This window comes from Caldimonas sp. KR1-144, assembly GCF_049446155.1.
In the GTDB taxonomy this organism is placed as follows: domain Bacteria; phylum Pseudomonadota; class Gammaproteobacteria; order Burkholderiales; family Burkholderiaceae_C; genus Rivibacter.
The window spans coordinates 493,067-548,138 of sequence record NZ_JBMSEE010000002.1 but is presented as its reverse complement, the minus strand read 5'-3'; the positions used below and the strand labels follow the sequence as shown (position 1 = coordinate 548,138).

The following is a 55,072-nucleotide window of genomic DNA, read 5'->3' as shown; positions in this document are numbered from 1 at the left end:
GATGCGTCGCAGCTCGAGCGCGAGGCGGCGCGCCTCGCGGCGCTGCTCGAATCAGCGCGTGCCGAGTCGCGCGTGCTCGGTGTGCCGGTGCTGTGGGTCCCGCGCGGCGCGGCCGACATCGGCGGCGCGGGCTTTCGCTTCGTCGGCCTGCCGGCGACGCTGCGCATGCCCGAACGCTGGCTGGGCGACGAAGCACCGGCGGTCGAGATCGCCTCGGTCGACGGCCCGGCCCGGCTCGTGCGGCTGGGTCCCGAGCCGATCATCGGCGCCCAGCGCATTGCGTTGCTGCTCGGCGACCGCCGGATCGTGCTCGCCACCGACGGGCTGGGGCCTTTTGCCCTGGCCGCGGAAGCCGACGATGCGCAGCGCTAGTGCCCTGTCCGCCCGCGGCCTGACGCTGATCGAGGTGCTGGTCGCGCTGGCCATCGTCGCGATCACGCTCGCGGCTGGCCTCAAGGCCTCCGGTGCACTGGCCGGCAATGCGCAACGCCTGGCCGACATCACCGCCGCGCAGTGGTGCGCCGACAACCAGCTCACCGCGCTCAAGCTCGCGCGCCAGTTCCCCGGCAGCGGCGACAGCGACTTCACCTGCGATGCGCTCGGGATCCGTTATGCCGGGCGCCTGGTCGTGCGGCCGACGCCGAACCCGAACTTCCGCCGCGTCGACGCGCAGATCATGGGCAGCGAAGGCACGCCGATGCTCACGATCTCCACGGTCTTGCCGCGGTACTGATGAAGCGCCTGCGCTGCCGTCTGCCGCGCCCGGCCGGCTTCACGCTGGTCGAAGTGCTGGTCGCGCTGTTCATCCTTGCGATCGTCGCGGGCCTGAGCTGGCGCGGCATCGACGGCATGCTGCGCACGCGCGACGCCAGCCAGCAGCGGCTGGAGCTGCAGATGCGGCTGCAGTCGGTGATCGGCCAGTGGGAGGCCGACCTCGCCGCGCTGCAGGACACCGATGTCGTGCCGGCACTTCAGTTCGACGGCGCCTCGCTGCGCCTCACGCGCGCGACCGAAGGCGGCGTGCAGCTCGTCGTGTGGGCCCTGCGCGGCGGGCACTGGATGCGCTGGAGCGCGCCGGCCGTCACGCACCAGGGCGAACTGCTCGAGCTGTGGCTGCGCAGCCAGCAGCTGCTCGGCAACGAGCGCGCGCAGCTCGACGCGCTCGGCGGCGTCGAGAGCTGGCAGCTCTACTACTGGCGCGGCAACGCCTGGAGCAATGCGCAGTCGACCGGCGACGTCGCGCAAAGCGGCGAACAAACCGCGGTGGGCGCCGCGCGCCAGGAGCTGCCGGGCGGCGTGCGCCTGGTGCTCGCATTCACCGCCGACAGCGGCTTCATCGGCAGCCTCACGCGCGACGTGATCGTGCCGGGGCAAGGCGGTCCGACGCGATGAACGCGCTCGGACATCGCCACGGCCGTCAGCGCGGCGCCGCGCTGCTGACCGCAATGGTCATCGTCACGCTGGTCGCGACGCTGGCCAGCGCCATCATCTGGCAGCAGTGGCGCGCGATCCAGGTCGAGGCCGCCGAGCGCGCGCGGGTCCAGGCGCGCTGGGTGCTGATCGGCGCGATCGACTGGGCGCGCCTGATCCTGCGCGAGGACGCGCGCACCGGCGGGCCCGACCACCTGGCCGAGCCGTGGGCGGTGCCGCTGGCCGAGGCGCGGCTGTCGACCTTCCTGGCCGCCGACCGCGACAACACAGCCGAGGACGACGGCCCTGACGCCTATCTCTCCGGCGCCATCGCCGATGCGCAGTCGCGCTACAACCTGCGCAACCTGAGCTTCGGCGACGACGCCGCGGCCGAGGTCGAGCAGCGCATCCTGGCGCGGCTGCTCGACACCATCGGCGCCAATCCCGCGCTGGCAGCCACGGTCGCCGCCGAACTGCGTCGCGCGCTGCCCAGCGGCGCGGCCGCGGCCGCGGCCAGCGCAGCCGGCGACGGCAACGTCATCGTGACGGCCGATCCGCAGGCGGCGATCGCGCCGGCTCGACTCGAGCAGCTGACCTGGTGCGGCCTCGACGCCGAGACGCTGCGCCGCCTCGCGCCCTACGTGGTGTGGCTGCCGACCAAGACCACCGTCAATCTCAACACCGCCTCGCGCGAAGTGATCGCGGCCACCATCGAAGGCATCGACCTCGCCAGCGCCGACCGGCTGGTGCAGGCGCGCCAGCGCACGCCGTTTCGCAGCCTGCAGGACGCGCGCTCGCTGCTGCCCGCGCAGACCGAACTCGACGCGGCCCGCGTGGGCGTCTCATCGGCGTATTTCGAGGTCAGCGGGAGGCTGCGGCTGGACGAGCGTGTTGTCGAGCAGCATGCCTGGCTGGTGCGCCGCGGGCTCGACGTGCAGGTGTTTGCCATGGAACAGCGCAACGCAGTCACGCCTTGACGTCTCAGGGGCGGCACCCACCGTGGCCCCCTCACATCGGCAGTGCGCGGCAAGTGCTTGATTTGACTGGCGCAGCAATACTCGACCCCTACAATCGTTCGGCTCTATCGCCACCATGTCCACGCTCGTCATCACGCTCGCACCGCACCCTCGGCTCGGCCCCGCGCCGGGCGAGTCGGCGTCGTCGAGCGTGGCGTGGGCACTGACCGACGACGGCCTCGTCGTCACGCGCGAGGGCCGCAGTCCCGTTGCCGAGCTGCCGCGCGCCGATCGCGTCGTCGCGGTGCTGCATCCCATGGATGTGAGCTGGCACAGCGTTCGCGTGCCAAAGGCCTCGCCGGCACGCATGCCGGCGGCGCTGGCCGGCCTGCTCGAGGATGCGCTGCTCGACGACCTCGCGGCGACGCATTTGTCGCTGGCACCGGGCGCCCGCGCGGGCGAGCCGGGCTGGGTCGCGGCGACCGACCGCGCCGCGCTGACCGCGGCGCTCTCGCAACTCGAACGCGCCGGCCGCCCGGTCGAGCGTGTCGTGCCCTCGCTGTGGCCCGATGCGCCGCCGCTGGTCTTCGTGCACGACGCGGCCGCCGACGGGGGTGTCGCGCGGCTCACCGTGAGTCACGCGCATCCGGGCGGCGTTGCGCACTGGCCGCTGAGCGCCTCGTCGCGCTCGGTGCTGCCGCAAGAGCTGCCGTCCGACTGGCTGCTGACCGCCACGCCGGCGGCCGCGGCACCGGCCGACCGCTGGCTCGGCCGGCCGGTGCAGGTGGTCACCGCGGCCGAGTTCGCGCTGCGCGCCGCACGCTCGCTGTGGAACCTGCGCCAGTTCGACCTCGCCGCACGACACCGCGGCGTCGCGGCGCTGCGCGAGGGCCTGATGACCTTCTGGCGCCATCCGGCTTGGCGGCCGCTGCGCGTCGGACTGGCCGCGCTGCTTGTCGTGCAGCTCGTGGGTCTCAATGCCGAGGCCTGGCGACAGCGCAATGCGGTCGCGCAGCGCAAGACCGAGATGGTCGCTCTGCTGCAGTCGGCCCATCCGCAGGTGCGCGCGGTGCTCGATGCGCCGGCGCAGATGCAGCGCGAGACCGACGCGCTGCGTGCCGCCGCGGGCCGCGCCGGCGAGGCCGACCTCGAGGCGCTGCTGCAGGCCGCCGCGAGCGCCTGGCCGGCGCAGCAGCCGGTGCAAACGCTCAACTACGAACCGGGCCGCCTCACGCTGGCGACGCCCGGCTGGGACGACGCCCAGCTCGCACGCCTGCGAGACGCGCTCGCGCCCGGCGGCTGGCGCGTCGAGCCCGGCGAAGGCCGCGTCACGCTCAGCCGCGCCATCACCGGCAGCGGGACACCGCGCACATGAACGCCTCCGCCGACTCGGTCGCCACCGCCCTCGCGCCGCTGCGCAGCCGCTGGCAAGCGTTGGCGCCGCGCGAGCGCCTCGTGCTCGGTGTGGCGGCGGCACTGCTCGGTCTGTTGCTGGTCTGGCTGATCTTCGTGCGCCCGGCGGTCGCCACGCTGCGCAGCGCGCCGGCGCAGCTCGATGCACTGGACGCGCAACTGCAGCACATGCAGCGCCTCGCCGCCGAGGTGCGCGAGCTGCGCACCCTGCCGCCGGTCAACGCGACGCAGGCGGAGGCGGCGCTGCGCGCGACGACCGAACGCCTCGGCGCGGCCGCGCGGCTCACGCTGCAAGGCGACCGCGCCACCGTGTCCTTCAACGGCGTTGCCGGCGAAGCGCTGGCGGGCTGGCTCGGCGAGGTGCGCAGCGCCGCGCGCGCGCGGCCGATCGAGGCCAGCCTCACGCGCAGCCCGGGCGGCAGCTACAGCGGCACGCTGGTGCTCGCGCTCGGCGCGCCGCGCTCCTGATCGGCAAGCCATGGCACGCTGGACCGAACGCCTCTCACGCTTCCACCGCCGCGGTGCGGGCGCAGGCGCCACCGCATTCGGCGAGTCGCGCTTCGAAGACCAGCGTTGGCGGCGCGCCGAGGGTGCCGCGCGCCGCTTTGCGCTGTGGGGTGGCTTGCTGGGGGTCGTCGTCGCGCTGATCGTCTGGGCGCCGGCGGCCTGGCTGGCCGGCTGGGTGGCCGACGCCACCGGCGGGCGCGTGCTGCTGGCCGAGGCGCGCGGCACGATCTGGAACGGCAGCGCCGTCGCCGTGCTCGCCGGCGGCAGCGGCAGTCGCGAGGCGCGCGCGCTGCCGGGCCGGCTGCGCTGGACGCTGCGCCCGGCCGGTGCCGGCTTCTCGCTGATGCTCGAACATGCCTGCTGCCTCAACGGCCGCACGGAGCTGCGCCTGTCGCCCGGCTTCGGCAGCATGACCACGCGGCTCGTCGCCGCGCCGGTGCAGCCGGACAGCGGTGGCCAATGGATCGGCCAGTGGCCGGCGCAGTGGCTGGCCGGGCTGGGCACGCCGTTCAACACCTTGCAGCTCGGCGGCGCGCTGCGCCTGACCACGCCGCCCTCGGGGCTGACGCTGCGCCAGGTGCAGGGGCGCTGGCTCGTCGAAGGCGGCGCCTCGCTGGAGCTGATCGACGTCTCTTCGCGCCTGAGTTCGCTCGAGCGCCTGGGCAGCTATCGTCTCGACCTGGCCGGCGACCCGGCCAGCGGCGGCGCCCGGCTCGATCTCGCCACGCTCGACGGCGCGCTGCAGCTGTCGGGCAATGGCCAGCTGGGTGCCAACGGCCTGCGTTTTCGCGGTGAAGCCCGGGCGGACGGCGATCCGGCCGCGCTGTCCAATCTGCTGAACATCATCGGGCGGCGCGACGGCGCGCGCTCCGTCATCTCGATCGGATGAGCATGCGAGCCTCTTCCCACCTTCTGCGCCGCCAGGCGCGCCGCGCCTGCGCCCTGGCCACCGCCTGCGCGCTCGCGCTCGGCAGCCCCGCGGCCGCGCTGGCCCAGCCCGGCACGGCCAAGAGTCGCGCGCCGGTCACGCTGAACTTCGTCAACGCCGAGATCGAAGGCGTCGCACGTGCGATGGCCGCGATCCTCGACCGGCAGATGCTGGTCGACCCGCGCGTCAAGGGCCAGATCACGCTCTACAGCGAGCAGCCGATGACGCCCAACGAGGCCTACCTGAGCTTCCTCGCCGCCCTGCGCGGCCAGGGCTTCGCGGTGGTCGAAGTCGGCGGGCTGCTGAAGGTCGTGCCTGAGGCGGACGCCAAGCTTCAGACCGGCACCGTCTCGGTCGGCGCGCCCACGCGCAGCGGCGATCAGATCCTCACGCAGATCTTCCGGCTGCAGCACGAGAACGCCAACAACCTGGTGACGGTGCTGCGCCCGCTGATCAGCCCCAACAACACGATCAACGCGAACCCGAACAACAACACGCTGGTCATCACCGACTACGCCGACAACCTCCAGCGCCTGGGCAAGATCATCGCGGCGATGGACACCTCGGGCGCGACCGATGTCGACGTGATCCCGCTGCAGCATGCGGTCGCCGCCGACCTCGCGGCCACCGTGCAGCGCCTGGCCGAAGGCGGTGCCGCAGGCGTCGCGGTGCCGGGCGCGCCGCCGACGTCAAGTGCCTCCGTCTCCGTCGTGCCCGACTCGCGCACCAACTCGCTGCTGGTGCGCGCGCCCACGCCTGCCAAGCTGGCCAACGTGCGCGCGCTGGTCGAGAAGCTCGACCGCCCCGGCATCGGCGGCGCGGGCGGCAGCAACATCTACGTCGTCTACCTGAAGAACGCCGACGCCGTGCGGCTCGCCCAGGTGCTGCGCGCGGCCTTCGCGAGCGGCCAGCTCGGCGGCGGCACGGGCGCCGGCGGCACGGGCGCGCTCACCGGCACCGGCGGCGCAACCTCGCCGCTCACCTCGACCAACCTGCCGGGTGGCCTCGGCGGCGCGGGTGCGTCGTCCTCGAGCATGAGCCCGCAGGCAGCCGCGCCGGTCGCGCAGACCGCGCAGCCCTCGACCGGCGGATTCATCCAGGCCGACCCGGCCACCAACGCGCTGATCATCACCGCGCCCGAGCCGATGTACCGCCAGCTGCGCGCCGTGATCGACCAGCTCGACTCGCGCCGAGCGCAGGTCTACGTCGAGACCATGATCATCGAGGTCAATGCGACCAAGGCGGCCGACGTCGGCTTCCAGTGGCAGGGCCTGATCGGCAAGCAGGGCGACAGCGTCGGCCTGATCGGCGGCACCAACTTCGGCAGCGGCGGCAACAACCTGCTCAACCTGTCGATCGCCGCGGCAACCGGCGACACCACGCAGCTGCCGTCGTCGGGCCTGAACCTGGGCATCATCAAGCGCTACGGAAGCACCTACACGCTCGGCGCGCTGGCGCGCTTCCTCGAGCAGAACGCCGACGGCAACATCCTCTCGACGCCCAACCTCGTGACGCTCGACAACGAGGAAGCCAAGATCGTCGTCGGCCAGAACGTGCCTTTCGTGACCGGCTCGTTCACGAACACCGGCACCGGCCAGGGCGCGACCAACCCGTTCCAGACCATCGAGCGCAAGGACGTCGGCATCACGCTCAAGGTGCGGCCGCAGATCGGCGAGAACGGCACCGTGCGCATGACGATCTACCAGGAGGCCTCGAGCGTCGTGAACCAGAACGTCTCCAAGGGCGTGGCCGACGCGACCGCGGGCCTGGTCACCAACAAGCGCTCGATCGAGTCGGCGGTCGTGGTCGAGAACGGCGACATCCTCGTGCTCGGCGGCCTGATGCAGGACCAGTTCCAGGACAACCGCGACCAGGTGCCGGGCCTGGGCAACATCCCGGTGCTCGGCCACCTGTTCCGCAGCGAGAACCGCACGCGCACCAAGAGCAACCTGATGATTTTCATCCGCCCGGTCGTGATGCGCGGCGCCGAGCAGGCCAACCAGCTCTCGCTCGACCGCTACGAGCTGATCCGTGCGCTCCAGAAGGATTCGCAACCCGAGCCGCGCGCGCTGCTGCCGGTCGACGCCGGCGTGGTGCCGCCTTTGCGCCCAGAAGGCTCGCGGCCCAGTGAAGTGATGCCGCCGGTACCGGCCGATGCGCCGGCGTCGGCGCCGGCAGCGCCCGGTTCGGCGCCGGCGACCAACTGAGCTCGGGGCCGCCATGGCGACGCGCCATCCGCTGCCCTACGCCTTCGCCAAGGCGCACACGCTGCTGGTCGAAGACAGCGGCGAGCAGATCGTGCTGCGCGCGCATGCGCAGGCCGAGCCCGCAGCCCTCGGCGAGGTGATGCGCCGCTACGCGGTCGACGCGCTCGAGCTCGAGAACGCCGATGCGCTGTCGCAGCGCATCGCGCGCGTCTATGCCGGCGGCGAATCGAGCGCCGCGGCGGTGGTCGGCGAAGTGGAAAGCGCGGTCGACCTGTCGCGCCTGATGCAGGACCTGCCGGCGGTCGAAGACCTGCTCGAGGCCGCCAACGACGCACCGATCATCCGCATGCTCAACGCGCTGTTGACGCAGGCGGCCAAGGACGGCGCGAGCGACATCCACATCGAACCCTACGAGCGCAGCTCGTCGGTGCGATTTCGCGTCGACGGCACACTGCGCGAAGTGGTGCAGCCCAACAAGGCGCTGCACGCCGCGCTGATCTCGCGCCTGAAGATCATGGCCGAGCTCGACATCGCCGAGAAGCGCCTGCCGCAGGACGGCCGCATCTCGCTGCGCATCGGTGGGCGCGCGATCGACGTGCGCGTCTCCACGCTGCCCAACGCGCACGGCGAACGCGCAGTGCTGCGCCTGCTGGACAAGGGCGACAGCTCGCGCTTCACGCTGGAGTCGCTGGGCATGAGTGGCGAGACGCTGCGGCGCTTTCGCGACCTGATCGCGCAGCCGCATGGCATCGTGCTGGTCACCGGCCCCACGGGCTCGGGCAAGACAACCACGCTGTACGCCGGCCTGAGCCAGGTCGACACCGGCACGACCAACGTGCTCACGGTGGAAGACCCGATCGAATACGAGCTGCCCGGCATCGGCCAGACGCAGGTCAACGCGCGCATCGAGCTGACCTTCGCCAAGGCGCTGCGCGCCATCCTGCGCCAGGATCCCGACGTCATCATGATCGGGGAGATCCGCGACTACGAGACCGCGCAGATCGCGATCCAGGCCTCGCTGACCGGCCACCTGGTGCTGGCCACGCTGCACACCAACGACGCGCCCAGCGCCGTCACCCGCCTGACCGACATGGGCGTCGAGCCTTTCCTGCTCAGCAGCTCGCTGCTGGGCGTGCTGGCGCAGCGACTCGTCCGCAAGCTGTGCCCGGTGTGCCGCCGCCAGGACGAGCGCGGCCACTGGCACCCGGTCGGCTGCCCCGAGTGCGGCATGACCGGCTACAAGGGCCGCACCGGCGTCTACGAGCTGATGGTCGCCGACGACCGCATTCAGGGCCTGATCCATGCGCGCGCGGCCGAGAGCCAGGTCTTCGTCGCCGCCGAGCAGGCCGGCATGAAGACGATGCGCGAAGACGGCCAACGCCTGGTCGAAGCCGGCATCACCTCGCTCGAAGAACTCTTGCGAGTGACCCGCGAGTGAACATGTGCCCCCACGCTTGCGGCTTCGCCACGGCGCTGTCCCCCAAGGGGGTTGGCCGGCCTTGGGGCGGCCCGGCAGCCGGCCGGCCCGCGTCGCTCACTCACTGAGCGAGCGACGCCATGCCCGCCTACAAGTACGAAGCGCTCGACAACGCCGGCAAGACCGCGCGCGGCCTGATCGAGGCCGACAACGTCAAGGCCGCTCGCGCGCAGCTGCGCGGCCGCGCGCTGGTGCCGCTGGACGTCACGCTGGTACAGGCCGCCGCGGCCAACGATGCGCGCGCGCGCTTCGGCCGCCGCGTGTTCAGCGCCAGCGGCCTGGCGATCTGGACGCGCCAGCTCGCGGGCTTGGTGGCCGCCGGCCTGCCGCTCGAGCGTGCGCTCACCGCGCTGGCCGACGAATCCGAAGACCCGCGTCAGCGCGAACTGCTCGCCCAGCTGCGCGCCGAGGTCAACGCCGGCAGCCCGTTCGCCCGTGCGATGGCAGGCTCGCCGCGCGAGTTCGACGACGTCTACCGCGCGGTCGTCGCGGCCGGCGAGCAAAGCGGCCAGCTCGGCACGGTGCTCGAGCGCCTGGCCGACGACCTGGAAGAACGCCAGGCGCTGCGCGGCAAGCTGATCGGCGCGGCGCTGTATCCGGCGATCGTCTCGCTGGTCGCGGTGGTGATCGTGATCTTCCTGGTCACCTACGTCGTGCCGCAGGTCGCCAGCGTGTTCGCCGGCGGCAAGCGCGCCCTGCCCTTTCTCACCAGCGCGATGCTGGCGATCAGCAGCTTCGTTCGCAGCTGGGGCTGGCTGGTCGCGCTGGGCCTGGCTGGCGGCATCGGCGCGCTGATGTTCGCGCGCCGCAACGAGGGCTTTCGCGAGCGCTTCGACGCCTTCTGGCTGACCCTGCCGCTGATCGGCCGGCTCGCGCGCGGCTACAACGCGGCGCGCTTCGCCGGCACGCTGGCGATGCTCGCCAATGCCGGCGTGCCCATCCTCAAGGCGCTGCAGGCCGCGGCCGAAACGCTCAACAACCGCGCGATGCGGGCCGACGCGATGGCCGCGCTGGTGCAGGTGCGCGAAGGCGCGCCGCTGGCGTCGGCGATGGCGTCGAAGAAGCGCTTCCCGGGCCTGTTGGCGATGTTCGCGCGGCTTGGCGAACAGACCGGCCAGCTGCCGGTGATGCTGCAACGCGCCGCCAACCAGCTCGGCGCCGAGGTGCAGCGCCGCGCGATGGCGCTGGCGACGCTGCTCGAGCCGCTGCTCATCGTCGCGATGGGCGCGGTGGTGATGCTGATCGTGCTGGCGGTCTTGCTGCCGATCATTCAGCTGAATACTTGGGTGAAGTAGGCCCCCACGCTCGCTTCCGCTCGCTGCCCCCCGAGGGGGCGCTTGCTGCGGACCGGCGAAGCCGGATCCGCGCAAGACCTGGGGGCGGCCGCTGGACGCGGCGCCCTCTTTTCAGCTGGCTTCGGCCATCGCCTGGGCGAGGCGGATGCGTTGTTCGCCTTCTTCGGCGGGCAGCAGCCAGGTGTGCACGCTGCCCGGCAGCTTGCGCATGGCCTGCTGGTCGAGCTGGCCGACGAACTTCCAGCCTTGGGGCATCTTCACGAAGGTGAAGCCGGTCGGCAGGTCGACGTAGACGTCGAAGTCCTTCACGGGGGCGGCCTCGGGCTCGGCGGCACCGGCGGCGCCGGAGGCGATGAGGGCGGCACCGAGGGTCAGTTGGGCAATCAGCTTGAGCATGTCGATCTCCGTGGATTGATTCGTCGCGGACGCATCGGCGTCGTGAATCCAGTGTCGGCGGCGGATGTTTCAAGCGGGTATCGATGGGCAGCGGGCGTGTTGCAGGTCGCGCGGCAGCGGCCACAACAAATGAAACCGCTCGCGGCACCGCGCTGATACCGCCGCTTAGCACACTGCGGTCATGCGGCCTGCGCGGCCGCCCCACCCACGGAGACTTTCCGATGATGACGATCCGACAGATCGCCCTGGTGCGCGAGAGCTTCGCGACGCTGGCGCCGATCGCGCCCGAGGCGGCCGCCATCTTCTATCGCAACCTGTTCGCGCTCGATCCCAAGCTCAAGCCGAAGTTTCGCGGCGACATGGAAGCGCAAGGCGCCGCGCTGATGAACATGATCGCCTGGGCCGTCGGGCGCCTGGAGCGCGCCGAGGAGCTGCTGCCGGCCCTGCGCGAGCTCGGCGCGCGCCATGGCCGCTACGGCGTTCGCTCGGAGCACTATGCGACGGTCGGCGCCGCGCTGGTGCAAACGCTGGCCGAAGGCCTTGGCGAGGCCTTCACGAGCGAGGTCGGGTCCGCCTGGATCGAGATGTACGACCTGATCAGCGCGACCATGATGGCCGGCGCCGCGCACGAGGCGCTGGCGGCCTAAGCCGCCGCGGCGTCGAGCGAAGCCTGGACGCGCGCGACCAGGTCGCTCGGCGCGAAGGGCTTTTCGAGGCAGGCGCAGCCGGTCGACTCGAGGAACTCGCGCGAGCCGGGGCTCAGCGTGTCGCCGGTGACGAACACAATGTGCCGCGCGAGCTGCGGCTGCTGCTCGCGCAGCGCGCGCCACAGCGCGGCGCCGTCCATGCCGGGCATGCGCAGGTCGGACACCACCGCGTCGAAGCGCGCCTCGGCCGCGAGCGCGAGCGCGACCTCGCCGGACTCGGCGATCGCGACCTCGTAGTCCGCGGCTTCGAGCATCTCCTGCAGCAAGGCGGCGAGCTCGGGCTCATCATCGACGACGAGGATGCGCGCACGGATGCCCGAGCGGCTGTCCTGCGCATCGGGCTCGGCCAGCGGCGCGCGCTCGTCCGACGACGGCACCGGCACCCAGAAGCGGAAGCACGCGCCGCCATCGGGCTGCTCGGTCTCCAGGATCAGGTCGCCGCCGAACTCGCGCACCAGCGAGCGCGACACGCCCAGGCCCAGGCCGGTGCCGGTGCCCTCGGCCTTGGTGGTGAAGAAGGGATCGAAGATGCGCGATCGGATCTCGACCGGCACGCCGGGCCCGTTGTCGGCCACGCGCAGCCAGACGCCCGCGACGCGGCCCGGGCGCGGCTGCACCGCGCCGCTCTCGATGACGATGCGCCGCGGCGCCGGCTGGCTGCTGAGCGCCTGCTGCGCGTTGACCAGCAGGTTGAGCAGCACCTGGCCGAGTTGGTCGGGGTCGGCCAGCACGGCGGGCATGCCGTCGGCCAGCCGCAGCTCGACCTCGACACCGCCGGAGCGCAGGTTGTAGTGCAGCAGGTCGATCGCGCCGCGCACCATGTCGTTGAGCTGCACCTCGGCGCGCTGCGGCGCGCGCTGGCGCGCCATGCCGAGGAAGGTGCGCACGATGCGCCCGCAGCGCTCGGCCGCCTCGCGGATGCGCTGCGCGTCGGCGCGCAGCTCGGCGTCGTCGGCGCACTTGGCCTCCAGCAGGCTGGCGCGGCCCATCACGATCGCCAGCGGGTTGTTCAGCTCGTGCGCCACGCCGGCCAGCAGGCTGCCCATCGCGGTGAGCTTTTCGCTCTGGCGCAGCGCCTCGCGCTGGCGTTCGATCTCGTCGGCCTGGCGGCGCTGTTCGGTGAGATCGGAGATCGACGCGGTGTAGTGCGCGACACCGTGGACCATCGTGCGCCACAGCACCATCTCGATCGGGAATTCGCTGCCGTCGGCACGCAGCGCCTCGATCTCGATGCGGCGTCCGAGCACGCGCGGCGCGGCGCCGCCGCGCAGGCGCGCCATGCCGGCCGCGTGGGCGGCGCGATGGCGCGGCGGGATGATCACCTCGGCCACCAGGCGCCCCACAGCGTCGCCGCGCGCGACGCCGAACATCGCCTCGGCCGCCGGGTTGAACTCGACGATCACGCCGGCCTCGTCGGCCGAGACCAGCGCGGCCAGCGCGTGGTCGACGATCGCCGACTTGAGCGCCTCGGTGGCCTGCAGCCGCTCGACCTGCGCCTGCAGCTCGGCCTCGTGCTCCTTGAGCTCGGTGAGGTCGCGGCTCATCACGACGATGACCGACGGTTGGCCGGGCGCATCGACCGACACGCCGTAGGGCACCAGGTGCTCGCGCATGTAGCGCCGGCCCTGGCCGGCCAGTTCGGTCCAGCCCTCCCAGCGCACCGGCTCGCCGCGCCACAGGCGCTCGCGCGCCGGGATGTAGGTGTCGTAGGTGTCGCGGCCGATCACGTCGGCGATGTGGCGTCCGAGCACCTGCTTGGGGTGCAGTCCGGTGAAGGCGAAGAACTCGTGGTTCAGGTAGATGCAGCGCTCTTCGCGGTCGAGCACGATCACGCGCGCGGGCAGCGCGTCGAGCACCGCGCGCAGCAGGTCGCCGTCGGCCTGGTGCAGCAGCGAGTCCAGCGCGCCGGCGCCCGGAGGAGGGGGTGCTTCGAAATTCAATGGCTCCGTCAAACCAGGCCCTCCTTCGACGAAGCCGTCGCGCTCAACGCCCGGCCCCCGGCACGAACACGTAGCCGACATTGCGCACGGTCTTGAGCACTTCCGGCTTGTCGGGGTTGCGCTCGATCTTGCGGCGCAGCCGCATGATGCGCAGGTCGATCGAGCGGTCGAACACGTCCCAGCCGCGGTTGTGCGCCTGCTCCATGATCTGGTCGCGGTTGAGCGGCCGGTTCGGGTGGCGCGCGAACAGCGCGAGCAGGTCGAACTCGGACGCCGTGATCGGGATCTCGACGCCGTCGGCACCGACCAGGCGGCGCTCCTCCAGGTGCAGCAGGCAGGCGCCGAAGGGCACGCTGCGGCCATCGTGGCCACCGCTGGCCGCGGCGCCCGAGGCAGCAGCGGCGGGCGCGGCCGCGGCCAGGCGGCGCTGCAGGCTGCGCAGGCGCGCCAGCAGCTCGCGCAGGTCGAAGGGCTTGGGCACGTAGTCGTCGGCGCCGACCTCGAGGCCGACGACGCGATCGACGGTTTCGGCCGCGGTGGTCAGCATCACGATGCCGGTGGCCGGGTGGTGCTCGCGGATCCAGCGCGCCAGCGACAGGCCGTCTTCGCCGGGCATGTGCACGTCGAGGATGGCCAAGGTCGGTGGCGCCTCGGCGAAGCACTCGCGCGCGGCCTGCGCGTCGGCCGCGGTCGCGACCTCGAAGCCCTGGCGGCCGAAGTACTCGGCCAACAGGGTACGCAGCTCGGGTTCGTCGTCAACGGCCAGCAGTCGAGGCGTCATCGCAGAGGGCATGGGATGCGCGGCGATGCGCGCGATGGTATCCGCAGGCATGAAGGCGTTTCGAGCGGAAAACGCGGGAGGCAGGGAAAGCATCGCGCCACCCCGGCTCACAGGCCGTTGGCCGCGTAGGCCTCGTCGTCCAGCAGGTCCTCGGCGAACGCTTCGCTGCGCAGCCCGGGCGGCAGGCCCTCGAACGGTTCGGCCGCCAGCGGCCGGCGCGCCAGCAGCATCGGCAGCGCCGCCAGCACGGGGGCGTGGCTTCCCAAAGACGTCAGATTCGACAGCAACATGTCCATGATCGGCTCCTCGGATGACCGCAGTGCGTTCTCAGCGCGGCTCGCCGCGCCGCCCGGCCAGGAAGCCGGCGGCCGCCAGGCCGGCCAGCAGCAAGGCGCCCAGGCCGGGCTCGGGCAGTGCGAGCGGCGCTGCCGCCGGCTCCTGCGGCGTGGCCAGGACGAGCGCCAGGCCGCTGGCGGCCGCGACGAACATGGTGGCGGCGAGCAGGGTCGACTTCAGGTTCATGGTGGCGTCCTCGCGGTGGATTCAATGCCCCATGGTCGGCAGCGCGGGTATCACGCGCGCTGCAAGCGGCCGCGATCCGTGTTTCATTTGTTGCCTGGGTCGGCTGGCACGCTCCATGCACGCAACAGCAGTGGGTTCCCCGCTTTGTTCCCGTGACAGGCCTTGCTAGGCTTTTGCTGCAATGACCTGGAGCAGGTAGCTGATCGGAGGTGATGGGTCATGAGCAGCTCTGTCAATCAAGATTCCGGCCACGCCCTCGTTCCCGTGGCACCGGCCCCTCGCGGCGGCATCCCGATCGCGCAGATGCGCAACGTCTACCGCCTGCACGACGTCGAGCGCAGACTCGAGAAGCTGCCGGCCAAGGACCACGAGAGCCTGCGCGCCACCTACGAGCGCATGCTCGAGAAGGGTCCCGAGCGCTTCCAGGTCAAGCCTTCGGGCGTGCCCGCGATGGGCCATCTCTACGACGAGTTGCCCAACTTCCACGACGCGCTCGACGACCTGCGCCGGCAACTCGCGCTGTGCCACGACAGCCGCGACGCGCTGGAGATCACGCCGATGCTGCTGCTGGGACCGCCGGGCGTCGGCAAGACGCACTTCGCGCGCGAAGTGGCGCAATTGCTCGGCACCGGCATGGGCTTCATGTCGATGAGCTCGCTCACCGCCGGCTGGGTGCTGTCCGGCGCCAGCAGCCAGTGGAAGGGCGCGCGCCCCGGCAAGGTGTTCGAGACCCTGGTCGACGGCACCTATGCCAACCCGGTGATGGTGGTCGACGAGATCGACAAGGCCGGCGCCGAGCATGCCTACGACCCGCTGGGCGCGCTCTACAGCCTGCTCGAGCACGACACCGCGGAGTGCTTTACCGACGAGTTTGCCGAGGTACCGATCGACGCCAGCCAGGTGATCTGGGTCGCGACCGCCAACGATGCGCGCGCCATTCCCGACCCGATCCTCAACCGCGTCAACGTCTACGAGGTGCAGATGCCCGACCGCGACGCGGCTCGGCGCATCGCCGCCCAGCTGTACCGCGCCATCCGTGCCGACCACGACTGGGGCCAGCGATTTGCGCCCGAGCCATCCGACGCGGTGCTCGACGCGATGAGCGAGCTGGCGCCGCGCGAGATGCGGCGGGCGTGGATGACCGGCTTCGGCAACGCGCGGCTGGCGGGGCGCGACATGGTTCAGCCCGGCGACCTGCCGGAGAGCCACGCCGGCAAGCGCGCCCCCATTGGATTTGTGAACTGAGGGGCGACCGACCGGCTGCTCAGCGGCCCGCGGCATAACGCCGCAGGCCCTCGATATCGAGAACGGTGATCCCGCCACGCGCCTCGATGCGCAGCAGCCCGCGCTCCTGCAGCACGCCCAACACGATGTTGGCGCGCTGGCGCGAAAGGCCCGAGAGCAGGCCGATCTCCTGCTGGCTCAGGTCGACGTGCTGGCGCGGGTTGGGATAGAGGTCGGTGTTGAACAGCGTCGACAGGCAGTGCGCCACGCGCTCCTCGGCCGACAGCAGGCGGTCGACCTGCAGCATGCCGATGAACAGGCTCAGCCGCGCATTCATCAGGTGCTGCAGGTAGTGGTTGAACGGCAGGCTGTGATGACGCAGCCACTCGAAGGTGGACTGCGGCACCTGCACCAGGCGCGAGGGCCGCAGCGCGATCACGTCATAGCGGCGCGGCTCGCGCTTGAGCAACGAACCCTCGCCGTACCAGCCCTCGCCGTTGACGCCGGCCAGCGTGGTCACGCGCCCGTCCGGCGCGGTGACCGACATCTTCAGCAGGCCTTCGATCACGCCGCTCCAGTGGTCGACCACGGTCCCGGCGTGCGCGGCGTAGCCGCCGGCCGGCACCTGCTGTTCACGCGCCTCGCAGGCGACGCGCTCGAGCTGATCTTCGGTCAGCGCGCGGCCCCAGGTCGACGCCTGGAGCATCTCGAACATGGTGGCCAAGGCGGTGTCCTCGTCGAAACGTCGAACGCCACTGTAGTGCCGGCAGCCAGGCGAAAACGACAACGGCGGCGGCCTTGTCGGGCTGCCGCCGTTCGACGCTCGCGCTCCGGCGCTTACAGGCCGCTGCTGAAGCGGATGCCCTGCACCGGTCCGGCCGTCGGCGTGTTGCTGCCGGCGACGTAGAACGTGTAGGTGAAGCCGGCGCCGTCGGCGGTGACCTGCACGCGGTCGCCGTCCTTGTCGATGATCGAGAGCTGCCCGCTGGCCGGGACGCCGGTGCCGGTCACGTCAAACGGCACGTCCTGGCGCAGCGTGTAGCTGGCACCCGCGTGGTGCGCGATGCCGCCGAACGACAGCGTCTCGTGCGTGTCGGTGAAGGTGTAGGTGAAGCTGTGGTCCCAGGTCAGCGTGGCCTCCGGGGTCGTCGCGGTCATCGACTGGTAGGCGATGGCCAGGCTGACCGAGGCGCTGTTGGCCGACACCGAGATCGTCGCGCCGCCGTTGATGCGCAGATCGCTGCTGCCGAAGGCCGTGGCGGTCAGCGAGATCGCCGCCGACAGGGCGGTCTGCGATTCGCTGTACTGCGACACCACGAGTGCCAGCGAGCCGGTCACCGGCAGGCCACCCTCGATGCAGCCCTGTGAGGTCACGTCGACGCGGTCGCCCTTGGTGACCGCAGTGTCGCTGGCGAAGGTATCGGTGAAGACAAGCTGGCCGCCGCCCGAGCAGGCGATCGAGCTGGTCGAAGTGGCCAGCGCTGAGGGGCCGACGCTGCGCTGCATCAGGCGCCCGACCAGCGCGCGCTCGAGGCGGCCTTGCGGCAGCGTGAACGTGCCGCGTTGGGCGGCCGCCGCCGTCGCGCCGGAGCCGCCGCCCTGCGGCAGCGCGCCGGCGATCGTGCCGGCGAAATCGAGGCCGGTCATCACCGAGTCGACCACGCCGCCAGTGGTGGTGGCGTAGTTGGCGGCGGCCATGTCGCCGGTCGCGGCGGGGGTCGAGTCGTCGCTGCCGCCACCGCCGCCGCCGCACGCGGCAAGGGCCGCCAGGACGATCGGCGCGAGGGCAAGGCGCAGGAAGCGGGCAGTCATCAAAGCGGTCTCCGTTGCTTGAGGTCGAACTCCTCGGCGCATTCTTGCCTGCCGCCGACACGATGTTGCCGGCTCGTTGCGATACGCGTGGCGAATGTCACGCCCGCCCCGCGCTCGCGGGAACGCGGCGCCACACGCCACAATCGGGCATGCCTGTTTCGCTTGCCGGCCAGCTCGTCGTGGCCATCTCCTCTCGCGCCCTGTTCGATTTCGAAGAGGAGAACCAGGTCTTCGAAGCCAGCGACGACCGTGCCTACATGCGCTTGCAGCTCGAGCGCATCGACCGCCCGGCCAAGCCGGGCGTCGCGTTCTCGCTCGTGCACAAGCTGCTGGCGTTCAACTCGCCCGGCGCGCCGCGCGTCGAGGTGGTGATCCTGTCGCGCAACGACCCGGTCTCGGGCCTGCGCGTGTTCCGCTCCTGCGAGCGCTACGGCCTGCCGATCCAGCGCGGCGTGTTCACGCGCGGTGCCTCGCCATGGCGCTACCTGAAGCCGCTGAACGCCAACCTGTTCCTCAGCGCCAACGACGCCGACGTGCGCTCGGCGCTGGATGCCGGCTTCCCCGCCGCGCGCGTGCTGCCGCATGCCGCGCGTGCGACCGATGCGCATCCCAACGAGGTGCGCATCGCGTTCGACGGCGATGCCGTGCTGTTCTCCGACGAAGCCGAGCGCGTGTTCCAGGCCGATGGCCTCGACGGCTTCCAGCGCCACGAGGCCGAGCGCGCCGCGAGCCCACTGCCGGCCGGCCCGTTCAAGCCGCTGCTCGAGGCGCTGCAGCGCCTGCAGCGCGAAGGCACGGAGGAGATGCGGCTGCGCACCGCCCTCGTCACCGCCCGCAGCGCGCCCGCCCACGAGCGCGCGATCCGCACGCTGATGGACTGGGAGATCGAGGTCGACGAGGCGATGTTCCTCGGCGGCCTGTCCAAGGGCGAGTTCCTGCGCGAGTTCGAGCCCGACTTCTTCTTCGACGACCAGACCGGCCACGTCGAAGGCGCGGCCCCGCACGTGCCGGCGGGGCACGTGGCGGCCGGCGTGGCCAACCCGGCCTGAGCGCAGGCTAGAGGCTGCCGGCCAGCTCGCGCGCACCGGCGCGGCGCTGCAGCCCTGCCAGGTCGAGCACGCGCACCCCGCGGTATTCGACGCGGATCAGGCCCTCGTTTTCGAGCGCCTGCAGTGCCTTGTTCACGCGCTGGCGCGACAGCCCCACCAGGTAGCCCAATTCCTGCTGCGTGATGCGCAGCAGGCTTCCAACGCCGGGATAGAGCACCGGGTGGAACAAGGCGCCCAGGTTGCGTGCGACGCGCGAATCCGGGTCGGTCAGGCGGTCGATCTCGCGCGCGGCGATGAACTGGCCCAGCCGCTCGTTGAGCTGCTGCAGGATGAAGCGGTTGAAGCCGATGCTGTACTCGAGCAGCTCGTGGAAGGTGTCGACCGGAATCCCCGCCACCAGGCTGGTGCGCAGGGCCTCGATGTTGTAGCGATAGGGCTCGCGCTTGAGCACCGTGCCCTCGCCGAACCAGCCGCCCGGCGGCATGCCGGCGAATGTGACGGGCATGCCGTGGGCGCTGTCGTTGCTCATCTTGAGCAAGCCGTCGATCAGTCCGAACCAGAAGGTCGGCGCGCGCCCCACGCGGCAGATCACTTCGCCCGGCATCACCTCGACCACGCGCATCGCGTCTTGCGCGAGCGTTCGGTGCTCGGGTTCGAGGCGGCTCAGCCAGGGCACGCAAGCGAAATCGGCAGCCGATGCGTGCCGCGACCGGGCCTGCAGAGGATGAACGCCGGATGCCTGCGTTGGCATCGATGTGCTCGCTGTGGTCATCGGGTGACTCCCGCTGGATCCGGTGGGACACGCGAACGAAAGTACTGCGGGAAACTCCCCTCCGGTCTGGTACCTAAATTGTCCTTGCAACGACAACCCAGCGTCAAACTTCTCCCTAGCATCCGCCCCAGACATCAGAAGAAGACCGAGCCTGAACTCAGGCCACGGCTCACAGGCGAAGGAGACTGCGGTGAAGACGACGTTTCCCCGGCTCTTGCTCGAGCATGCGCAGCGGCGTCCCGGCGCCGCGGCATTGCGTGAGAAGGAGTACGGCATTTGGCAGACGCTGACTTGGTCCCAGCTGGCCGAGTTGGTGCGCGCGCTGGCCGGTGGGCTGGCCGCTGCCGGTCTGCAACGAGGCCAGCACCTGGTCGTGGTGGGCGAGAACCGCCCGCGCCTGTACGCATCGATGCTGGCCGCGCAAGCGCTTGGCGCGGTGCCGGTTCCGCTGTACCAGGATGCGGTCGCCGCCGAGTTCGTGTTCCCGCTCACCAACGCCGAAGTCGGCTTCGCTGTGGTCGAGGACCAGGAGCAGGTCGACAAGCTGCTGGAGATCCGCCCGCAGTGCCCGGCGCTGACACGCATCTGGTTCGACGATCCGCGCGGCCTGCGCAAATACGATGAGCCCGGCCTGGCCTCGCTCGACGCGCTGATCGAAGCCGGTCGCGCCTTCAATGCGCAGCATCCCGGCCATGTCGATGCCGAGATCGCCAAAGCCCAGCCGCACGATGTCGCCGCGATGTTCTTCACGTCGGGAACGACGGGCAACCCGAAGGGCGTGGTCCACACGCACCACAGCCTGCTCGACCGCGCGGCGGCCGGCCAGCGCTTCGACAAGCTCACCGAGCGGGAAGAGGTGCTCGCCTACCTGCCGCCGGCGTGGATCGGGCAGAACACGTTCAGCTATGCGCAGTGGCTTGCTTGCGGCTACGTGGTCAATTGCCCGGAGAGCGCCAGCACGGTGTCGATCGACCTCAAGGAGATCGGGCCCACCTACTACTTCGCGCCGCCGCGCGTCTTCGAGGGGCTGCTCACCAGCGTGATGATCCGCATGGAAGACGCCGGGCGCTTCAAGCGCTGGCTGTTCAAGAGCTTCATGTCGGTCGCCAAGCGCATCGGCCCGTCGCTGATGGACGGCAAGCCGGTCCCCGCCTTCGACCGCGCGCTCTACGCCTTGGGCAACCTGTGCATCTACGGGCCGCTGCGCAACACCCTGGGCCTGTCGCGCGTGCGCGTGGCCTACACGGCCGGCGAGGCGATCGGCCCGGACCTGTTCACGTTCTACCGCTCAATCGGCATCAACCTCAAGCAGCTGTACGGGTCGACCGAAACCGCGGTCTTCGTGTGCCTGCAACCCGATCACGAGGTGAAGGCCGACACGGTCGGCGTGCCGATCGACGGCGTGGAGATCCGCGTCGACGACAGCGGCGAGATCTTCGTTCGCTCGCCCGGCCTGCTGCAGTCGTACTACAAGAACCCCGGTGCGACGGCCGAGGTGCTCGACCGCGACGGCTGGTACCGCACCGGCGACGCAGGCTTCCTCGACGCCGGCGGCCACCTGAAGATCATCGACCGCGCCAAGGACGTCGGCCGACTGGCCAACGGCTCGATGTTCGCGCCCAAGTACATCGAGAACAAGCTCAAGTTCTTTCCGCACATCAAGGAGGCCGTCGCCTTCGGCCACCAGCGCGACCGCGTGTGCGCGTTCATCAACATCGACTTCGAGGCCGTGGGCAACTGGGCCGAAAAGCGCAACCTGCCCTACGCCGGCTATACCGACCTGGCAGGCAAGCCCGAGGTCTACCAACTCGTGCGCGAATGCGTTGAGCAGGTCAATGCCGATCTCGCCACCGACGAACGCCTGGCCGGCTGCCAGATCAGCCGCTTCCTGGTGCTCCACAAGGAGCTCGACGCGGACGACGGCGAACTCACCCGTACGCGCAAGGTGCGCCGCGGCCACATCGCGGACAAGTACGCCGTGCTGATCGACGCGCTCTACGCCGGCAAGTCCGAGCAGTACATCGAAACCCAGGTCAAGTTCGAGGATGGGCGCACCGGCATGGTCGCCGCCACGCTGCACATCGTCGACACCAAGACCTTCGAACCCGTCAGGAGGGCCGCGTGATGGAAGGCAGCGTCGCATTTGCGCAGCCGACGGCTGCCGGCAAGCGCCATACCGGGGACGTGATCCTCGACGTGCGCAACATCTCTCTGGCCTTCGGCGGCGTCAAGGCGCTGACCGACATCAGCTTCAACGTTCGCGAGCACGAGATCCGCGCGATCATCGGCCCCAACGGCGCCGGCAAGAGCTCGATGCTCAATTGCATCAACGGCGTGTACCAGCCGCAGCAGGGTTCGATCACCTTCCGCGGCCAGACCTTCAAGCACATGAACTCGCGCCAGGTGGCCGAGATGGGCTTCGCGCGCACGTTCCAGAACCTGGCCCTGTTCAAGGGCATGAGCGTGCTCGACAACATCATGACCGGCCGCAACCTGCGCATGAAGAGCAACATCTTCCTGCAGGCACTGCGCATCGGCCCGGCCGAGCGCGAGGAGATGGCGCACCGCGCCTTCGTCGAGCACATCATCGACTTCCTCGAGATCCAGGCCTATCGCAAGACGCCGGTCGGCCGCCTTCCCTACGGTCTGCAAAAGCGCGTCGACCTGGGCCGTGCGCTGGCGATGGAGCCGAAGGTCCTGCTGCTCGACGAGCCCATGGCCGGCATGAACGTCGAAGAGAAGCAGGACATGTGCCGCTTCATCCTCGACGTCAACGACGAATTCGGCACCACGATCGTTCTGATCGAGCACGACATGGGCGTGGTCATGGACATCAGCGACCGCGTCGTCGTCCTCGACTACGGCAAGAAGATCGGCGATGGCACGCCCGACGAAGTGCGCAGCAACGAAGAAGTGATCCGTGCCTACCTCGGCACGTCGCACTGACATCCATGCCGCGGCGGTCCAGAACGCGCAGTTGAAGGTACGACGATGGGATTCTTTCTCGAGACACTCTTTGGCGGCCTGATGGCCGGCATGCTGTATTCGCTGATCGCGTTGGGCTTCGTGCTCATCTTCAAGGCCAGCGGCGTGTTCAATTTCGCGCAGGGCGCGATGGTGCTGTTCGCCGCGCTGGCCATGGCCCGCTTCTCCGAATGGCTGCCGGGCTGGTTCGGCTTCGAGAGCAAGGTACTCGCGAACGTGCTCGCGTTCTTCGCGGCGATGGTCGTCATGGTGGCCGTGGCCTGGCTCATCGAGCGCCTGGCGCTGAGCAAGTTGGTCAACCAGGAGGGCATCACCTTGCTGATGGCCACGCTGGGCATCACCTACTTCCTCGACGGCTTCGGCCAGACCCTTTTCGGCAACGACATCTACAAGATCGACGTCGGCATGCCGAAGGACCCGATCTTCCTGTTCGAGAACGTCTTCCAAGGGGGCGTGCTGATCAACAAGGAAGACCTCTATGCCGCACTCATCGCAGCCGCCCTCGTCGCGCTGCTGACGGTGTTCTTCCAGAAGACTGCCACCGGGCGGGCGCTGCGCGCCGTGGCCGACGATCACCAGGCGGCGCAGTCGATCGGCATCCCGTTGTCGCGCATCTGGGTGATCGTCTGGTCAGTGGCCGGCTTCGTCGCGTTGACGGCCGGCATCATCTGGGGCTCCAAGCTCGGCGTGCAGTTCTCGCTGTCGCTGGTCGCGCTCAAGGCGCTGCCGGTGGTCATCCTCGGCGGATTGACGTCGGTGCCCGGCGCCATCATCGGCGGGCTGATCATCGGTGTCGGCGAAAAGCTCAGCGAGATCTACCTCGGCCCGATGATCGGCGGCGGCATCGAGATCTGGTTTGCCTATGTCCTGGCGCTCGTGTTCCTGCTTGTGCGCCCGCAGGGACTGTTCGGCGAAAAGATCATCGATCGCGTCTGAGCACAGAAGGAAGACGACATGCTCTACCGCGAAAACGGTCAGTTCAAGACCACCTACCGAGCCGACCAGCAGATCTTTCCGATCCTGCAGGACCGCATCGCGATCGCGCTGCTGCTGCTCTTCGCATTCATCGCCGTGCCGCTGATCGCGCCGGAGTACCTGTTTCGGGCCGTGCTGATCCCGTTCCTGGTGCTGTCGCTGGCGGCGCTGGGCCTGAACATCCTCGTCGGCTATTGCGGGCAGATCTCGTTGGGCACCGGCGCCTTCATGGCCGTGGGCGCCTATGCGGCCTACAACTTCAACGTCCGCATCGAGGGCATGCCGCTCATCGCGTCGCTGCTGCTGGGGGGACTGTGCAGCACGATCGTGGGTGTCATCTTCGGCATCCCGTCACTGCGCATCAAGGGCCTGTATCTCGCGGTGGCGACCTTGGCGGCGCAGTTCTTCGTCGACTGGGCCTTCCTGCGCATCCAGTGGTTCACGAACAACTCGGCCTCCGGCTCGGTCAGCGTGAGCGGCCTGCAGGTATTCGGCATGCCGATCGAGACGCCGGTGCAGAAGTACTTGTTCTGCCTGAGCTTCGCGGCCGTGTTCGGGTTGCTGGCGAAGAACCTCGTTCGCGGCCACATCGGACGCGAATGGATGGCCATGCGCGACATGGACGTGGCCGCCGCGGTGATCGGCATCCGGCCGGTCTACGCCAAGCTCACCGCGTTTGCCGTCTCGAGCTTCATCGTGGGCGTGGCCGGCGGCTTGTGGGCCTTCGTGCACCTGGGCTCGTGGGAGCCGGCCACGTTCTCCATCGATCGCTCCTTCCAGCTGCTGTTCATGGTGATCATCGGCGGGCTCGGATCGATCATGGGCAGCTTCTTCGGCGCGGCCTTCATCGTCTTGCTGCCGATCGTGTTCGACAACCTGCCGTATTGGTTCGGCGTTCCCATCGATACGGCGATGGCCTCCCACCTGACGTTCATGATCTTCGGCGCGCTGATCGTGTTCTTCCTGATCGTCGAGCCTCACGGGCTGGCGCGTCTTTGGTCGACCGCCAAGGAGAAGCTGCGCCTTTGGCCATTCCCGCATTGAAGCAGCGCACGGAGTATTGACCCGCACCGCAGAGTGCACCCAACCCCACCCCAGGAGGTAGACATGAGATTGAAGTCGTATGTACTAGCTGCGGTTGCCGCCGTGAGTGCGGTGCTCGCCGCACCCTCAGTGCATGCCCAGGCCAAGGAGCAGTTCTTTCCGCTCCTCGTCTATCGCACCGGCCCCTATGGCCCGAACGGCACGCCGTGGGCCAATGGCAAGCAGGACTACCTCAAGATGATCAACGCCCGCGATGGCGGCATCAACGGGGTGAAGGCGGTGTTCGAGGAATGCGAGACCGGCTATGCCACCGATCGCGGGGTCGAGTGCTACGAGCGGCTCAAGAGCCGTCCGGGCGTGACGCTGTTCGACCCGCAGGCTACAGGCATCACCCTCGCACTGACCGAAAAGACGGCTTCCGACAAGATCCCATTGATGCACCTGGGCTATGGCCGGCCTGAATCGGCCGATGGCCTGGCCTTCCCGTGGAACTTCCCGCTGATGGGGAGCTACTGGACCGCGGCCGACGTGCTCATCCAGCACATCGCCAAGCGCGAGGGCGGCTTCGACAAGCTCAAGGGCAAGAAGATCGCGCTCGTCTATCACGACAGCCCCTACGGCAAGGAGCCGATTCCGCTGCTCAACGAGCGCAGCAAGATGCACGGCTACGACCTGCAGCTGATTCCTGTCACGCCGCCTGGCGTCGAGCAGAAGGCGGCCTGGCTGCAAGTCCGCCAGAGCCGGCCCGACTACGTGCTGTTGTGGGGCTGGGGCGTCATGAATTCGACTGCCCTGAAAGAGGCACAGGCCACCGGCTATCCGCGCGAGAAGATGTACGGCGTGTGGTGGGCCGGTGCCGAGCCGGACGTCAAGGACGTCGGCGAAGGTGCCAAGGGCTACAACGCGCTGAACCTCAACACCTCGGGCACCCAGCCCAAGGTCATCCAGGACATCCTGAAGTACGTGCATGACAAGGGCCAGGGCACCGGTCCGCGCGACGAGGTCGGCTCCGTGCTCTACACGCGCGGCGTCATCATCCAGATGCTGGCGGTCGAAGCCGTGCGTCGCGCCCAGGAGCGATTCGGCAAAGGCAAGGTCGTCACCAGCGAGCAGGTGCGCTGGGGCCTCGAGAACCTGTCGCTCGACCAGAAGAAGCTCGACGCACTCGGCTTCGCCGGCGTGATGCGTCCCCTGCAGACTTCCTGCGGCGACCACATGGGCTCGACCTGGGTGCGCGTTCACACCTGGGACGGCAGCAAATGGAGCTTCTCGTCCGACTGGTACGAGGCCGATCAGTCGATCATCAAGCCGATGATCAAGACCGCCGCTGACAAGTACCTCACCGAGAAGAAGAACACGCGCCGCACGCCGGAAAACTGCCAGTCCTGATTCATCGATTTCGCAAAGGACTCCACTGCTCGGTCCGGGCCGCGATCCGCGGTCCGGTTCCAGAGCGAAGCCCGTGGACGCGGGTTTCGCTCTGCAAGAGGCGAAGGCCATGTCGAACATTCTTCTCAACGTCAACGGCATCGAGGTGATCTACAACCATGTGATCCTCGTGCTCAAAGGGGTGTCGTTGCAGGTCCCTGAGGGCAGCATCGTCGCCCTGCTCGGCGGCAATGGCGCCGGCAAGACGACCACCTTGCGCGCCGTCTCGAACCTGCTGGCAGGCGAGCGTGGCGATGTCACCAAGGGTTCGATCGAGCTGCGCGACGAGCGCATCGAGAAGCTCTCGCCTGCCGACCTGGTACAGCGCGGCGTCGTGCAGGTGATGGAAGGACGCCATTGCTTCGCGCACCTCACGATCGAAGAGAACCTGATGACCGGTGCCTACACGCGCCGCGACGGCAGGCAGGCGGTCGCCGAGACGCTCGAGAAGGTCTATGCCTACTTTCCGCGGCTCAAGACGCGACGGCAATCGCAAGCCGCCTACACCTCGGGCGGCGAGCAGCAGATGTGTGCCATTGGACGCGCGCTGATGGCCAATCCGAAGATGGTGCTGCTCGACGAGCCGTCCATGGGCCTGGCCCCACAGATCGTCGAAGAGGTGTTCGAGATCGTGCGTGACCTGAATACCAAGGAGAAGGTCACCTTCCTGCTCGCCGAACAGAACACCAACATCGCGCTGAAGTATGCCGACCACGGCTACATCCTCGAAAGCGGCCGCATCGTGATGGATGGCGCCGCGAAGGACCTGCGCGAGAACGAAGACGTCAAGGAGTTCTACCTCGGCGTGGGCGGCAACGACCGAAAGAGCTTCCGCGACGTGAAGAGCTACAAGCGGCGCAAGCGCTGGCTCGCCTGATGTGCGGTGGCAGTGCCATGAGCCGCGGAATCGACCATCAGGAGCGTTCGGGGAAGCCCGGTGTGGAGGGCTCGCCATGAGCGACGACGACTTCTTCGCGCCGCCGCCGTTCAAGCCTGAAGACGGGCTCGAGCGCATCCGGCGCGCGTTGCGCGACCTTCGCAGCCTGACCGAGCGCGGCGCCGCCCGCTTCGACTGGAAAGGCATGCCCGTATTCGAGGCGGCCGTCGACGGCAAGCTGGTACGCGTGCGAGTCGCCAAGCGTCCGCAGCGTACGCCCGAGTGGGACGTCACGACACTGACCAATGGTGCGGACGTCCGCCATTTCATCGACGACTTCAAGCGCCGCTTCGAACGATGGGGCGAGGAGTAGCCGATGCACGAGCCTTACCCTTGGAATCCATCATGAGCGCCTATTACGACGCGCTGGAGTCGCGCGAGCCCGCCGAACGAGAAGCTGCCCTGTTCGCCGTCCTGCCGCAGCGTATTGCGCATGCGCAGCAGTCCACCGCGGCCGGCGCCGAGATCCTTCGCGATGTCGAACCGGGCACGGTCGTCGACCGCGAAGCGCTGGCCCGCCTGCCGGTCACGCGCAAGAGCGAACTGCTGACACGCCAGCAGGCGGGGCGCGCGCAGGATCCCTTCGGCGGTTTCTCAGCCATTGGCTGGCGGGGCGTCGCTGGCGGCCATGGCGTGCGGCGCGTTTTCCAGTCTCCCGGCACCATCTACGAACCCGAGGGCAGCGCCACCGACTACTGGCGCGTGGCTCGGGCCATGCATGCCGCGGGCTTTCGCGCCGGCGATCTGGTGCACAACAGCTTCAGCTACCACCTGACGCCGGCGGGTTCGATGATGGAGTCGGGCGCCCATGCGCTGGGCTGCAGCACGTTTCCCGGCGGCATAGGCAACTCCGAGCTGCAGTTGCAGGCCATGGCCGAGCTGCGTCCGCATGCCTATGCCGGGACACCGAGCTTCCTGAAGATCCTGCTCGACAAGGCCGAAGAAGCGGCGTCGCCATTGAGCCTCACCAAGGCCCTGGTGTCCGGCGAGGCGTTCACGCCGAGCATGCGCCACAGCGTGCGCGAGCGCGGCGTCGACGCGTACCAGTGCTATGCCACCGCCGACCTCGGCCTCATCGCCTATGAAACCGAAGCGCGTGAAGGGCTGGTGCTCGACGAAGGCGTGATCGTCGAGATCGTGCGCCCAGGCACCGGCGAGCCGCTGCCCGACGGCGAGGTCGGCGAGGTGGTCGTCACGACGCTGAATCCGGACTATCCGCTGATCCGCTTCGGCACTGGCGACCTGTCGGCGGTGATGCCGGGCCATTGCCCCACCGGGCGCACGGGCCGGCGCATTCGCGGCTGGCTGGGGCGAGCCGATCAGACGACCAAGATCCGCGGCATGTTCGTCCACCCAGGACAGGTCGCCGAGATCGTGCGACGCCATCCGGAGGTGCTGCGCGCGCGGCTCGTGGTCAGCGGTCAGGCAGCGAGCGCGGAGACGATGCTGCTGCGCGCCGAGCTGCGCGGCGCGGCACCCGACGGGCTGGCAACGCGGCTGGTCGAGGCCATCCGCGATGTCACCAAGCTGCGAGGCGACGTCGAGCTGCTGCCGCCGGGCAGCCTGCCGAACGACGGCAAGGTGATCGAGGACGCGCGCAACTACGCTTAGCGCCCCTTGAATCGCCCCCTTCGACTGCGGGGGCCTCGACGTCCAACGACGCAGGGCACGCGGTGAGAATCGTTCGCGACAGCGCCGGCCGAGTTCTCGCCGGCGTGCCGCCTTCGAGGACACTGACGTGCGCAAGCGGTTCGTGTGGGCGGCAGTGGCCATCGCGCTGCCGATTGCATTGCTGGGCGCGCTGCTGGGCGCAACGCTCGCCGGCGCGCTGCTGTTCGCCCACGACGTGGCGCCGATACCGCGCGCCGTTGCGGCCACCAAGAAGGTCTACGAGCGCCTCCGGCCGCGCGACTCGGGGACGGCCGAACTCACGACCACGCTGCTGAAGCTGCAGATTGAGCGCACGCTGACCGTGCCGCCTGCCCGGCGCGGTGTCGGCGGCGGACTGACTTCGTTCGGCCGCGAGCTGGTGGTGATCGACAACGACGGCACGATCTACGTCGAATCCGACGGCCAGGTCGCGCGAAGCGGCATCGCGGGCCCCGACAACGGCTACGCCGCCTACGAAGCCGCCGCGCAGCGCCTGGGTTCGCAGGGCTATACCTTCAATCTCGCGCGGCTGCGCTACAACGACATCCTCTCGTTCGAGACGACGCAGGCGAAGTACCTGCTTGCCAGCTACATCGAATGGAACGACGCCGGCGCCTGCGTGCGCAATGCGGTCGCGAGACTGACGCTGCCGGCCGCGACCGCATCGCTGCGCGACGTCAAGGCACAGTCCGCCGACTGGCAGGTGATCGCCCGCACCGAGCCCTGCATCCCGATCAAGAAGCAGTTCCGCGCCGTCGAGGGCCACATGTCGGGCGGGCGCATGGCGCGTTTCGGCCCGAACAGCATCGCCATCACCAGCGGCGATTTCCACATCGACGGCGTCTACGGTCCGGTCAACGTCGATCCGGCATCGGACGTCGCGCTCGCCCAGGATCCGAAGGCTGAGTACGGCAAGGTGCTCGAGATCGACGTCGAGTCCGGGCGCAAGCGCATCATCTCGAGCGGCAACCGCAACATGCAGGGTATCGCGACGGCGGCCGACGGCACGCTGTGGACGATCGAGCACGGCCCGCGCGGCGGCGACGAACTCAACCGCCAGCGCGAAGGCGCGAACTACGGCTGGCCGCTGCAGACCTTCGGCACGCAATACAGCGCGATGCCGTGGCCGGGCGCACTGCCCTATGGCCGCCACGACCGCTTCGAGGCGCCAGCCTACGTCTGGGTGCCTTCGGCGGCGGTATCCGGCCTCACGGCGGTGCGCGGCTTCGATCCGGCCTGGGACGGCGACCTGATCGCCTCGTCGCTGGTGGCCGAGTCGCTGTACCGGCTGCGCATCTCGGAAGGCCGCGCGGTCTATGCCGAGCCGATCCGCATCGGCACGCGCATGCGCGCCGTCCACCAGCACACCGACGGCAGGTTGGTCGTCTGGACCGACGAAGCCAAGCTGCTCTACCTCAAGCCCAAGGCCGCGAGCATGACGTTCGAGTTCGCGCAGCGGGCGATCGAACAGTCCACGGCACCGGCCCAGCACAAGGCGGCCACGAAGGCCGCCCTCACGATGTGCATCGAATGCCACTCGCTCGACGACGGCAACCATGAGAAAGCGCCGAGCCTGGCCGGCGTCTGGAACCGGCGCATCGGCTCGACCGCCTACGCGGGGCATTCGAGCGCGTTGTCCGGCAAGGGCGGACGCTGGGACCGCGCGAGCCTCGAGGCCTTCCTGACCAATCCGCAGACCTTCGCACCCGGCACCAAGATGCCCGATCCGGGACTCGCCGACCCGGCGGTGCGCGCCGAGCTCGTGAACGTGTTCGAGAAGATCGCGACGACGCCGGAATAGCCGGCCCTCAGCCGCCCTCGACGACGACAAAGTGCTTGCGCACCCGCTCCAGCACCTCGAACGAACCTTCGAAGCCGCCCGGAATCACCGCGCCTTCGCCCGCACCGATCTCGACGAAGCCGCCGGCGCGGTCGTGCAGTCGCACGCGGCCTTCGAGCACGAAAAAGTACTCGTGCTTCTCAGGCGGAAAGACGATGCGCCAGCGGCCCGGATCGCAGCACCAGATGCCGGCCGAGAGCCCCTGCGGCGCGCTCTCGTAGAGCGTCCAGGTGTGCCGTTCGGGCACGCCGTGCTCGCGGCGGTCGGGCCGGGGATGGTCGACGACCGGCGCGCCGGTCGGCGCGTCGAAGCGGATGATGGCGACAGTGCTCATGGTGGGCCGATTGTCCTGCGCCGCAAGGCGATGGCATGCTGCACGCATGCTCGCGTCGAACGTACCGCTCGTTCCGCGCCGCGCGACAGTGATGCTGTTGGTCGCGGTGCTGCACGCGCTCGTGCTGGTGGCATGGTTGCGTCAACGCGCCGTCGATGGCCCGCCGGCTCGGGAGCCGAGGCACGTCACGGTTCAGCTGTTGACCTTGCAGCGGCAGACAAGCTCCCCGGCCTCACTGCAGTCGGACGATCTCTCGAGCAGCCACCGGCGCATCGAGCGCGCGCGTCGCCCCGCGACTTCGGATGCCCGGAGCGCCTTACCAGCGGTGGCGCCGGCCGATGCCACCGACGTGCCGCCTTCGACCACCCCGGCGTCCGCGGCCGAGCCACCGATCGACCTGGACGCCAGCATGCGCGCCGTTGCACGCGGGATGGCGCGCGGCGGCGCAGTCCCGATCGACGGCCAGGCCGCGTCGGCTCCCGGGCTGGGTGAAGCCATCGCCGCGACCTCGGCGCCCGATTGCCGCACGGCCTACCGCTCGCTGGGACTGCTCGGGTTGCCCGTGCTGGCGTGGAACGCCCTGCGGGATCGCTGCCGTTGACGCGTCCAACGCCCCACGCGCACCGGCGGCTTACGTGGAATCCGCCATGCCCGAGGGGCGGCACAGGCCTTAGCATCCCGCCCGAGCGCGGCGGTGGCCGCGCGTGTCCCTTTTGCTGTGGGAGAACCCTGATGAAGCGCACCCTGCTCGCCCTCGCCGCGACCCTCGCCGTCACCGGCGCCCTGGCCGAGTACCCCGAGAAGCCGATCACGATCATCGTGCCCTTCGCCGCCGGCGGCCCGACCGACAAGGTCGCACGCGACTTCGCCGAGGCGCTGCGCAAGCCGCTAAACAACGCGACCATCGTGATCGAGAACGTCGGCGGCGCCGGCGGCACGCTGGGTGCCACGCGCGTCGCCAAGGCCGCACCGGACGGCTACACCCTGCTGCTGCATCACATCGGCATGGCAACCTCGCCGGCGCTGTACCGCAACCTGCAGTACAAGACCCTCGAGGGCTTCGAGTACCTGGGCCTGATCAACGAAGTGCCGATGACGCTGATCGGCCGCCCGACGCTGCCGGCCAGCAACTACGCCGAGCTGCTGAAGTGGATCGAGGCCAACAAGGGCAAGATCAACCTCGCCAACGCCGGCCTGGGCGCCGCCTCGCACCTGTGCGGCCTGCTCTACCAGAGCACCCTCAAGGTCGACATGACCACCGTGCCGTACAAGGGCACCGGCCCGGCGATGACCGATCTCATCGGCGGCCAGGTCGACATCATGTGCGACCAGACCACCAACACGACATCCCAGATCGAGGGCGGCAAGGTCAAGGCCTTCGCGGTCACGACGCCCAAGCGTCTCACGACGCCGATCCTCGCCAAGCTGCCGACGCTCGACGAGTCGGGCATGAAGGGCTTCAACGTGAGCATCTGGCACGGTCTGTACGCGCCGGCCGGCACGCCCAAGGCGGTGGTCGACAAGCTCAACACCGCGCTCAAGGCGGCGCTCAAGGATGCCGATTTCCAGAAGCGCGAGGAAGCGCTCGGCGCGGTGGTCGTCACCGACAACCGCGTGAACCCGGCCGAACACAAGAAGTGGGTCGAGTCGGAAATCAACAAATGGGGTCCGGTGATCAAGGCAGCCGGCCAGTACGCCGACTGAGCGGCACTGGGCTGATGCCGTCGACGGCCCGCTTCGGCGGGCCGTTTTCGTTTCCCGCGCACGGGGGCGCCGCGCGTCAGCGCAGCGTGATGGGGATCGTCACCGGACCGTCGTTGAGCAGCTGAACCTGCATGTGCGCGCCGAATTCGCCGGTCTCGACGACCGGATGACGCTCGCGAGCTGCAGCGACGACGCACTCGTAGAGCCGACGCCCTTGCTCGGCAGGTGCGGCGCCGGTGAAGCTCGGCCGGTTGCCGCCGGAGGTATCGGCCGCGAGCGTGAACTGCGAGACGATCAGCAGGCCACCGCCGATGTCTTGCACGCTGCGGTTCATGCGCCCCTGCTCGTCCGAGAAGATGCGCAGCTTGAGCAGCTTGTCGACGAGCCTGGCGGCCTGGCCTTCAGTATCCGACGGCTCGGCGCACACCAGCACCAGCATGCCGCAACCGATCGCGCCGACCGAACGGCCATCGACTTCGACGCGCGCCTCGCGCACCCGCTGCACCAGCGCCAGCATCAGCTCACGTCCTGCAAAGGCTCGCGCTGCGCGAGCGGCTCCTCGCCGACGGGCAGCACCTCGATCGTCACGCGCAGCCGCGGCACCGCTGCCAGCAGCGAGGCCGCGACGCGCTCGCGCAGGCGCATCGCGCGTCCGATCGTCCAGGCGGCCGGCACGTGCAAGTGCAGTTCGCAAAAGCGTTGCGCGCCAGCACGCCGCGTGCGCAGATCGTTGACCTGAACCTGATCCAGCGACAGCCCTGCCAGCACGTCCTCGATGGCGCGCTGCTCGTCGGCGTCGAGCGCACGGTCCATCAGCCCGTCGGTCGAGCGGCGCAGCAGGCTGAACGCCTCGCGCGTGATGTTCGCCGCCACCAGCAGGGCGAGCAGCGGGTCGATCCACAGCCAGCCGGTCATCGCGACGAGCAGCACGCCGACGATCACGCCCACCGACGTGTAGACATCGGTCATCAAGTGGCGGGCGTCGGCCTCGAGCGCAATCGAATGGTGCTCACGCGAAGCACGCAGCATCACCCACGCGAGCGCACCGTTGATCACCGAACTGGCGATCGACAGCGCGATGCCCAGGCCCACCTGCTCGATCGGGGCCGGATGCAGCAGCCGGTCGATCGCCGCCCAGCCGATGCCCAGCGCGGCGCCCAGGATCAGCAGCGCCTCGAAGCCGCTGGAGAAGTACTCGGCCTTGGCGTGTCCGAACGGGTGGTCCTCGTCGGCCGGCCGCGCCGCGACCGTGACCATCCACAGCCCGAAGGTGGCTGCGGCGAGATTGACGAAGGATTCCAGCGCGTCGGACAGCAGGCCGACCGAACCGGTCCACCACCAGGCCGCGGTCTTGAGCGCGATCGTCGCGAGCGCCGCGACGATCGACAGCTTCAGGTAGCCGCGGACCTGCATCGCTCGGAGGTGATCAGGCGGTCAGCGTGACGCGCGCGAACTTGCGCTTGCCGACCTGCACCACATAGCGGCCGGCGTCGAGCTTGAGGCCCTTGTCGCTGACGGTGCTGCCGTCGACCTTGACGCCGCCTTGCTCGATCAAGCGCATCGCCTCGCTGCTCGACGGCGCCAGGCCGGCCTGCTTGAGCAGCGCGCCGATGCCCAGCGGCGCGCCGGCGAGCGAAACCTCGGGAATGTCGTCGGGCACACCGCCGGCGGCGCGGCGCTGGAAGTCCTCGTGCGCCGCGTCGGCCGCCGCCGCGCCGTGGAAGCGCGCGGTGATCTCCTTGGCGAGCATGACCTTGGCGTCCTTCGGGTTGCGGCCGGCCTCGACCTCGCGTCTCAACGCAGCGATCTCGGCTTCCGGGCGGAACGACAGCAGCGTGTACCAGCGCCACATCAGCTCGTCGTTGATCGACAGCACCTTGGCGAACATCACGTTCGCCGGCTCCGAGATGCCGATGTAGTTGCCCTTGCTCTTGGACATCTTCTCGACGCCGTCGGTGCCTTCAAGCAGCGGCATGGTGAGGACGCACTGCGGCTCCTGCCCGTACTCGTGCTGAAGATGGCGGCCCATCAGCAGATTGAACTTCTGGTCGGTGCCACCGAGCTCGAGATCGCTCCTCAGCGCCACCGAGTCGTAACCCTGCATCAGCGGGTAAAGGAACTCATGGACCGAGATCGGCGTGTTGCCCGCGTAGCGCTTGGCGAAGTCGTCGCGTTCCATCATGCGCGCCACCGTGTAGCGTGCGGCCAGCTGGATCATGCCGCGCGCGCCCAGCGGGTCGCTCCATTCGCTGTTGTAGCGGACCTCGGCGCGCTCGATGTCGATGACCAGCCGGATCTGGTCGAAGTAGGTCTTCGCATTGGCCTCGATCTGCTCGCGCGTGAGCGGCGGGCGGGTGCTGTTGCGCCCCGACGGATCGCCGATGGTGGTCGTGAAGTCGCCGATCAGCGGAATCACGACGTGGCCCAGGTCCTGGAGCGCGCGCATCTTGTTGAGCACCACCGTATGGCCGAGATGGAGGTCGGGCGCAGTGGGGTCCATCCCGAACTTGATACGCAATGGCACACCGGTTGCTTCTGAGCGGGCGAGCTTGTGGAGCCACTCCTCTTGCGGCAACAGCTCGTCACAGCCTCGCAGACTGATGGCGAGGGCCTCGCGGACCCGGTCGGTGACCGGATACTTCGCGGCAGTTGGCGGCTGATCGGTGCTTGAAACCTTCGCCGAGGCGGCATCAGGGGCAGCGGACATGGGCCTGGGTACGGGTTATTCGGGAAATGTCAGCGCATACCCACAGTAAAATGCCGGTCGCGTCGATCGATGCCATTCTAGGGGAGGCCCCCGCATCGATCCTGGCTGCCCAGCCGCTCCCCACGGGGCGGCTTTTCTGTGGCGGCCGTCTTTCTCGAAGCATTCCGTACGTCGCAGCGCGCGCCGGTGCCGAAGGCACGGCCCACTCGTCGGGAAGGCCTGTCTTGCTGAACATCGATCTCCTTCTCGAACGCCTTTGGCGGCGCATCGAGACACCGCTCAAACGCCACCCGCGCCGCCTGACCGCCATCGTGGTCGCCGGGCTCGCCGGTTCCGCCGTCACGGCCTTCGGCGTCGCGCCGATGGCGCCGGACGCCGCGGACCTGCCGCGCCGGCTGGTGACCGAATCCGTCATGCCGGTGGCGCTGGACGCCCAGTTGCAAGCGCTTGAAACCTTCGTGCCGGCGCTGTGGCGCAGCGACCTCACGCGCAGCGGCGACACGGCCGACACGCTGCTGCGCCGGCTCGGCATCGACGATGCCGAGGCCGCTGCCTTCCTGCGCAGCGACCCGCTGGCGCGTACCGCGCTCGAGGGCCGCGCCGGCAAGATGGTCAAGGCGCTGGCCGAAGGCGGCCGCCTGATCGAACTCGCCGTGCGCTCCCCTGCCGCGAGATCCGAGCAGTTCAACACCCATTTCACGCGGCTGGCCGTCAGGCGCGGTGACGACGGCCGGCTGACGGCCAGCACCGAGCAAGCTGCGCTGTCGAGCGAAACGCGGCTCGGTTCGGGCACGATCGAAAGCTCGCTGTTCGCCGCCGCCGACGAGTCGCGCCTGCCCGACAGCGTGACCGTACAGCTCGCCGAGCTGTTCGGCACCGACATCGACTTCCGTCGCGAGCTCAAGCGCGGCGACACCTTCACGGTGCTCTACGAGGCGCTCACCGCCGATGGCGAGCCGGTCACCTGGAACCAGGCCGCCGGCCGGGTTCTGGCGGCTCAGTTCATCAACAACGGCAAGCGCTTCGACGCCGTGTGGTTCCAGGAGCCGGGCAGCCGCGGCGGCTACTTCGGGCTCGACGGGCGCAGCAAGAACCGCATGTTCCTGAGCTCACCGATGGCGTTCTCGCGCGTGACCTCGGGCTTCGCGATGCGTTTCCACCCGATCATGCAGAAGTGGCGCGCGCACCTAGGCGTCGACTACGGCGCGCCGACCGGCACGCCGGTGCGGGCGGTGGGAGACGGCGTCGTGAGCTTCGCCGGCGTGCAAAACGGCTATGGCAACGTCGTGATCCTGCGCCACGCCGGCGACCGCGAGACGCGCTATGCGCATCTCTCTCGCATCGACGTCAAGCGCGGCCAGCGCGTCGACCAGAGCCAGCAGATCGGCGCGGTCGGCGCCACCGGCTGGGCGACCGGGCCGCACCTGCACTTCGAGTTCCTGGTCAACGGCCGACAGGTCGATCCGATCACGGTGGCGCGGGCCTCGGAGGCGGTGACGATCTCCCCGGGGGCGAAGGCCCGCTTCCAGGACGTGGCCGCCGCCGCCAGCGCTCAGCTCGCGGCCGTGCCGGCCGGCGCGAACTCGCCGCGCTTCGAGTGAGCCGCGCGCCGCGCGGAGCCGCCGCCCCGTGACCGTCGACGCCTACATCGGCCTGATGTCGGGTACGTCGACCGACGGGGTCGACGGCGTCGTGGCGCGCTTCGAGGCCGACGGCGGCATCGCGGTCCTGGCCCACGTGTCGCGGGCGCTCGCGCCCGACCTGCGCGAGGCCCTCCTCGCACTCAATGTCAGTGGGCCGGACGAGCTTCATCGCGCCGCGCTGGCCGCCAACGAGCTCGTCGGCGTCTATGCCGAGGTGGTCGATGCGCTGCTCGCCAGCGCGGGCCTGACCGCTCGCGCGGTGCGAGCGATCGGTGCACACGGACAGACCGTGCGTCACCGGCCAGGCGCCTTCGACGGCATCGGCTACACGTGGCAGCTCAATGCCCCCGCGCTGCTGGCCGAGCGCTGCGGCATCGATGTCGTCGCCGACTTTCGCAGCCGCGATCTCGCGGCCGGTGGACAGGCCGCGCCTCTGGTGCCGGTATTCCATCGCGCGGTGTTCGGTCGGCCGAATGTCGATGTCGCGGTGCTCAACCTCGGCGGCATCGCCAACCTGAGTCTGCTGCGCGCCGACGGCTCGATCGCCGGTTTCGACACCGGGCCGGGCAACGTGCTGATGGACCGCTGGATCGCGCGCCACCGCGGCCAGCCCTTCGACGCTGACGGCGCCTGGGCCGCCCAGGGCCGGGTCGATGCCGCACTGCTCGCCGCGGCGCTGGCCGATCCGTACTTCGCGCTGGCGCCGCCCAAGAGCACCGGTCGCGACCTCTTCGATGCCGAGTGGCTCAACGCCCTCCTCGCTCGCCACGCTGGGCTCGACGCGGCCGACGTGCAGGCCACGCTGTGCGAGCTGACGGCCCGCAGCGTCGCCGACGCCTTGCGCCGTCACGCCCGCGAAACGCGCGAACTGCTGGCCTGCGGCGGTGGCGCCTTCAATGGCCACCTGCTCGCGCGCCTGGCTGCGGCCCTGCCCGGCGTCCCGGTGCTGACGACCGCCGAACGCGGCTTGCCGCCGCTGCAGGTCGAGGCGGCTGCCTTTGCCTGGCTGGCGATGGCGCATGTCGAACGCCGTGCCGGCAACGACCCGGCGGTGACCGGCGCACGCGGTCCGCGCATCCTGGGCGCGCTGTATCCGGCCTAGCCGAGACCCGGCACGGGGCCCGGCCCGACAAACACGACGGCCGCCCGAAGGCGGCCGTCGAAGAGGCGCTGGCGCGCTGGGTTCAGACTGAGAACGACGAACCGCAGCCGCAGGTCGTCGTGGCGTTCGGGTTCTTGATCACGAACTGGGCGCCCTCGAGGTCTTCCTTGTAGTCGATCTCGGCGCCGACGAGGTACTGCAGGCTCATCGCGTCGATCAGCAACATGACGCCGTTCTTCTCCATCTTCGTGTCGTCGTCATTGACGATCTCGTCGAAGGTGAAGCCGTACTGGAAACCCGAGCAGCCGCCGCCTTGCACGAAGACGCGCAGCTTGAGATCGGGGTTGCCTTCCTCGTCGACCAGTTGCTTCACCTTGATGGCCGCGCTGTCGGTGAAGACGATCGGGGCGGGCATCTCGGTGGCGGGCAGGCTTTCGGCGACAGCGGTCATTGAATTCTCCTCGGAGCGGGCGCGGCTCGAGCCGCGGCACGCCGGTATTGTCGCAGCCCCGGCAAATCCGTACTCGCGACGCTGCTCAGAAACGGCTCGACGCCAGTTTCAACGCGGGTTTTTCCTCGTCATCGAGCGGACCCGGCACGGTGGCGGCATGGCTGCCCTCGACGAGCGGGCGCAGCTCGCCGGCCACCTGGGCACCCTGGTGCATCTCCAGCGCGCGATAGCGCACATGCCCCTCGATGCGCGCCTTGGGCTGCAACTCGAGCAGTTCGTCGGATTCCATCGGTCCGCGCACCCGGCCGTTGACGATCACATGCCCGGCACGCACGTGGCCGGCGATCAAGGCCTTCTCGCCGATCACCAGCAGGCTGCGCTCGCCGCCGGTGGCCAGCACATTGCCATTGACCTCGCCGTCGATGCGCAAACCATCGGTGAAGCGGATCTCGCCATCGACCACCGTGCCCTCGCCGATCAGCGTGCGGATCGCCGGTTGTTTCTTCCATCCGAACATGAAATGGCTCTCCTGAATCGACTGATCCAGCCGCCTCGGCTCACAGCCGCAGCGTCTGGTTGGCCCGCACGCCGCCATCGGCGTCCACGACCTTGACTTGCAAGCTCTGGACCACGGCTTGCGGCGGAATCTCGACCTGACCTTCGACGCGCTGGTACTGGCGGAACTTCAGCGCCTGAGAAGGCGCCGGCAGCGTCTGCGTCCAACCCCTGCCATCGAGCTGGCCACTGACGGTCAGCTCGTAGCGGCCGTTGAACTCTGCGACCGAGCGGCCGGGCTGCATCACCAACAGCTGGTAGCGCAGTTGTCCGGCAACCGGCACTTCGGCCTGCAGGCCGCGCACGGCCAGACCCCGACCGCCGTCGGTCGGCAACAGCCGCTCGAAGAAGCCCAGGTCCGCCTTCATCGCCAGGTTCTCGCTCTCGAGCGAGCGCAGCTGCTGGGCCAGCCGCTCCTGCGTCGCGCGCTCGGCCTTGAGCAGGCTGTCGGCGGTATTGGCGATGCCTTGGGCCTGGTCGCGTTCGCGCCGCAGTTCGTCGACCTCGGCACGCAGCCGCGACAGCTCCTGCCTGGCGCCATGATCCAGCCCCGCGATTTCGCGGCCGAACTCGAAGGCCCACAGCGCCAGCGCGGCGGAGAAGCCGAGCGCAAGCGCCAGCACCGCCCAGCGCAGCGGCCACGGCAGGTGGCTGCGCACGATCATCCGAGGCGCAGTCACCGAAAGCCGACGGCGAAGCAGTTTCAGGCGCATGGTTTGCTGATGCTTGGGGTGCTGAAGTTTAGGTAGCAGGATCCATCTGCCTGTGCGGGGAAATGCGCACTGTCCCCGCCGATGTTGAAAGCGGGTGCAAGCAGAGGTGACATAAGCCAAACAGAGCCCCGAAACGACAAAGCCGCCCGAAGGCGGCTTTGTCTGCTGGATGCCATGGCACCCGGTCGGGATCAGCGCTTGCTGAACTGCTTGCGGCGACGCGCGCCGTGCAGGCCGACCTTCTTGCGCTCCACTTCGCGCGCGTCGCGGGTCACGAAGCCGGCACGGCTCAGTTCGGGCTTGAGCGCCGCGTCGTAGTCGATCAGCGCGCGCGTCACGCCATGACGCACCGCGCCGGCCTGACCCGACTCGCCGCCGCCGTGGACGTTGACCTTGATGTCGAAGGCTTCCACGTTGTTCGTGAGGAACAGCGGTTGCTTGACGATCATGATCGAGGTCTGGCGGCCGAAGTACTGCTCGACCGGCTTGCCGTTGACCGTGATCTGGCCCGTGCCCTTCTTGATGAACACGCGGGCCACCGACGATTTGCGGCGGCCGGTGCCGTAATTCCAATTACCGATCATCACCGCTCCTTAGATCTCGAGCAGCTTGGGCTGCTGCGCGGTGTGCGGGTGCGTCGCACCGCCGTACACCTTGAGCTTCTTCACCATGGCGTAACCCAGGGGACCCTTGGGCAGCATGCCCTTGACGGCCTTCTCGAGGACGCGGCCGGGATGCTTGGCCTGCATGTCCTTGAACTTGGTCGCGTAGATCCCGCCCGGGAAGCCCGAATGGCGGTAGTAGATCTTGTCGTTGGCCTTGGTGCCGGTGACGCGGAGCTTGTCGGCGTTGACGACGACGATGAAGTCACCGGTATCGACGTGAGGCGTGTAGATCGGCTTGTGCTTGCCACGCAGGCGGAGAGCGACTTCGCTGGCCACTCGTCCGAGCACCTTATCGGTGGCATCGATCACAAACCACTCGTGCGTCACTTCGGCCGGCTTGGCGCTGAAGGTTTTCATGACGTTCCTTGAGTGGAGTCAGTTTGGGATCCAGGACCTGACATCCGCGGTCGGTGCCTCTTGTGGGTGAGGCCTCTTAGGCGGACCCGGTCCCCAGCCGACAGGCCGGGAAACCGCACTTTCCCGCGGTCCGAAATGCGAGAAAGCCCAACATCATACCCGAAACGCGCCGCCCTCCGACCGGCGAAGCGCCTTCGGCCTCGCCAGGCGCCTACGCCCAATCCGGGCTCGGCTGGCAAACCTAGGGTTTTCACCTATCATTGCCCCATGACCGCACCCAGTCCCACCCCCATCGGCGCTGCCTCGGGCCCCAATGTTCTGGCGGCGCTGTTTCGCTGGGTGCCGATCCGGTCGCTGGCGGCGCGCCATCGTCCGCGCATCGAGGCCCACCTGAAGTCGCTCGGGCCGAACGACCGCTACCTGCGATTCGGCTATCCGGCCTCGGACCACCAGATCGCGAACTACGTGTCGGGCCTCGACTTCGACCGCGACGAGGTCTTCGGCATCTTCAACCGCCGGCTGGAACTGATCGCGATGGCGCACCTGGCTTACGAGCGCCCCCAGCAGGTCGAAGGCCGTCCCGCGATGGCGGAGTTCGGCGTGTCGGTGGCCTCAACCGCGCGCGGTCGAGGCTACGGCGCCCGCTTGTTCGACCACGCGATCATGCATGCGCGCAACCGCGGTATCGACCGGCTGTTCATCCATGCGCTGAGCGAGAACCTCGTGATGCTGCGGATCGCGCGCAGCGCCGGCGCCACGGTCGAGCGCGACGGCGGTGAATCGCAGGCCTGGCTGCGCCTGCCGCCCGACACGCTGGCCAGCCAGATCGGCGAGGTGGTCGAGGCCCACGCGGCCGAGATGAACTACCAGATCAAGCGCAACGTCCGCGCGATCGAAGACCTGCTCGACACGGTCGGCGAAGTGCGCGACCAGATCTCGGCCAAGCGCGGCCGCGCCGCCTCCGAGTAGCACCCACGCGTGAGACGATGGCGGCATGACCGCCATCGCCTTGCCGTTCGCCGAGCTCACGCCCCACCGCGTGCTCGACCTGCTCGATCTCGTCGGCCTGCATGGCGACGGCCGTCTGCTGCAGCTGAACTCCTACGAGAACCGCGTCTTCCTCGTCTGGCTCGAAGACGGCAGCTCGATCGTCGCCAAGTTCTACCGCCCGGGGCGCTGGAGCAACGCCCAGATCCTCGAAGAGCACGCCTTCGCGCGCGAGCTGGCCGCGGCCGAAGTGCCCGTGGTGGCGCCGCTGACGCTGCGCGCCGATGGCGACGGCGTGCAGCTGCTGGGTGATGACCGCACGCTGGCCGTCACCGCCGACGAACGCTTCGCCGTCGCGCCGAACCGCCCCGGCCGGCCGATCGAACTGGAGGATCCGCAGGCGCTGAGCTGGATCGGCCGCTTCCTCGGCCGCATCCATCAGGTCGGCAGCCGCGGCCGCTTCACACACCGTCGTCGCCTCGACATCGACACGCTCGGCCGCGCGGCCTTCGATCGCCTGGTCGACGGCGACTCACTCACGCCCGCCGAAGCGGGGCCGTGGCAAGCCGCGGCGCGGACCGCGCTGTCGCTGGTCGCCGAGCGCTACGCCGAGATCCCCGACGCCACCTGGCTGCGCGTCCACGGCGACTGCCACCCCGGCAACCTGCTGTGGACCGACGCTGGCCCGCACTTCGTCGACCTCGATGACACCGGCACCGGGCTCGCCGTCCAGGACATGTGGATGCTGCTGCCCGGCGACGTGGCCGGCGCCGAGCGCTGCACGCACCACCTGCTCGAAGGCTACGAGGCCATCCGCGACTTCGACCGGCGCGAACTGCGCCTCGTCGAACCCCTGCGCACGCTGCGCATGATCTATCACAGCGCCTGGATCGCCGAGCGCTGGCAGGACCCGGCGTTTCCCGCGGCATTCCCGTGGTACGGCAGCGCGGCGTACTGGTCGCAGCAGACCACCCAGCTGCGCGAGCAATGCGAGCGCATGACGGACGACCGCTGATCCGCCCGTTCATGGCCGACCGATCTGAACCACTCGAATGGGTGGTGGCCTTGGTTCACGGGGTGTAGTTGGCGAAGTGCCCCACATAAGCTCCTTGTCAGCGTCCCCAGATGGATGCACTGACAACCTGCAAGGAGCATCGCCATGACCGTGAAGCGCTTGTTGACGGCCCTCGCTTTTTCGGCCGCTGTCCTGCCCGCGTTTGCGCAGCTCAGCGTCTCGGGCGGCGCGCCCGCCAGCGGCATCACCGGCTACAACGGCCAGCCTGCGTTCTATACCGGCCCGGCCGACGCCGAGCTGATGTCGCTGTCGTCGTTCAACGGATTGCTCAACGCCGGCGCCGGCGGCACGCTCGAGATCACCTACCTGGGCAGCGAGGCCGGCCACAACAACCGCTTCAAGCTCGGAGATTTCTCGCTGACCACCGGCAGCCACCCGACGGCCTTCAGCCAGTCCTACTACGTCGACGTCGGCGCGGGCAACCTGAACTTCAGCTTCAAGGACCTCGTCACCGGCACGGGCGTCGCCAACGGCGGCGCGCTCAGCGGCAACCGCCAGAACGCCTACTTCGTCTTCGACAGTTCGCAGTTCGAGTTCTGGCCCGGCAACGACATGTCGACCACGCGCACCTTCCAGTACATCCTGGGCTTCAACGACGGCGGCGGCGACAAGGACTTCGACGACATGGTCATCGGCCTGAACCTGGTGCCGGTGCCTGAACCCGGCACCTATGCGCTGATGCTGGCCGGCTTGGCGGCGGTGGGCTTCGTCGCCGTGCGCCGGCGCGCCTGAGGGATCGGCTTTCTCCTGCTCCTAAGCGATTGACGGCGGCCCGCGGGCCGCCGTTTTTTCGTCCTCAGCTCAGCAGCGCGGTGACACGCCGCACATAGGCAGCGGCGTCCTCGAGCTGGCCGCCTTCGGCCAGCACGGCCTGGTCGAACAGCACGTGGGCCAGGTCGTCGAAGTGAGCCTCGTCGCGCGACAGGCGCTGCACCAGCGCATGTTCGGCATTGATCTCCAGCACCGGGCGCACGCGGGCCGCGTCGTCGGCCTTCAGTTGGCCGGCCTGCTTCAGCAGCCGCGCCAGGTGGCCGCTCATCTCGCCTTCGTCGGCCACCAGGCAGGCCGGTGACTCGACCAGTCGCGACGAGACGCGCACGTCCTTGGCCTTGTCGGCCAGCGCCGTCTTGAGCCGCTCGACGACCGGCTTGAGCGCCTCGCCGGCCTGCTCGGCACGCTGCTTCTCCTCGGCGTCCTGCAGCTCGCCGAGGTCGACCGCGCCCTTGGCAACGCTCTTGATCTCCTTGCCGTCGAACTCGGTCAGGAAGCTCAGCATCCACTCGTCGACGCGATCGGTCAGCAGCAGCACCTCGATGCCCTTGCGGCGGAACACCTCCAGCTGCGGGCTCGCCTTGGCGGCCGGCAAGGTCTCGGCGGTCAGCACGTAGATGGCCTTCTGGCCCTCCTTCATGCGCGCGACGTAGTCCTGCAGCGAAACGCCTTCGTCGTGCAGCGTGGACGCAAAGCGCAGCAGCTTGGCGAGCCGCTCGCGGTTGGCGAAGTCCTCGCCCATGCCCTCCTTGAGCACGACGCCGAACTCGCGCCAGAAACCGGCGTACTTGTCCGTCTGCTGCTCGGCCAGCTCTTCCAGCATCGACAGCACGCGCTTGGTCGAGCCCTCGCGGATGGCCTTCACGTCGCGGCTTTCCTGCAGCAGCTCGCGCGAGACGTTGAGCGGCAGGTCGTTGGAATCGATCACGCCGCGCACGAAGCGCAGGTAGGCGGGCAGAAGGGCCTGGGCCTCGTCCATGATGAAGACGCGCCGCACATAGAGCTTCACGCCCGCCGCGCGCTCGCGGTTCCACAGGTCGAACGGCGCCTTGGACGGCACGAACAGCAGCTGCGTGTACTCGCTGCGGCCCTCGACGCGGTTGTGGCTGTAGGCCAGCGGTGCCTCGGCGTCGTGCGATATCGAGCGGTAGAACGCGTGGTACTGCTCCTCGGTGATCTCGCTCTTGGGGCGCGTCCACAGCGCCGAGGCGGTGTTGACCGTCTCCCACTCGTCTTCGAGCACGTACTCGCTCTTGTCGGCGTCCCAGCGTTGCTTGCGCATCTGGATCGGCAGCGCGATGTGGTCGGAGTACTTCGAGACGATGCCGGCGAGCCGCCAGCGGTCCAGGTACTCGGCGGCGTCCTCGCGCAGGTGCAGGATCACGTCGGTGCCGCGCTCGGCGCGCTCGATCGACTCGACCTCGAACGAACCCGTGCCTTCGCTCGTCCAGCGCACGCCTTCGGCCGCCGGGCGGCCGGCGCGGCGCGTCTCCACCGTGATGCGGTCGGCGACGATGAAGCCCGAGTAGAAGCCCACGCCGAACTGGCCGATCAGCTGCGCGTCGTGCTGCTGGTCGCCGGACAGCTTGGCCATGAACTCGCGCGTGCCGCTCTTGGCGATCGTGCCGAGGTTGGCCACCGCCTCCTCCTCGCTCATGCCGATGCCGTTGTCGCTGACGGTCAGCGTGCGCGCCGCCTTGTCGAACGACAGGCGGATCGCCAGCGGCGCGCCGCCTTCCATCAGCGAGGCGTCGGCAAGCGCCTCGAAGCGCAGCTTGTCGCTGGCGTCGGAGGCGTTGGAGATCAGCTCGCGCAGGAAGATCTCGCGGTTGGAGTACAGCGCATGGGTCACCAGGTGCAACAGCTGCTGCACCTCGGCCTGAAAGGAAAGGGTCTGCTTGTTCATCGTTGTCGCTGGGTGAAGGATGTCGCCCACGGGCGATACGCTGCCGGCCGGTGCTGCTGCGGCCAGCGCGCGCCATCTGGGGTTGCAGTACGCCATTTTCAAGCGGTCGGAACTTCGGACTTCACCGCCCGATCGCTATATGCTCGACCCCCTTTGCCGCGCGGCAGTCGGCGCGGCGATTGCGCATAAGGACATCAACGGAGGGGCGACCGGAGAACATCGCATGGATCCGACTGCTTCCGCTTCCGCGGCGCAAGCCGCCGCTTCGGCGGCCTCGGCCGCTCTCGGCGCGCCGAGCCTGCCGGCCGTACCGACCAGCGCCGCGCTTTGGACGCTCGATGCGCTGCGCGGCGCCGACCCGCTGCTCGGCCTCGCGCTGATCGTCATCGTCGCGGTGATCGCCGGCGACGCGGTGCGGCGCTGGACGCACCTACCGAGCAGCTGCGGCCACATGCTGGTCGGCGCGATCGCAAGCCCGCTCGCGCTGCGCCTGATCGAGCGCACCGATCTCGACCCGTGGAAGCCGCTGCTCGACCTGGCCGTCGGCGTGCTGGTGTTCGAGCTGGGCAGCCGCATCCGGCTGCGCTGGCTGCTCGACAACCCCTGGCTCGCCGCGCAGTCGGTCGCCGAGGCCGTGCTCGCGGGCCTGGCGGTCACGGCGGTGCTGAGCTGGCTCGGCGCGCCGGCCTTCTCGGCCGCGCTGGCCGGCGCGGTCGCGATGTCGACCTCGCCGGTGATCACGATGGCGGTGCTGCACGAGCGACAGCCGCGCGGCCAGGTCACCGAGCGGCTGCTGATGATGACCGCGCTCAACAGCGTGCTCGCGGTGCTGGCGATCAAGGTCTGGCGCGTGTTCGCGAGCGCCGACGGCGGCTTCGGCAGTGACTGGCTCGTCGCGCTGACCAATATGGTCTACGTGATCTGCGGCTCCTTCCTGCTCGGCGCGGCGCTGGCCATGCTGCTCAAGGCGCTGTCGCGGCCGGGCCGCGACAGCGGCTCCACCGCGGTGCTGCAGCTTGCGGTGCTCGTGGTCGCGGCGCTGCTGGCGGTGCAGTGGACGCTGTCGCCTCTGCTCGCGCTGCTGATCGGCGGAACGATCGCGCGCGCCCGGCTGGGGCACCGCCTGATCGTCGCGCCGCAGCTGGGCACCGCGGGCGCGGCGCTGACGGTGCTGCTGTTCGTCAGCATCGGCCTGCTGGGCACGGTCGACGGCATGCTGCGGCTGTGGCCCTGGGTGCTGGCCCTGGTGCTCGCGCGCGCGTTCGGCAAGGCGCTGGCGGTCGCCGCCTTCACGCGCGTGAGCGGCCTGGGCTGGCGGCAGAGCGCCGCGCTGGTGCTGGCGCTGATGCCGATGTCGCAGACCTCCTTGCTGCTGTCCACCAGCACCTACGGCTGGCCGGCCGACACGCCGGGCGTCGACGCCGGGATCTGGCAGGCACTGCTGATCGCCACCACGCTGCTGCAGCTGGTGGGCCCGATCCTCACGCAGCTGGGCCTCGTGCGCGTGGCCGGCGAATCGGCCCGCAACGATTGAGGAGCGCCGCGATGGCCTTGCAGGAATTCACCGCGTCCGATCCGCTGACACTCGGCGTCGAGCTCGAGCTGCAGATCCTCAGCACGCACGACTTCGATCTCGCGCCGCAGGCCGAAGACCTGCTGCGCGAGACCGCCCGCCACACCGGCGCATGGGACATCAAGCCCGAGATCACGCGCAGCATGATCGAGATCGGCACCTCGATCCAGCGCGAGCACGCCCCGCTGCTGGCCGAGCTGCACGACCTGCGCACCCAGATCGCGCAGGCCGCGCGCCGGCTCAACCTCGTCGTCGCCGGCGGCGGCACGCATCCGTTCCAGCACTGGAGCGAGCAGCAGATCTTCCCGACCGAGCGCTTCCACTACATCAGCGAGCTCTACGGCTACCTCGCCAAGCAGTTCACCGTGTTCGGCCAGCACGTGCACGTGGGCTGCCGCCACGGCGACGAGGCGCTGTGGCTGCTGCACTCGCTGTCGCGCTACGTGCCGCACTTCATCGCGCTGTCGGCCTCCTCGCCTTACGTGCAGGGCCAGGACACCGGCTTCGACTCGGCCCGGCTGAATTCGGTGTTCGCGTTCCCGCTGTCGGGCCGCGCGCCCTTCGTGCGCAGCTGGGACGAGTTCGGCGTCTTCTTCGACAAGATGACGGCCACCGGCGTCGTGCAGTCGATGAAGGACTTCTATTGGGACATCCGGCCCAAGCCCGAGTTCGGCACCATCGAGCTGCGCGTGTGCGACACGCCGCTGTCGGTCGACAAGGCCGCCGCGCTCGCCTGCTACCTGCAGTGCATCTGCCGCCAGCTGATCGAGGAGCGGCCGTTCGAGCCGTCCGAGGACGACTACCTCGTCTACACCTTCAACCGCTTCCAGGCCTGCCGCTTCGGACTCGACGGCGAGATCGTCGACCCGAAGACCAAGCAGCGCTCGCGGCTGCGCGACGACATCCTGCGCACGCTCGTGCGGCTGGACGAGCACGCGCTCGACCTGAAAGCGCTCGACGCCACGCAGTCGCTGCGCGACTCGCTGTTCGAGGGCAACGACGCGCGCTGGCTGCGCGCGCTGCGCGCACAGGGCGAGCCGCTGCCGGGCGTGGTGGAGCAGGCGGCGCAGCGCTGGATGGGCGCGCGCTGAGCGTCGTTCGCACCCCGTTTCGCCCGCTTTGTCGCACGCGGCTTGGGCCGGTTCGCGGCGGCGCCTAGCTTGGTGACGGGGACGCCGCCGTTGCCGCGCGGCGCTTCCGCCGAACCGGAGCACGCCATGTCGCACCACATCACCCTTCGCATCGCCGCCGGCATCGCGCTGGCGAGCATCGCCTTCCTGCCCGCCACCACGATCGCAGCGCCGGCCGACAGCGCCGCCTGCGCCGCGCCGGAGCGCCTGTCCCGCGTGCAGCGCACGCTGCTCGCCAAGGCCGAGCAAGGCGGCGCCGAGCTGCGCCGCTACATCTGGCTGACCAAGCCGATCTACCAGCGCGACCTGACCGAGGTCATCCCCTGGCTCGAGGCGCGCGAGCGCGCCGCCCGGGCCGGCTGCACGGCCATGCTCGCAACCGAGGAGAAGCCGGCCTCCTGAGTCACAGGTGGATCACGCCGGCACCGCCGGCATAGAGCGCCTCGACCAGCGCGGCGCGACGCGCCAGCACCGCGCGCTGGTTGAGGTAGCCCTTGTCGGTGATTTCGCCGGCCTCGGCGCTCGGGGGCTCGTCGAGCAGCAGCGCGCGCGTCGCGCGCTGCGACGAACCCGCGCCGTCGGCGGCGAGCGACTGCAGCGCGACGCGCACGCGCGCCGCCAGCGAGGGCGCATCGAGTTCGCGCGCCTGCGGCGTCGGGAAGATCAGCAGCCCGATCTCCTCGCGGTCCTGGCCCGTGACCACCACGTCCTGCGCCAGCGGCGCGAGCGCGCTGACCACCTTGAGCCGCAGCATGCCGACCGAGACCCAGGTGCCGCTGGTGAGCTTGAAGTCCTCGGCCACGCGGCCGTCGAACGCGACGCCGCGCTCGGGCCGCCCGGGATCGACCAGCACGCCGGCATCGCCGATCAGGTAGTAGCCCTCGTCGTCGAAGGCCTTGGCGGTCAGCTCAGGCGCATTGCGGTAGCCGGGGAACACCGAGGGCCCGCGCACGCGCATCTCGAGCTTGCCGCCGTTGGGCACGAACTTCAGCGCCATGCCGGGGGCCGGCAGGCCGATGCAGCCGGCGCGCTCGATGCGCCAGTGCACGCTGGTGACCAGCGGTGAGGTCTCGGTCGAGCCCCATGCCGAGGTGAACCACACCGGATCGGGCCGCACACGCGCGGCGATCGCCTCGAGCCGGCTCCAGGTGCTCTGCGGCAGCGCGGCGCCGGCGTAGAACAGGGCCTTCAGGCGCGCGAAGAAGGCCTCGGCGAAACTCGCATCGCCTTCCATCACCGCGGCCAGCGCGTCGAAGCCGCGCGGCACATTGAAGTACAGCGTCGGGCGCACCTCGCGCAGGTTGCGCACGGTCTTGTCGAGCAGGCCCGGCATCGGCCGGCCGTCGTCGATCCACAGGCTGCCGCCGTTGGCCAGCACGAGGTGGAAGTTGTGGTTGGCGCCGAAGGTGTGGCTCCACGGCAGCCAGTCGAGCACGACCGGCCTCTCGTGTTCGAGGAAGCGCCAGCACTGGCGGATCATCTGCTGGTTCGCGCACAGCATGCGGTGCGTGTTGATCACGACCTTGGGCGTGCCGGTCGAGCCGCTGGTCAGCAGGTACTTGGCGTGATGCTCGGGCGTGATGGCCGCGTAGGCCTGCATCACCTCCGCCGTCTCGCGTGACGCGAGCAGCGCCTCGAACGACAGCGCGCCGCCCTCGGCGCCGCGGCTGAAGACCACCGGCACGTCGCGCCCGCAGGCGGCGATGGCCGGGCCGTAGACCGCGGCGTCCGAGGCATAGATCAGCGCGGGATCGAGCTGCTCGACGATCGCGCGGATCTTCGCGTAGTCCTTGGTCAGCCGCGAGTAGGCGCTCGACACGGTGCACGCCGGCCGCCCCACGTGGAGGCAGGCCAGAACGAGCAAGGCATGGTCGATCGCGTTGTCCGACAGGATCACCACCGGCTTGCCGGCCGGCAGCCGCGCGTCGAGCAGCCACTGCCCGATCGCGCCGACCGCCGCGCGCACCTGCGCGTAGCTCAGCTTGCGCCAGCTGTCCGACCCTTCGCCGTCCGTTCGGCGTTCGGCCAGGAAGAGCGCCTCGGGCGTCTCGCGCGCCCAGCGCTCCAGCCATTCGCCGATGCAGCGCGCCGTCTCGCCCAGCGGCTCGGGCGAGCGCAGCACGAAGGCACCGCCGCCCAGGTCTTCCCGCACAGCGCGCGGCGGCGCGAGCTGGGCCGGATCGTCGAACCACGCAGACATCGCGCCCTCGCTCACTTTCGCCTCACTTCACCAGCTGCCAGCTGTCGCCCTTGACGGTGATCAGCACCCGCGCGCGCGCATCGAAGCCGTTGTGGTCGGCGGGCGTCATATTCATCACGCCGTGCGTCACCGGCAGGTTCTTGGTGGCCTCGATGGCATCGCGCAGCGCGGCGCGGAACTCCGGCGTGCCGGGCCTGGCCTTCGCGGCCGCGATCGCCACCGCCTTGTCGAGCACCAGGTAGGCGTCTTGCGCATGCGCGCCGAAGGTGTTTCGCGAGCCCGGCCCGAACTTGGCCTCGTAGGCCTTCAGGTAGGCCAGGCTGACCGGCTTGCTCGGGTGGCTGTCGGGCAGCTGCTCGGCCACCAGCACCGGGCCGGTGGGCAGCACCAGGCCTTCGTCGGACTTGCCGGCCACGCGCAGGAAATCGCTGTTGGCCGAGCCGTGCGTCTGGTAGATCTGGCCCTTGTAGCCGCGCTCGCGCAGCGTGAGCTGCGGCAGCGCCGACGGCGTGCCGGAGCCGGCGATCAGCACCGCATCCGGCGTGGCGGCGGTCAGCTTGAGCACCTGCGCGTTAACCGAGGTGTCGGTGCGCGCATAGCGCTCGACCGCGACCATCTTCACGCCTGCGGCTTCGACGCCGGCTTCCACCGCCTTGAGCCAGCTCTCGCCGTAGGCGTCGGCATAGCCGATGAAGCCAAGCGTCTTCACGCCCTTGGCCTTCATGTGCTCGAGCAGCGCACCGGCCATCACCGGCACCGGCTGCGGCATCGGGAACACCCACTGGTGCTGGCGGATCGTCGGCGGCAGCGGCGACAGCGCGAGCTGCGGCGTCTTGGTCTCGAACGCGACCTCGGTGACGGCGAGCGTCGAAGGGGTGGTCGACGAGCCGATGATGGCGTCGGCCTTGTTCTCGTCGACCAGGCGGCGCGCGTTCTTGGTGGCCAGCGCGGGGTCGGTCGCGTCGTCGTAGATCACGTAGCGCACCGGCAGGCCGCCCAGCGTCTTGGGCAGCATCTCCAGCGTGTTCTTCTCGGGGATGCCGAGCGAGGCGCCCGGGCCGCTGGCGGACAGCGTCGCGCCGATCACGACCTCGTTGGCCTGCGCGAACGCGGCGCTCGGCAGGCAGGCCAGCGCCGCGAGGGACGCGGCGGCCAGAAGACTCAGGCGTCGTTGCATGGGATGTCTCCTTGTGTGTTGGGTGGCGGGTCGACCTTCGTCGCGCGCCTTGAATGAACCATGCAGTTATGTATGTTAAATATCTGAACCATCTCGGCACCTAGTGCGATCACCTAGGCATCCGATGTTCGAAACGCGGACAACCAGGAACGCGACGTTTACACTCTTTCCATACATGAGTGCACGGACAGCGACCACCGCAAGCCCTCGCCGGCGCCGCGCGCCGAGCGAGCCGCGTGCCTCGCTCGGCCCCGACGACTGGATCTCCGCAGCCACCGCACTGCTGGCCTCCAAGGGCGTGGATGCGGTGCGCGTCGACGTGCTGGCCAAGCGCATCGGCGTCACGCGCGGCAGCTTCTACTGGCACTTCAAGGACCGCGACGACCTGCTGTCGCGCGTGCTGCAGGCCTGGCGCGACGGCGCCACCGAGCAGGTGATCTCGCGCTTCGAGCGCCAGGGCGCGACGCCGCTGGAGCTGATGCGCGAGGTGATGTCGCTGCCGTTTCGGGGCCGCTCGGCGGTCGAAGCCGCGTCGGTGGAGCTGGCGATCCGCGCCTGGGCACGCCACGACGAGATGGCGCGCCAGCGGCTCGACGAGGTCGACGCGCAGCGGCTGTCGTACATCGCGCAAGGCCTCACCGCCTTGGGCTTTCCGATCGCCGAGGCGCGGCTGCGCGCCTTTGCGCTCTACGGCTGGCAGGTCGCCGAGTCGCTGCTGCAGCAGCACGGCGGCGCGGCGCAGCGCGCCGAACGCCGCGCGTTCATGGAGCAGCTGCTGCTCGGTAAAGCTACCAGCTGAGCGCCGCGACGCCTGCCGCGATGCACGCGGCGCCCGCGATGCGCAGCACGACATCGCCTTCGCCCAGCAGCTTGCCGCCGATCAGTGCGGCAAACAGCATCGAGACCTCGCGCGCCGGCGCCACGTGCGACAGCGGCGCCAGGCGCATCGCGTACAGCACCATCACGTAAGCCAGCGGGCTCATCGCCGCCACCGCCAGCGCCCAGCGCCATTGCGTGCGCCATGCGGCCAGCGTGGCGGCGCGGTCGCGCAAGGCGCCCGGCAGCGAGAACGGGATGCGCAACAGATTGCCGAAGTAGTCGACCAGGATCGGCGAGATCAGCACGACCTTGACCGCGTAGCCGTCGATCACCGTGTAGCCGGCGATCAGCACGCCGGTCGCGGCGCCGTAGCCGAGGCCCACGCGCACGCGGTGGCGCGCCTGCGCGTCGTCGGCCGCGCCCTGCCCGAGCAGCGCGCGAAGCATGCGGGGACCGCCGGCAACGAGGAACACGCCGGTCGTCACCGCGAGCACGCCCAAGGCGCCGTACGGCGACAGCGACTCGCCGAGCAGCAGCACCGCGAGCAGCGAGCTCACCAGCGGCCCGCTGCCGCGCGCCACCGGGTACACGACGGTGAGGTCCGACGCGCGATAGCCGCGCAGCAGCACGGTGAAGTAGGCGAGGTGGACGATGCCGCTGGCGAGCACCAGGCCCCACTGCGTCCAGCCCCAGCGCGGCACCGTGTCCCAGCCGGCCCACAGGCCGACCGGCGCCCACAGCACGACGATGAACAGCGCCACCAGCAGCACGAAGCGGTGATCGCCGCCAGCGTGCTTGGCGGCAAGGTTCCACAGCGCGTGAAGCAGCGCGGCGGCGAGAACGAGAACGAGCGCGGTGGTCGGCATGGGCGGCGGATTCTCGCCGCGCCGACCGCGCTCACCGCATCAGAAGCCCTGCCGCCACTTGAGCCCGAGGTACCACGCCCGCGGCGCGCCGGCCTCGAAGAACCGCTGGTTCCCTTCGTTGACGATCACGCTGCCGGCATAGGCGCGGTCGAACACGTTGTCGACGCGCACGAGGCCCTCGAGCCGGCTCTTGTCGCCGAAGCGGATCGCGTGGCTGGCGCGCAGCGCCATCGTGCCCCAGCCGCCGGCGAAGTCGGTGTTGCGGTCGTTGACCGCCACGCGGTCCTGGCCGCGCCACTCGGCGGCGAACTCGGCCGCGCCGTCGGCCCACGGCTGCCAGGCCAGCTCGGCATAGGCGCTCTTCGGCGACGTGCCGGCGATGCGGTTGCCGGCCGGCACCACGGCCTGGTTCTGCGGATTCGCGGCATTGCAGGGCACAGCGGTGCAGGTGACGAAGCTGTCGTCGTAGCGCGCACGCAACCAGGTCAGCGCCGCTTGGGCGCGCAGCGACTTCGTGATCGACCAGCCGGCGCCGAGCTCCACGCCGCGGCGCGTCGTGCGGCCGACGTTCTGGAAGGTCGATCGCCCACCGGCGTTGGTCGCGACGCCGATCTCGTCGTCGGTGCGCGCCTCGAACACGGCGGCATCGAGCGCCAGGCCGAGCGCGTCGTCGCGCCATTTCGCACCGATTTCGAGCTGCTTGCTCTTTTGCGCCTGGAGACCGCTGTTGAAGCCGCTTTGCCCGTCGGGCCGGTAGGCCAGCTCATTGAACGTTGGCGACTCGAAGCCGCGGCCGGCGCTGACGTAGACGTTGAGCGAGGGCGCCGCGCGCCACTGCAGCGCCGCGACCGGGTTGGTGTAGCTGTACTCGAGCTCGCCGGAGTCGTCGCCGTTGAGGCCGACGATGTAGTGGTCGTCGGCATTGAAGCGCACCTTGCCGCTGCGCACGCCGAGCGTCGCGACCCAGCCCTTGGCGAACTCGATCTCGCCTTGCGCGTAGCCGTCGGTGTTGCGCACGGTGTTCTTCTCGTCGCGGCGCAGGTTGCCGGTGACGCCCTGCGCGGTGGGTGCGAGCGGATCGCCGATGAAGTTCTCGTAGCCGCGACGGTCCTCGCTGCTGCGCTCGGCGTTGAGGCCAGCCACCAGCTGCGCGCCGCGTTCGCCGGCCAGCGTCCAGCGCCAGATCAGCCGTGCGTCGAGGCCGGCGTAGTCGCGATCGAAATCGATCACGCCGCCGGGGTGGCGCTCGGTGTTGGGCGGCGGGTTCGGATTGCGCTGCGTGAGCACCGGAATCGCCTGCCACTGCGTGACCGATCGCTGGCCGTAGTAGCCGGTCAACGCGCTCTCGCTCAACGCGCCGAGGTCGGCGAAGCGATGGCGCCAGGTCGCGCCGAGCTGGGTCTGGCGCGCGATCTTGCGGGTATTGAAGTCGATCGCCTGCGGCGCGGTCTGGTACGGGTCGGCGTCGAACTGCGCGCGGTTGAGCCCGAGCGGATCGTCGGCCGGCTGGTCGATCGAATTGAGCGCGACGATCACGCTGTCGGCCTCTGCGCTCCAGCCCAGGCGCAGGTTGGCCAGCGTGCGGTCAGCGCCGCTGTGCGGGCGAAAGCCGTCGATGGTGAAGTGGCTCGCGCCGAAGCGCAGGTCAAAGCCGCGCCCCGGCGTATCGCCGAACGGCGCGGCCACCGTGATGCGCGCCTGGCGCAGGCCGAACTCGCCGGCATCGAGCGCGAGTTCGCCGTAGCGCTCGGTCGTGGGCGCGCTCACCAGCGCGATCACGCCGCCCGAGCTGTTGCCGTACAGCGCCGAGAACGGCCCGCGCAGCACCTCGATGCGCTGCGCGCCCGCGAGGTCGAAGTGCGCGACCTGGCCCTGGCCGTCGGGCATCGTGGCCGGGATGCCGTCGGCATACAGCCGCAGTCCGCGCACGCCGAAGCTCGAACGCGCGCCGAAGCCGCGCGAGTTGATCTGCAGGTCCTGCGCGTAGTTGTTGCGGTTGGCGACCGTGAGGCCCGGCACGCGCGCCATCGACTCCGACAGGTTGACCATCGGCCCGCCAGAACGGATCTCCTCGGCGCCGAC

55 protein-coding genes (2 of these 55 cut by a window edge) are annotated in these 55,072 nt (G+C 69.6%); 33 read left to right on the top strand and 22 right to left on the bottom strand.

Translation table 11 applies throughout. The features are described from left to right. The 10 genes from ACO2TI_RS06645 to gspF form a co-directional block, all read left to right on the top strand. Positions 1 to 372, top strand: partial view of a prepilin-type N-terminal cleavage/methylation domain-containing protein gene (locus tag ACO2TI_RS06645; RefSeq protein WP_423282926.1) — the 3' portion only. The gene continues 102 nt to the left of window position 1, outside the view; the window shows 372 of its 474 coding nt (coding positions 103-474); its start codon lies beyond the left edge, outside the window; its stop codon occupies positions 370 to 372. Next, positions 359 to 733, top strand: coding sequence for a type II secretion system minor pseudopilin GspI (gene gspI / locus ACO2TI_RS06640; RefSeq protein ID WP_423282924.1), 375 nt, complete (start codon positions 359 to 361; stop codon positions 731 to 733). Before ACO2TI_RS06645 ends, gspI begins: the two co-directional genes overlap by 14 nt. Then, positions 733 to 1,392 (top strand): PulJ/GspJ family protein, encoded by a 660-nt coding sequence (locus ACO2TI_RS06635; protein ID WP_423282922.1) that lies wholly within the window; start codon positions 733 to 735, stop codon positions 1,390 to 1,392. The genes gspI and ACO2TI_RS06635 overlap by 1 nt, the downstream gene beginning before the upstream one ends. Then, positions 1,389 to 2,387: a type II secretion system minor pseudopilin GspK gene (gene gspK / locus ACO2TI_RS06630; protein WP_423282920.1), complete on the top strand. Its 999-nt coding sequence runs from the start codon at positions 1,389 to 1,391 to the stop codon at positions 2,385 to 2,387. The genes ACO2TI_RS06635 and gspK overlap by 4 nt, the downstream gene beginning before the upstream one ends. 115 nt (positions 2,388 to 2,502) lie before the next feature. Further along, positions 2,503 to 3,741, top strand: a complete 1,239-nt coding sequence (gene gspL, locus ACO2TI_RS06625) for a type II secretion system protein GspL (RefSeq protein WP_423282919.1) — start codon at positions 2,503 to 2,505, stop codon at positions 3,739 to 3,741. Next, positions 3,738 to 4,247, top strand: a complete 510-nt coding sequence (gene gspM, locus ACO2TI_RS06620; RefSeq protein ID WP_423282917.1) for a type II secretion system protein GspM — start codon at positions 3,738 to 3,740, stop codon at positions 4,245 to 4,247. Before gspL ends, gspM begins: the two co-directional genes overlap by 4 nt. Positions 4,248 to 4,257: 10 nt before the next feature. After that, a complete protein-coding gene (gene gspN, locus ACO2TI_RS06615; RefSeq protein WP_423282915.1) occupies positions 4,258 to 5,175 on the top strand; it encodes a type II secretion system protein N in 918 nt (305 codons plus the stop codon). Beyond that, positions 5,172 to 7,421: a type II secretion system secretin GspD gene (gene gspD / locus ACO2TI_RS06610; RefSeq protein WP_423282913.1), complete on the top strand. Its 2,250-nt coding sequence runs from the start codon at positions 5,172 to 5,174 to the stop codon at positions 7,419 to 7,421. The genes gspN and gspD overlap by 4 nt, the downstream gene beginning before the upstream one ends. Positions 7,422 to 7,434: 13 nt before the next feature. After that, positions 7,435 to 8,859, top strand: a complete 1,425-nt coding sequence (gene gspE, locus ACO2TI_RS06605; RefSeq protein ID WP_423282912.1) for a type II secretion system ATPase GspE — start codon at positions 7,435 to 7,437, stop codon at positions 8,857 to 8,859. Between the two features lie 119 nt (positions 8,860 to 8,978). Continuing rightward, the gene (gene gspF, locus ACO2TI_RS06600) at positions 8,979 to 10,193 is read left to right on the top strand and encodes a type II secretion system inner membrane protein GspF (protein WP_423282911.1); all 1,215 of its coding nucleotides are present in this window, start codon (positions 8,979 to 8,981) and stop codon (positions 10,191 to 10,193) included. Between the two features lie 111 nt (positions 10,194 to 10,304). Here the strand turns inward: gspF and ACO2TI_RS06595 are convergent, their stop codons facing one another. Continuing rightward, positions 10,305 to 10,589, bottom strand: a complete 285-nt coding sequence (locus ACO2TI_RS06595) for a hypothetical protein (RefSeq protein WP_423282910.1) — start codon at positions 10,587 to 10,589, stop codon at positions 10,305 to 10,307. Between the two features lie 221 nt (positions 10,590 to 10,810). On the opposite strand from ACO2TI_RS06595, the gene ACO2TI_RS06590 reads away from it, so the two are divergent. Beyond that, the gene (locus ACO2TI_RS06590; protein ID WP_423282908.1) at positions 10,811 to 11,236 is read left to right on the top strand and encodes a globin domain-containing protein; all 426 of its coding nucleotides are present in this window, start codon (positions 10,811 to 10,813) and stop codon (positions 11,234 to 11,236) included. Here ACO2TI_RS06590 and ACO2TI_RS06585 read toward each other — a convergent pair. Genes ACO2TI_RS06585 through ACO2TI_RS06570 form a run of 4 tightly spaced genes read right to left on the bottom strand, consistent with a single transcriptional unit; the run spans position 11,233 to position 14,539 of the window. After that, positions 11,233 to 13,248, bottom strand: coding sequence for a PAS domain S-box protein (locus tag ACO2TI_RS06585; protein ID WP_423282907.1), 2,016 nt, complete (start codon positions 13,246 to 13,248; stop codon positions 11,233 to 11,235). The genes ACO2TI_RS06590 and ACO2TI_RS06585 overlap by 4 nt on opposite strands. Before the next feature lie 31 nt (positions 13,249 to 13,279). After that, entirely contained in the window at positions 13,280 to 14,068 is a 789-nt protein-coding gene (locus ACO2TI_RS06580) for a response regulator (RefSeq protein WP_423282905.1), read from the bottom strand. Between the two features lie 56 nt (positions 14,069 to 14,124). After that, complete coding sequence (locus ACO2TI_RS06575; protein WP_423282904.1) at positions 14,125 to 14,313, bottom strand: hypothetical protein; 189 nt, start codon at positions 14,311 to 14,313, stop codon at positions 14,125 to 14,127. Between the two features lie 31 nt (positions 14,314 to 14,344). Beyond that, positions 14,345 to 14,539 (bottom strand): hypothetical protein, encoded by a 195-nt coding sequence (locus tag ACO2TI_RS06570; protein ID WP_423282903.1) that lies wholly within the window; start codon positions 14,537 to 14,539, stop codon positions 14,345 to 14,347. A 219-nt stretch (positions 14,540 to 14,758) separates the two neighbouring features. Here ACO2TI_RS06570 and ACO2TI_RS06565 point away from each other — a divergent pair, with 219 nt between their 5' ends. Next, a complete protein-coding gene (locus ACO2TI_RS06565; protein ID WP_423282902.1) occupies positions 14,759 to 15,784 on the top strand; it encodes an AAA family ATPase in 1,026 nt (341 codons plus the stop codon). A 19-nt stretch (positions 15,785 to 15,803) separates the two neighbouring features. Here the strand turns inward: ACO2TI_RS06565 and ACO2TI_RS06560 are convergent, their stop codons facing one another. After that, positions 15,804 to 16,478, bottom strand: a complete 675-nt coding sequence (locus ACO2TI_RS06560) for a Crp/Fnr family transcriptional regulator (protein WP_423283326.1) — start codon at positions 16,476 to 16,478, stop codon at positions 15,804 to 15,806. A gap of 122 nt (positions 16,479 to 16,600) precedes the next feature. Next, complete coding sequence (locus ACO2TI_RS06555; protein ID WP_423282901.1) at positions 16,601 to 17,575, bottom strand: hypothetical protein; 975 nt, start codon at positions 17,573 to 17,575, stop codon at positions 16,601 to 16,603. 149 nt (positions 17,576 to 17,724) lie between these two features. Here ACO2TI_RS06555 and ACO2TI_RS06550 point away from each other — a divergent pair, with 149 nt between their 5' ends. Beyond that, a complete protein-coding gene (locus ACO2TI_RS06550) occupies positions 17,725 to 18,624 on the top strand; it encodes a 5'-nucleotidase (RefSeq protein WP_423282899.1) in 900 nt (299 codons plus the stop codon). A 7-nt stretch (positions 18,625 to 18,631) separates the two neighbouring features. On the opposite strand, the gene ACO2TI_RS06545 is transcribed toward ACO2TI_RS06550, so the two are convergent. Beyond that, the gene (locus ACO2TI_RS06545; RefSeq protein ID WP_423282898.1) at positions 18,632 to 19,375 is read right to left on the bottom strand and encodes a Crp/Fnr family transcriptional regulator; all 744 of its coding nucleotides are present in this window, start codon (positions 19,373 to 19,375) and stop codon (positions 18,632 to 18,634) included. Between the two features lie 211 nt (positions 19,376 to 19,586). Here ACO2TI_RS06545 and ACO2TI_RS06540 point away from each other — a divergent pair, with 211 nt between their 5' ends. The 9 genes from ACO2TI_RS06540 to ACO2TI_RS06500 all read left to right on the top strand — a co-directional run bounded on the left by ACO2TI_RS06540 (position 19,587) and on the right by ACO2TI_RS06500 (position 30,216). Beyond that, positions 19,587 to 21,521 carry an AMP-binding protein gene (locus ACO2TI_RS06540; RefSeq protein ID WP_423282897.1) on the top strand — a complete coding sequence of 645 codons (1,935 nt, stop codon included), beginning with the start codon at positions 19,587 to 19,589 and terminating at the stop codon, positions 21,519 to 21,521. Further along, complete coding sequence (locus tag ACO2TI_RS06535; RefSeq protein WP_423282895.1) at positions 21,521 to 22,342, top strand: ABC transporter ATP-binding protein; 822 nt, start codon at positions 21,521 to 21,523, stop codon at positions 22,340 to 22,342. Before ACO2TI_RS06540 ends, ACO2TI_RS06535 begins: the two co-directional genes overlap by 1 nt. Positions 22,343 to 22,387: 45 nt before the next feature. Beyond that, positions 22,388 to 23,317 carry a branched-chain amino acid ABC transporter permease gene (locus ACO2TI_RS06530; RefSeq protein WP_423282893.1) on the top strand — a complete coding sequence of 310 codons (930 nt, stop codon included), beginning with the start codon at positions 22,388 to 22,390 and terminating at the stop codon, positions 23,315 to 23,317. 18 nt (positions 23,318 to 23,335) lie between these two features. Next, a complete protein-coding gene (locus tag ACO2TI_RS06525) occupies positions 23,336 to 24,400 on the top strand; it encodes a branched-chain amino acid ABC transporter permease (RefSeq protein WP_423282892.1) in 1,065 nt (354 codons plus the stop codon). Between the two features lie 63 nt (positions 24,401 to 24,463). Next, positions 24,464 to 25,789: an ABC transporter substrate-binding protein gene (locus ACO2TI_RS06520; RefSeq protein WP_423282890.1), complete on the top strand. Its 1,326-nt coding sequence runs from the start codon at positions 24,464 to 24,466 to the stop codon at positions 25,787 to 25,789. A gap of 109 nt (positions 25,790 to 25,898) precedes the next feature. After that, positions 25,899 to 26,705: an ABC transporter ATP-binding protein gene (locus tag ACO2TI_RS06515; protein ID WP_423282888.1), complete on the top strand. Its 807-nt coding sequence runs from the start codon at positions 25,899 to 25,901 to the stop codon at positions 26,703 to 26,705. Between the two features lie 76 nt (positions 26,706 to 26,781). Continuing rightward, positions 26,782 to 27,078 carry a hypothetical protein gene (locus ACO2TI_RS06510; RefSeq protein WP_423282886.1) on the top strand — a complete coding sequence of 99 codons (297 nt, stop codon included), beginning with the start codon at positions 26,782 to 26,784 and terminating at the stop codon, positions 27,076 to 27,078. Between the two features lie 32 nt (positions 27,079 to 27,110). Further along, positions 27,111 to 28,376 carry a phenylacetate--CoA ligase family protein gene (locus tag ACO2TI_RS06505; protein WP_423282885.1) on the top strand — a complete coding sequence of 422 codons (1,266 nt, stop codon included), beginning with the start codon at positions 27,111 to 27,113 and terminating at the stop codon, positions 28,374 to 28,376. Positions 28,377 to 28,503: 127 nt separating this feature from the next. Further along, on the top strand, positions 28,504 to 30,216 hold the full coding sequence (locus ACO2TI_RS06500) for a PQQ-dependent sugar dehydrogenase (protein WP_423282884.1): 1,713 nt from the start codon (positions 28,504 to 28,506) through the stop codon (positions 30,214 to 30,216). 7 nt (positions 30,217 to 30,223) lie between these two features. Here the strand turns inward: ACO2TI_RS06500 and ACO2TI_RS06495 are convergent, their stop codons facing one another. Further along, on the bottom strand, positions 30,224 to 30,589 hold the full coding sequence (locus ACO2TI_RS06495; RefSeq protein ID WP_423282883.1) for a cupin domain-containing protein: 366 nt from the start codon (positions 30,587 to 30,589) through the stop codon (positions 30,224 to 30,226). A 46-nt stretch (positions 30,590 to 30,635) separates the two neighbouring features. Between ACO2TI_RS06495 and ACO2TI_RS06490 the strand changes: the two genes are divergently transcribed. Next, positions 30,636 to 31,190 carry a hypothetical protein gene (locus ACO2TI_RS06490; protein WP_423282882.1) on the top strand — a complete coding sequence of 185 codons (555 nt, stop codon included), beginning with the start codon at positions 30,636 to 30,638 and terminating at the stop codon, positions 31,188 to 31,190. Positions 31,191 to 31,321: 131 nt separating this feature from the next. Next, positions 31,322 to 32,293 (top strand): tripartite tricarboxylate transporter substrate-binding protein, encoded by a 972-nt coding sequence (locus ACO2TI_RS06485; protein WP_423282881.1) that lies wholly within the window; start codon positions 31,322 to 31,324, stop codon positions 32,291 to 32,293. 76 nt (positions 32,294 to 32,369) lie between these two features. Here ACO2TI_RS06485 and dtd read toward each other — a convergent pair whose 3' ends face one another. The 3 genes from dtd to tyrS are packed head-to-tail and all read right to left on the bottom strand — an operon-like array spanning position 32,370 to position 35,000. After that, a complete protein-coding gene (gene dtd / locus ACO2TI_RS06480; RefSeq protein ID WP_423282879.1) occupies positions 32,370 to 32,810 on the bottom strand; it encodes a D-aminoacyl-tRNA deacylase in 441 nt (146 codons plus the stop codon). After that, on the bottom strand, positions 32,810 to 33,706 hold the full coding sequence (locus tag ACO2TI_RS06475) for a cation diffusion facilitator family transporter (RefSeq protein WP_423282878.1): 897 nt from the start codon (positions 33,704 to 33,706) through the stop codon (positions 32,810 to 32,812). Before ACO2TI_RS06475 ends, dtd begins: the two co-directional genes overlap by 1 nt. Positions 33,707 to 33,719: 13 nt before the next feature. Then, entirely contained in the window at positions 33,720 to 35,000 is a 1,281-nt protein-coding gene (gene tyrS / locus ACO2TI_RS06470; protein WP_423282877.1) for a tyrosine--tRNA ligase, read from the bottom strand. A 227-nt stretch (positions 35,001 to 35,227) separates the two neighbouring features. Here tyrS and ACO2TI_RS06465 point away from each other — a divergent pair, with 227 nt between their 5' ends. Beyond that, positions 35,228 to 36,601, top strand: coding sequence for a peptidoglycan DD-metalloendopeptidase family protein (locus tag ACO2TI_RS06465; RefSeq protein ID WP_423283324.1), 1,374 nt, complete (start codon positions 35,228 to 35,230; stop codon positions 36,599 to 36,601). A 28-nt stretch (positions 36,602 to 36,629) separates the two neighbouring features. Continuing rightward, a complete protein-coding gene (locus ACO2TI_RS06460; protein WP_423282875.1) occupies positions 36,630 to 37,745 on the top strand; it encodes an anhydro-N-acetylmuramic acid kinase in 1,116 nt (371 codons plus the stop codon). Between the two features lie 82 nt (positions 37,746 to 37,827). On the opposite strand, the gene erpA is transcribed toward ACO2TI_RS06460, so the two are convergent. The 5 genes from erpA to rplM form a co-directional block, all read right to left on the bottom strand. Further along, positions 37,828 to 38,196 (bottom strand): iron-sulfur cluster insertion protein ErpA, encoded by a 369-nt coding sequence (gene erpA, locus ACO2TI_RS06455; protein ID WP_423282874.1) that lies wholly within the window; start codon positions 38,194 to 38,196, stop codon positions 37,828 to 37,830. Between the two features lie 85 nt (positions 38,197 to 38,281). Next, positions 38,282 to 38,713, bottom strand: coding sequence for a bactofilin family protein (locus tag ACO2TI_RS06450; protein ID WP_423282873.1), 432 nt, complete (start codon positions 38,711 to 38,713; stop codon positions 38,282 to 38,284). A 40-nt stretch (positions 38,714 to 38,753) separates the two neighbouring features. Then, positions 38,754 to 39,464: a DUF6776 family protein gene (locus ACO2TI_RS06445; protein ID WP_423282871.1), complete on the bottom strand. Its 711-nt coding sequence runs from the start codon at positions 39,462 to 39,464 to the stop codon at positions 38,754 to 38,756. A gap of 191 nt (positions 39,465 to 39,655) precedes the next feature. Further along, positions 39,656 to 40,048 carry a 30S ribosomal protein S9 gene (rpsI, locus tag ACO2TI_RS06440; RefSeq protein WP_423282870.1) on the bottom strand — a complete coding sequence of 131 codons (393 nt, stop codon included), beginning with the start codon at positions 40,046 to 40,048 and terminating at the stop codon, positions 39,656 to 39,658. 9 nt (positions 40,049 to 40,057) lie between these two features. Further along, complete coding sequence (gene rplM / locus ACO2TI_RS06435) at positions 40,058 to 40,486, bottom strand: 50S ribosomal protein L13 (RefSeq protein WP_423282869.1); 429 nt, start codon at positions 40,484 to 40,486, stop codon at positions 40,058 to 40,060. Between the two features lie 267 nt (positions 40,487 to 40,753). Here rplM and ACO2TI_RS06430 point away from each other — a divergent pair, with 267 nt between their 5' ends. From ACO2TI_RS06430 to ACO2TI_RS06420, 3 genes are all read left to right on the top strand, one after another. After that, positions 40,754 to 41,455, top strand: coding sequence for a GNAT family N-acetyltransferase (locus ACO2TI_RS06430; protein WP_423282867.1), 702 nt, complete (start codon positions 40,754 to 40,756; stop codon positions 41,453 to 41,455). Positions 41,456 to 41,480: 25 nt separating this feature from the next. Beyond that, entirely contained in the window at positions 41,481 to 42,488 is a 1,008-nt protein-coding gene (locus ACO2TI_RS06425) for a serine/threonine protein kinase (RefSeq protein WP_423282866.1), read from the top strand. A 144-nt stretch (positions 42,489 to 42,632) separates the two neighbouring features. Further along, a complete protein-coding gene (locus ACO2TI_RS06420) occupies positions 42,633 to 43,280 on the top strand; it encodes a PEP-CTERM sorting domain-containing protein (RefSeq protein WP_423282865.1) in 648 nt (215 codons plus the stop codon). A gap of 64 nt (positions 43,281 to 43,344) precedes the next feature. Here the strand turns inward: ACO2TI_RS06420 and htpG are convergent, their stop codons facing one another. Then, the gene (htpG, locus tag ACO2TI_RS06415; RefSeq protein ID WP_423282864.1) at positions 43,345 to 45,225 is read right to left on the bottom strand and encodes a molecular chaperone HtpG; all 1,881 of its coding nucleotides are present in this window, start codon (positions 45,223 to 45,225) and stop codon (positions 43,345 to 43,347) included. A 223-nt stretch (positions 45,226 to 45,448) separates the two neighbouring features. On the opposite strand from htpG, the gene ACO2TI_RS06410 reads away from it, so the two are divergent. From ACO2TI_RS06410 to ACO2TI_RS06400, 3 genes are all read left to right on the top strand, one after another. Next, positions 45,449 to 46,759 carry a cation:proton antiporter gene (locus ACO2TI_RS06410; protein WP_423282863.1) on the top strand — a complete coding sequence of 437 codons (1,311 nt, stop codon included), beginning with the start codon at positions 45,449 to 45,451 and terminating at the stop codon, positions 46,757 to 46,759. An 11-nt stretch (positions 46,760 to 46,770) separates the two neighbouring features. After that, entirely contained in the window at positions 46,771 to 47,889 is a 1,119-nt protein-coding gene (locus tag ACO2TI_RS06405) for a YbdK family carboxylate-amine ligase (RefSeq protein ID WP_423282861.1), read from the top strand. A 126-nt stretch (positions 47,890 to 48,015) separates the two neighbouring features. Beyond that, complete coding sequence (locus tag ACO2TI_RS06400; RefSeq protein WP_423282859.1) at positions 48,016 to 48,330, top strand: hypothetical protein; 315 nt, start codon at positions 48,016 to 48,018, stop codon at positions 48,328 to 48,330. Position 48,331: 1 nt separating this feature from the next. Here ACO2TI_RS06400 and ACO2TI_RS06395 read toward each other — a convergent pair whose 3' ends face one another. Together ACO2TI_RS06395 and ACO2TI_RS06390 are read right to left on the bottom strand one after the other, a co-directional pair. Further along, a complete protein-coding gene (locus ACO2TI_RS06395; RefSeq protein ID WP_423282858.1) occupies positions 48,332 to 50,128 on the bottom strand; it encodes a feruloyl-CoA synthase in 1,797 nt (598 codons plus the stop codon). A 22-nt stretch (positions 50,129 to 50,150) separates the two neighbouring features. Then, positions 50,151 to 51,305, bottom strand: coding sequence for an ABC transporter substrate-binding protein (locus ACO2TI_RS06390; RefSeq protein ID WP_423282856.1), 1,155 nt, complete (start codon positions 51,303 to 51,305; stop codon positions 50,151 to 50,153). Positions 51,306 to 51,480: 175 nt separating this feature from the next. Between ACO2TI_RS06390 and ACO2TI_RS06385 the strand changes: the two genes are divergently transcribed. Continuing rightward, positions 51,481 to 52,104 (top strand): TetR/AcrR family transcriptional regulator, encoded by a 624-nt coding sequence (locus ACO2TI_RS06385; RefSeq protein WP_423282855.1) that lies wholly within the window; start codon positions 51,481 to 51,483, stop codon positions 52,102 to 52,104. Here the strand turns inward: ACO2TI_RS06385 and ACO2TI_RS06380 are convergent. Then, a complete protein-coding gene (locus ACO2TI_RS06380; RefSeq protein WP_423282854.1) occupies positions 52,094 to 52,990 on the bottom strand; it encodes an EamA family transporter in 897 nt (298 codons plus the stop codon). The two genes, ACO2TI_RS06385 and ACO2TI_RS06380, sit on opposite strands and share 11 nt — an antisense overlap. Positions 52,991 to 53,029: 39 nt before the next feature. Continuing rightward, positions 53,030 to 55,072, bottom strand: partial view of a TonB-dependent receptor family protein gene (locus ACO2TI_RS06375; protein WP_423282853.1) — the 3' portion only. It continues 162 nt past the right edge of the window; only the last 2,043 of its 2,205 coding nucleotides appear in the window; the start codon falls outside the window, past its right edge — the gene reads right to left on this strand; the stop codon is at positions 53,030 to 53,032.

Coding starts and splice junctions, on each gene's coding strand:
- ACO2TI_RS06590 (WP_423282908.1), top strand. CDS start 10,811: ATGATGACGATCCGACAGATCGCCCTGGTGCGCGAGAGCTTCGCGACG.
- ACO2TI_RS06560 (WP_423283326.1), bottom strand. CDS start 16,478: ATGTTCGAGATGCTCCAGGCGTCGACCTGGGGCCGCGCGCTGACCGAA.
- rpsI (WP_423282870.1), bottom strand. CDS start 40,048: ATGATCGGTAATTGGAATTACGGCACCGGCCGCCGCAAATCGTCGGTG.
- ACO2TI_RS06410 (WP_423282863.1), top strand. CDS start 45,449: ATGGATCCGACTGCTTCCGCTTCCGCGGCGCAAGCCGCCGCTTCGGCG.
- ACO2TI_RS06510 (WP_423282886.1), top strand. CDS start 26,782: ATGAGCGACGACGACTTCTTCGCGCCGCCGCCGTTCAAGCCTGAAGAC.
- ACO2TI_RS06530 (WP_423282893.1), top strand. CDS start 22,388: ATGGGATTCTTTCTCGAGACACTCTTTGGCGGCCTGATGGCCGGCATG.
- ACO2TI_RS06475 (WP_423282878.1), bottom strand. CDS start 33,706: ATGCAGGTCCGCGGCTACCTGAAGCTGTCGATCGTCGCGGCGCTCGCG.
- ACO2TI_RS06570 (WP_423282903.1), bottom strand. CDS start 14,539: ATGAACCTGAAGTCGACCCTGCTCGCCGCCACCATGTTCGTCGCGGCC.
- ACO2TI_RS06395 (WP_423282858.1), bottom strand. CDS start 50,128: ATGTCTGCGTGGTTCGACGATCCGGCCCAGCTCGCGCCGCCGCGCGCT.
- gspF (WP_423282911.1), top strand. CDS start 8,979: ATGCCCGCCTACAAGTACGAAGCGCTCGACAACGCCGGCAAGACCGCG.
- erpA (WP_423282874.1), bottom strand. CDS start 38,196: ATGACCGCTGTCGCCGAAAGCCTGCCCGCCACCGAGATGCCCGCCCCG.
- ACO2TI_RS06490 (WP_423282882.1), top strand. CDS start 30,636: ATGCTCGCGTCGAACGTACCGCTCGTTCCGCGCCGCGCGACAGTGATG.
- ACO2TI_RS06575 (WP_423282904.1), bottom strand. CDS start 14,313: ATGGACATGTTGCTGTCGAATCTGACGTCTTTGGGAAGCCACGCCCCC.
- ACO2TI_RS06430 (WP_423282867.1), top strand. CDS start 40,754: ATGACCGCACCCAGTCCCACCCCCATCGGCGCTGCCTCGGGCCCCAAT.
- ACO2TI_RS06485 (WP_423282881.1), top strand. CDS start 31,322: ATGAAGCGCACCCTGCTCGCCCTCGCCGCGACCCTCGCCGTCACCGGC.
- ACO2TI_RS06635 (WP_423282922.1), top strand. CDS start 733: ATGAAGCGCCTGCGCTGCCGTCTGCCGCGCCCGGCCGGCTTCACGCTG.
- ACO2TI_RS06390 (WP_423282856.1), bottom strand. CDS start 51,305: ATGCAACGACGCCTGAGTCTTCTGGCCGCCGCGTCCCTCGCGGCGCTG.
- ACO2TI_RS06595 (WP_423282910.1), bottom strand. CDS start 10,589: ATGCTCAAGCTGATTGCCCAACTGACCCTCGGTGCCGCCCTCATCGCC.
- ACO2TI_RS06525 (WP_423282892.1), top strand. CDS start 23,336: ATGCTCTACCGCGAAAACGGTCAGTTCAAGACCACCTACCGAGCCGAC.
- rplM (WP_423282869.1), bottom strand. CDS start 40,486: ATGAAAACCTTCAGCGCCAAGCCGGCCGAAGTGACGCACGAGTGGTTT.
- tyrS (WP_423282877.1), bottom strand. CDS start 35,000: ATGTCCGCTGCCCCTGATGCCGCCTCGGCGAAGGTTTCAAGCACCGAT.
- ACO2TI_RS06505 (WP_423282885.1), top strand. CDS start 27,111: ATGAGCGCCTATTACGACGCGCTGGAGTCGCGCGAGCCCGCCGAACGA.
- ACO2TI_RS06445 (WP_423282871.1), bottom strand. CDS start 39,464: ATGCGCCTGAAACTGCTTCGCCGTCGGCTTTCGGTGACTGCGCCTCGG.
- ACO2TI_RS06515 (WP_423282888.1), top strand. CDS start 25,899: ATGTCGAACATTCTTCTCAACGTCAACGGCATCGAGGTGATCTACAAC.
- gspE (WP_423282912.1), top strand. CDS start 7,435: ATGGCGACGCGCCATCCGCTGCCCTACGCCTTCGCCAAGGCGCACACG.
- ACO2TI_RS06520 (WP_423282890.1), top strand. CDS start 24,464: ATGAGATTGAAGTCGTATGTACTAGCTGCGGTTGCCGCCGTGAGTGCG.
- ACO2TI_RS06545 (WP_423282898.1), bottom strand. CDS start 19,375: ATGCCAACGCAGGCATCCGGCGTTCATCCTCTGCAGGCCCGGTCGCGG.
- ACO2TI_RS06400 (WP_423282859.1), top strand. CDS start 48,016: ATGTCGCACCACATCACCCTTCGCATCGCCGCCGGCATCGCGCTGGCG.
- gspM (WP_423282917.1), top strand. CDS start 3,738: ATGAACGCCTCCGCCGACTCGGTCGCCACCGCCCTCGCGCCGCTGCGC.
- ACO2TI_RS06495 (WP_423282883.1), bottom strand. CDS start 30,589: ATGAGCACTGTCGCCATCATCCGCTTCGACGCGCCGACCGGCGCGCCG.
- gspL (WP_423282919.1), top strand. CDS start 2,503: ATGTCCACGCTCGTCATCACGCTCGCACCGCACCCTCGGCTCGGCCCC.
- ACO2TI_RS06580 (WP_423282905.1), bottom strand. CDS start 14,068: ATGCCTGCGGATACCATCGCGCGCATCGCCGCGCATCCCATGCCCTCT.
- ACO2TI_RS06385 (WP_423282855.1), top strand. CDS start 51,481: ATGAGTGCACGGACAGCGACCACCGCAAGCCCTCGCCGGCGCCGCGCG.
- ACO2TI_RS06420 (WP_423282865.1), top strand. CDS start 42,633: ATGACCGTGAAGCGCTTGTTGACGGCCCTCGCTTTTTCGGCCGCTGTC.
- ACO2TI_RS06405 (WP_423282861.1), top strand. CDS start 46,771: ATGGCCTTGCAGGAATTCACCGCGTCCGATCCGCTGACACTCGGCGTC.
- ACO2TI_RS06550 (WP_423282899.1), top strand. CDS start 17,725: ATGCCTGTTTCGCTTGCCGGCCAGCTCGTCGTGGCCATCTCCTCTCGC.
- gspD (WP_423282913.1), top strand. CDS start 5,172: ATGAGCATGCGAGCCTCTTCCCACCTTCTGCGCCGCCAGGCGCGCCGC.
- gspN (WP_423282915.1), top strand. CDS start 4,258: ATGGCACGCTGGACCGAACGCCTCTCACGCTTCCACCGCCGCGGTGCG.
- ACO2TI_RS06425 (WP_423282866.1), top strand. CDS start 41,481: ATGACCGCCATCGCCTTGCCGTTCGCCGAGCTCACGCCCCACCGCGTG.
- ACO2TI_RS06555 (WP_423282901.1), bottom strand. CDS start 17,575: ATGACTGCCCGCTTCCTGCGCCTTGCCCTCGCGCCGATCGTCCTGGCG.
- ACO2TI_RS06450 (WP_423282873.1), bottom strand. CDS start 38,713: ATGTTCGGATGGAAGAAACAACCGGCGATCCGCACGCTGATCGGCGAG.
- htpG (WP_423282864.1), bottom strand. CDS start 45,225: ATGAACAAGCAGACCCTTTCCTTTCAGGCCGAGGTGCAGCAGCTGTTG.
- gspI (WP_423282924.1), top strand. CDS start 359: ATGCGCAGCGCTAGTGCCCTGTCCGCCCGCGGCCTGACGCTGATCGAG.
- ACO2TI_RS06535 (WP_423282895.1), top strand. CDS start 21,521: ATGGAAGGCAGCGTCGCATTTGCGCAGCCGACGGCTGCCGGCAAGCGC.
- dtd (WP_423282879.1), bottom strand. CDS start 32,810: ATGCTGGCGCTGGTGCAGCGGGTGCGCGAGGCGCGCGTCGAAGTCGAT.
- ACO2TI_RS06380 (WP_423282854.1), bottom strand. CDS start 52,990: ATGCCGACCACCGCGCTCGTTCTCGTTCTCGCCGCCGCGCTGCTTCAC.
- gspK (WP_423282920.1), top strand. CDS start 1,389: ATGAACGCGCTCGGACATCGCCACGGCCGTCAGCGCGGCGCCGCGCTG.
- ACO2TI_RS06565 (WP_423282902.1), top strand. CDS start 14,759: ATGAGCAGCTCTGTCAATCAAGATTCCGGCCACGCCCTCGTTCCCGTG.